At 71.3% G+C, this 56,809-nt stretch carries 48 protein-coding genes (2 of these 48 only partly in view); 11 read left to right on the plus strand and 37 right to left on the minus strand.

The window, feature by feature from the left end; genetic code table 11:
* The 10 genes from ACT3UL_RS02265 to ACT3UL_RS02310 form a co-directional block, all read right to left on the minus strand.
* Positions 1-1,083: the start of an iron ABC transporter permease gene (locus ACT3UL_RS02265; RefSeq protein WP_444576497.1), read on the minus strand. It extends 1,095 nt beyond the left edge of the window; only the first 1,083 of its 2,178 coding nucleotides appear in the window; it begins with the start codon at positions 1,081-1,083; the stop codon falls past the left edge of the window.
* Positions 1,080-2,123 (minus strand): iron-siderophore ABC transporter substrate-binding protein, encoded by a 1,044-nt coding sequence (locus ACT3UL_RS02270; protein ID WP_444576498.1) that lies wholly within the window; start codon positions 2,121-2,123, stop codon positions 1,080-1,082. The genes ACT3UL_RS02265 and ACT3UL_RS02270 overlap by 4 nt, the downstream gene beginning before the upstream one ends.
* A 178-nt stretch (positions 2,124-2,301) precedes the next feature.
* A complete protein-coding gene (locus ACT3UL_RS02275; protein WP_444576499.1) occupies positions 2,302-3,192 on the minus strand; it encodes an ABC transporter ATP-binding protein in 891 nt (296 codons plus the stop codon).
* A gap of 127 nt (positions 3,193-3,319) precedes the next feature.
* Entirely contained in the window at positions 3,320-4,618 is a 1,299-nt protein-coding gene (locus tag ACT3UL_RS02280; protein ID WP_444576500.1) for a uracil-xanthine permease family protein, read from the minus strand.
* Positions 4,619-4,679: 61 nt separating this feature from the next.
* Positions 4,680-6,539: a DUF7937 domain-containing protein gene (locus ACT3UL_RS02285; protein ID WP_444576501.1), complete on the minus strand. Its 1,860-nt coding sequence runs from the start codon at positions 6,537-6,539 to the stop codon at positions 4,680-4,682.
* 156 nt (positions 6,540-6,695) lie between these two features.
* The gene (locus ACT3UL_RS02290; RefSeq protein ID WP_443335519.1) at positions 6,696-7,361 is read right to left on the minus strand and encodes a DUF6320 domain-containing protein; all 666 of its coding nucleotides are present in this window, start codon (positions 7,359-7,361) and stop codon (positions 6,696-6,698) included.
* The gene (locus ACT3UL_RS02295) at positions 7,358-8,899 is read right to left on the minus strand and encodes an alcohol acetyltransferase (RefSeq protein ID WP_444576502.1); all 1,542 of its coding nucleotides are present in this window, start codon (positions 8,897-8,899) and stop codon (positions 7,358-7,360) included. The genes ACT3UL_RS02290 and ACT3UL_RS02295 overlap by 4 nt, the downstream gene beginning before the upstream one ends.
* Complete coding sequence (locus ACT3UL_RS02300; protein WP_444576503.1) at positions 8,896-9,867, minus strand: alpha/beta hydrolase; 972 nt, start codon at positions 9,865-9,867, stop codon at positions 8,896-8,898. The genes ACT3UL_RS02295 and ACT3UL_RS02300 overlap by 4 nt, the downstream gene beginning before the upstream one ends.
* Positions 9,868-9,984: 117 nt before the next feature.
* Positions 9,985-10,482, minus strand: coding sequence for a flavin reductase family protein (locus ACT3UL_RS02305; protein WP_444576504.1), 498 nt, complete (start codon positions 10,480-10,482; stop codon positions 9,985-9,987).
* A gap of 3 nt (positions 10,483-10,485) precedes the next feature.
* A complete protein-coding gene (locus ACT3UL_RS02310) occupies positions 10,486-10,905 on the minus strand; it encodes a YccF domain-containing protein (protein ID WP_444576505.1) in 420 nt (139 codons plus the stop codon).
* A 151-nt stretch (positions 10,906-11,056) separates the two neighbouring features.
* Here ACT3UL_RS02310 and argS point away from each other — a divergent pair, with 151 nt between their 5' ends.
* Positions 11,057-12,808 carry an arginine--tRNA ligase gene (gene argS, locus ACT3UL_RS02315; RefSeq protein ID WP_444576506.1) on the plus strand — a complete coding sequence of 584 codons (1,752 nt, stop codon included), beginning with the start codon at positions 11,057-11,059 and terminating at the stop codon, positions 12,806-12,808.
* A gap of 172 nt (positions 12,809-12,980) precedes the next feature.
* Positions 12,981-13,691 (plus strand): lysoplasmalogenase family protein, encoded by a 711-nt coding sequence (locus ACT3UL_RS02320; RefSeq protein WP_444576507.1) that lies wholly within the window; start codon positions 12,981-12,983, stop codon positions 13,689-13,691.
* Between the two features lie 34 nt (positions 13,692-13,725).
* On the opposite strand, the gene ACT3UL_RS02325 is transcribed toward ACT3UL_RS02320, so the two are convergent.
* The gene (locus ACT3UL_RS02325) at positions 13,726-14,625 is read right to left on the minus strand and encodes an alpha/beta hydrolase fold domain-containing protein (RefSeq protein ID WP_343923685.1); all 900 of its coding nucleotides are present in this window, start codon (positions 14,623-14,625) and stop codon (positions 13,726-13,728) included.
* A gap of 121 nt (positions 14,626-14,746) precedes the next feature.
* On the opposite strand from ACT3UL_RS02325, the gene mtnN reads away from it, so the two are divergent.
* On the plus strand, positions 14,747-15,532 hold the full coding sequence (mtnN, locus tag ACT3UL_RS02330) for a 5'-methylthioadenosine/S-adenosylhomocysteine nucleosidase (RefSeq protein ID WP_444576508.1): 786 nt from the start codon (positions 14,747-14,749) through the stop codon (positions 15,530-15,532).
* A gap of 274 nt (positions 15,533-15,806) precedes the next feature.
* Positions 15,807-17,789 (plus strand): BCCT family transporter, encoded by a 1,983-nt coding sequence (locus ACT3UL_RS02335; protein ID WP_444576509.1) that lies wholly within the window; start codon positions 15,807-15,809, stop codon positions 17,787-17,789.
* Between the two features lie 106 nt (positions 17,790-17,895).
* Here the strand turns inward: ACT3UL_RS02335 and ACT3UL_RS02340 are convergent, their stop codons facing one another.
* Entirely contained in the window at positions 17,896-18,837 is a 942-nt protein-coding gene (locus ACT3UL_RS02340; protein WP_444576510.1) for an NAD(P)-dependent oxidoreductase, read from the minus strand.
* Between the two features lie 186 nt (positions 18,838-19,023).
* Here ACT3UL_RS02340 and ACT3UL_RS02345 point away from each other — a divergent pair, with 186 nt between their 5' ends.
* A complete protein-coding gene (locus ACT3UL_RS02345) occupies positions 19,024-20,862 on the plus strand; it encodes an alpha/beta hydrolase (RefSeq protein ID WP_444576511.1) in 1,839 nt (612 codons plus the stop codon).
* A 126-nt stretch (positions 20,863-20,988) separates the two neighbouring features.
* On the opposite strand, the gene ACT3UL_RS02350 is transcribed toward ACT3UL_RS02345, so the two are convergent.
* Positions 20,989-21,834 (minus strand): sulfurtransferase, encoded by an 846-nt coding sequence (locus ACT3UL_RS02350; RefSeq protein WP_444576512.1) that lies wholly within the window; start codon positions 21,832-21,834, stop codon positions 20,989-20,991.
* An 88-nt stretch (positions 21,835-21,922) separates the two neighbouring features.
* Complete coding sequence (locus tag ACT3UL_RS02355) at positions 21,923-23,140, minus strand: endonuclease/exonuclease/phosphatase family protein (protein WP_444576513.1); 1,218 nt, start codon at positions 23,138-23,140, stop codon at positions 21,923-21,925.
* Between the two features lie 189 nt (positions 23,141-23,329).
* On the opposite strand from ACT3UL_RS02355, the gene ACT3UL_RS02360 reads away from it, so the two are divergent.
* Both ACT3UL_RS02360 and ACT3UL_RS02365 read left to right on the plus strand, forming a co-directional pair.
* Positions 23,330-24,205 (plus strand): NAD(P)-dependent oxidoreductase, encoded by an 876-nt coding sequence (locus tag ACT3UL_RS02360; protein WP_444576514.1) that lies wholly within the window; start codon positions 23,330-23,332, stop codon positions 24,203-24,205.
* 168 nt (positions 24,206-24,373) lie between these two features.
* Positions 24,374-25,624 carry a prolyl oligopeptidase family serine peptidase gene (locus tag ACT3UL_RS02365; protein ID WP_444576515.1) on the plus strand — a complete coding sequence of 417 codons (1,251 nt, stop codon included), beginning with the start codon at positions 24,374-24,376 and terminating at the stop codon, positions 25,622-25,624.
* Between the two features lie 11 nt (positions 25,625-25,635).
* On the opposite strand, the gene ACT3UL_RS02370 is transcribed toward ACT3UL_RS02365, so the two are convergent.
* From ACT3UL_RS02370 to ACT3UL_RS02390, 5 genes are all read right to left on the minus strand, one after another.
* Positions 25,636-26,184: an AAA family ATPase gene (locus ACT3UL_RS02370; RefSeq protein WP_444576516.1), complete on the minus strand. Its 549-nt coding sequence runs from the start codon at positions 26,182-26,184 to the stop codon at positions 25,636-25,638.
* Positions 26,181-27,923: an FAD-binding dehydrogenase gene (locus ACT3UL_RS02375; RefSeq protein WP_444576517.1), complete on the minus strand. Its 1,743-nt coding sequence runs from the start codon at positions 27,921-27,923 to the stop codon at positions 26,181-26,183. The genes ACT3UL_RS02370 and ACT3UL_RS02375 overlap by 4 nt, the downstream gene beginning before the upstream one ends.
* Positions 27,920-28,240 carry a hypothetical protein gene (locus ACT3UL_RS02380; protein WP_444576518.1) on the minus strand — a complete coding sequence of 107 codons (321 nt, stop codon included), beginning with the start codon at positions 28,238-28,240 and terminating at the stop codon, positions 27,920-27,922. The genes ACT3UL_RS02375 and ACT3UL_RS02380 overlap by 4 nt, the downstream gene beginning before the upstream one ends.
* Before the next feature lie 72 nt (positions 28,241-28,312).
* Positions 28,313-29,878, minus strand: a complete 1,566-nt coding sequence (locus ACT3UL_RS02385; RefSeq protein WP_444576519.1) for a TFIIB-type zinc ribbon-containing protein — start codon at positions 29,876-29,878, stop codon at positions 28,313-28,315.
* 6 nt (positions 29,879-29,884) lie between these two features.
* On the minus strand, positions 29,885-31,126 hold the full coding sequence (locus ACT3UL_RS02390) for an SPFH domain-containing protein (RefSeq protein WP_444576520.1): 1,242 nt from the start codon (positions 31,124-31,126) through the stop codon (positions 29,885-29,887).
* Between the two features lie 268 nt (positions 31,127-31,394).
* Here ACT3UL_RS02390 and ACT3UL_RS02395 point away from each other — a divergent pair, with 268 nt between their 5' ends.
* Complete coding sequence (locus ACT3UL_RS02395; protein ID WP_444576521.1) at positions 31,395-32,228, plus strand: bile acid:sodium symporter; 834 nt, start codon at positions 31,395-31,397, stop codon at positions 32,226-32,228.
* Here the strand turns inward: ACT3UL_RS02395 and ACT3UL_RS02400 are convergent.
* From ACT3UL_RS02400 to ACT3UL_RS02430, 7 genes are all read right to left on the minus strand, one after another.
* Positions 32,194-32,997: a class I SAM-dependent methyltransferase gene (locus tag ACT3UL_RS02400; protein ID WP_444576522.1), complete on the minus strand. Its 804-nt coding sequence runs from the start codon at positions 32,995-32,997 to the stop codon at positions 32,194-32,196. The two genes, ACT3UL_RS02395 and ACT3UL_RS02400, sit on opposite strands and share 35 nt — an antisense overlap.
* A 71-nt stretch (positions 32,998-33,068) precedes the next feature.
* Positions 33,069-35,012 carry an ABC transporter ATP-binding protein gene (locus tag ACT3UL_RS02405; RefSeq protein WP_444576523.1) on the minus strand — a complete coding sequence of 648 codons (1,944 nt, stop codon included), beginning with the start codon at positions 35,010-35,012 and terminating at the stop codon, positions 33,069-33,071.
* Between the two features lie 422 nt (positions 35,013-35,434).
* Positions 35,435-36,361 carry a bile acid:sodium symporter family protein gene (locus ACT3UL_RS02410; RefSeq protein WP_444576524.1) on the minus strand — a complete coding sequence of 309 codons (927 nt, stop codon included), beginning with the start codon at positions 36,359-36,361 and terminating at the stop codon, positions 35,435-35,437.
* 65 nt (positions 36,362-36,426) lie between these two features.
* Positions 36,427-37,071, minus strand: coding sequence for a response regulator (locus ACT3UL_RS02415; RefSeq protein ID WP_444576525.1), 645 nt, complete (start codon positions 37,069-37,071; stop codon positions 36,427-36,429).
* A complete protein-coding gene (locus ACT3UL_RS02420; protein WP_444576526.1) occupies positions 37,068-38,291 on the minus strand; it encodes a sensor histidine kinase in 1,224 nt (407 codons plus the stop codon). The genes ACT3UL_RS02415 and ACT3UL_RS02420 overlap by 4 nt, the downstream gene beginning before the upstream one ends.
* 26 nt (positions 38,292-38,317) lie before the next feature.
* Positions 38,318-39,148 carry an ABC transporter permease gene (locus tag ACT3UL_RS02425; RefSeq protein WP_444576527.1) on the minus strand — a complete coding sequence of 277 codons (831 nt, stop codon included), beginning with the start codon at positions 39,146-39,148 and terminating at the stop codon, positions 38,318-38,320.
* Positions 39,149-39,204: 56 nt separating this feature from the next.
* On the minus strand, positions 39,205-40,209 hold the full coding sequence (locus tag ACT3UL_RS02430) for an ABC transporter ATP-binding protein (RefSeq protein ID WP_444576528.1): 1,005 nt from the start codon (positions 40,207-40,209) through the stop codon (positions 39,205-39,207).
* A gap of 113 nt (positions 40,210-40,322) precedes the next feature.
* Here ACT3UL_RS02430 and ACT3UL_RS02435 point away from each other — a divergent pair, with 113 nt between their 5' ends.
* Positions 40,323-41,837 (plus strand): amidohydrolase, encoded by a 1,515-nt coding sequence (locus ACT3UL_RS02435; RefSeq protein WP_444576529.1) that lies wholly within the window; start codon positions 40,323-40,325, stop codon positions 41,835-41,837.
* Positions 41,838-41,891: 54 nt separating this feature from the next.
* Here ACT3UL_RS02435 and ACT3UL_RS02440 read toward each other — a convergent pair whose 3' ends face one another.
* From ACT3UL_RS02440 to ACT3UL_RS02460, 5 genes are all read right to left on the minus strand, one after another.
* Positions 41,892-44,156: a heavy metal translocating P-type ATPase gene (locus tag ACT3UL_RS02440; protein ID WP_444576530.1), complete on the minus strand. Its 2,265-nt coding sequence runs from the start codon at positions 44,154-44,156 to the stop codon at positions 41,892-41,894.
* Positions 44,157-44,280: 124 nt separating this feature from the next.
* Entirely contained in the window at positions 44,281-44,658 is a 378-nt protein-coding gene (locus tag ACT3UL_RS02445) for a DoxX family protein (protein WP_444576531.1), read from the minus strand.
* A complete protein-coding gene (locus ACT3UL_RS02450; protein WP_444576532.1) occupies positions 44,655-45,386 on the minus strand; it encodes a VOC family protein in 732 nt (243 codons plus the stop codon). Before ACT3UL_RS02450 ends, ACT3UL_RS02445 begins: the two co-directional genes overlap by 4 nt.
* A gap of 39 nt (positions 45,387-45,425) precedes the next feature.
* Positions 45,426-46,238: a GNAT family N-acetyltransferase gene (locus ACT3UL_RS02455; protein ID WP_444576533.1), complete on the minus strand. Its 813-nt coding sequence runs from the start codon at positions 46,236-46,238 to the stop codon at positions 45,426-45,428.
* The gene (locus tag ACT3UL_RS02460; RefSeq protein WP_444576534.1) at positions 46,235-48,271 is read right to left on the minus strand and encodes a GxGYxYP domain-containing protein; all 2,037 of its coding nucleotides are present in this window, start codon (positions 48,269-48,271) and stop codon (positions 46,235-46,237) included. Before ACT3UL_RS02460 ends, ACT3UL_RS02455 begins: the two co-directional genes overlap by 4 nt.
* A gap of 289 nt (positions 48,272-48,560) precedes the next feature.
* Between ACT3UL_RS02460 and ACT3UL_RS02465 the strand changes: the two genes are divergently transcribed.
* Positions 48,561-49,454: a serine protein kinase RIO gene (locus ACT3UL_RS02465; protein WP_444576535.1), complete on the plus strand. Its 894-nt coding sequence runs from the start codon at positions 48,561-48,563 to the stop codon at positions 49,452-49,454.
* 18 nt (positions 49,455-49,472) lie between these two features.
* Here ACT3UL_RS02465 and ACT3UL_RS02470 read toward each other — a convergent pair whose 3' ends face one another.
* From ACT3UL_RS02470 to ACT3UL_RS02485, 4 genes are all read right to left on the minus strand, one after another.
* Positions 49,473-49,946, minus strand: coding sequence for a J-domain-containing protein (locus ACT3UL_RS02470; RefSeq protein WP_444576536.1), 474 nt, complete (start codon positions 49,944-49,946; stop codon positions 49,473-49,475).
* The gene (locus tag ACT3UL_RS02475; RefSeq protein ID WP_444576555.1) at positions 49,943-50,410 is read right to left on the minus strand and encodes an SRPBCC family protein; all 468 of its coding nucleotides are present in this window, start codon (positions 50,408-50,410) and stop codon (positions 49,943-49,945) included. The genes ACT3UL_RS02470 and ACT3UL_RS02475 overlap by 4 nt, the downstream gene beginning before the upstream one ends.
* 2 nt (positions 50,411-50,412) lie before the next feature.
* Positions 50,413-51,543 (minus strand): beta-propeller fold lactonase family protein, encoded by a 1,131-nt coding sequence (locus ACT3UL_RS02480; protein ID WP_444576537.1) that lies wholly within the window; start codon positions 51,541-51,543, stop codon positions 50,413-50,415.
* Between the two features lie 169 nt (positions 51,544-51,712).
* A complete protein-coding gene (locus ACT3UL_RS02485; protein ID WP_444576538.1) occupies positions 51,713-52,753 on the minus strand; it encodes a GNAT family N-acetyltransferase in 1,041 nt (346 codons plus the stop codon).
* A 160-nt stretch (positions 52,754-52,913) separates the two neighbouring features.
* On the opposite strand from ACT3UL_RS02485, the gene ACT3UL_RS02490 reads away from it, so the two are divergent.
* Positions 52,914-54,008 carry a MerR family transcriptional regulator gene (locus ACT3UL_RS02490; protein WP_444576539.1) on the plus strand — a complete coding sequence of 365 codons (1,095 nt, stop codon included), beginning with the start codon at positions 52,914-52,916 and terminating at the stop codon, positions 54,006-54,008.
* 68 nt (positions 54,009-54,076) lie between these two features.
* Here ACT3UL_RS02490 and ACT3UL_RS02495 read toward each other — a convergent pair whose 3' ends face one another.
* Positions 54,077-55,261, minus strand: a complete 1,185-nt coding sequence (locus ACT3UL_RS02495; RefSeq protein WP_444576540.1) for an AAA family ATPase — start codon at positions 55,259-55,261, stop codon at positions 54,077-54,079.
* A 552-nt stretch (positions 55,262-55,813) separates the two neighbouring features.
* A protein-coding gene (locus tag ACT3UL_RS02500) for an ISL3 family transposase (RefSeq protein WP_444576541.1) crosses the window boundary here: on the minus strand, positions 55,814-56,809 show its 3' portion. It continues 315 nt past the right edge of the window; the window shows 996 of its 1,311 coding nt (coding positions 316-1,311); its start codon lies beyond the right edge, outside the window; its stop codon occupies positions 55,814-55,816.

Genomic DNA, 56,809 nt, shown 5'->3' on the forward strand with positions numbered 1-56,809 from the left:
GGCGGTCGCGCCCTGGGGCCCGAGGATCGCGCGCACGACGGCGTCGGCCAGCAGCACCACGAGGGCGCCGATCAGGCCGCTCGCGGGGATCAGCAGCAGGTGCCGGTTCAGGGAGCGCACCACACCGCCGAGCAGGCGGGCGAGCACGGGGGCGCCGAGGCCCACGAAGGCGATGGGGCCGGCGACGGTCACGGCGGTGCTGCTGAGCAGCACGGCGGCGAGCACGGCGATCACGCGCGTGGAGCGCACCGGGACGCCCAGGCCGGAGGCGGCGTCGTCCCCGAGCCCCAGCACGTCCAGGCGCCGGGAGAGCAGCAGTGCCAGGACCAGCACCCCCGCGATCACGGGCAGTGCCCGCAGCGAGGCGGTGAGGTTCAGCTGGGACAGCGAGCCGCTGCCCCAGGCGTACAGACCGGTGGTCTCGGCCTCGAAGAGGATCAGCAGCATCGAGGTGCCGGACTGCAGCGCCATCGCGACCGCGGATCCGGCGAGGATCAGGCGCGTGGTGGACGATGCCGCTCCCCCGGCGAGCGCCAGCACGACGGCGGCCGCGAGCAGACCGCCGATGAAGGCGACCCCGCTCGAGGCCCACAGCGGCACCGCGAGGCCCAGCGCCGCCACGAGGGACAGGGCGAAGTAGGAGCCGGCCGTGACGGCGAGGGTGTCCGGGGAGGCCAGCGCGTTGCGGGAGACGGACTGCAGCAGGGCGCCGGCGCTGCCCAGCGCCACGCCCACGGCCACCCCGGCCAGCAGACGCGGCAGCCGTGAGGCGGTGAGCAGGTCGCCGATCGCGACCTCGCCCACGGTGTCCGCCCCGCCGGTGAGGTGCGCCAGCAGGTCGCCGAGCCCGATCCCGGAGGTCCCCTGGGTCAGGTGCCAGGCACCGACCACGACCACGCCCAGCGCCAGCAGCACCAGGGTGGCGATCCCGCCGAGGATTCCGCCGGCCCCGTCCCGCAGCGCCTCGCGGGGGCTGCGGGACGGGACGGATGCCGACGTCGGCGTCTGGTCCGGGGCCGACCCCCGATCCGGTGCCGGCGGGTGCTCCGGCGCCGACGACGGGCTCGTCGCCGCCCGGCTCACGACGCGGTCAGGATCTCGACGTAGGCGTCGATGGCCTGCTCGGAGGAGCGGGGGCCGCCGAAGGTCCAGATCCCGGCGGGGAAGGGGTAGGCGCGGCCGTCCTGCACGGCGGGCAGGTTCGTCCACAGGTCGTTCTTCTCGAGCTCGTCGACGTAGTTCCCGGCGGGATCGTCGGTCGAGGTGTAGATGAGGTTGGCGTCGCCCACCGCGGTCAGGCCCTCGATGTCGGTCTGGCCGAGTCCGTAGGCGGGGTCGGTCTCGCCGGTCCACACGCTGGTCAGCCCCAGCTCCTCGCCCAGCGCCGTGAACAGGGCACCCTCGCCGAAGGGACGGATGGAGACGTTGCCGCCGTCGACCCAGCCGTCGAAGTAGACGAAGTCGGTGGTGCTCAGGCCGGCGTCGGCGACCTCCTGCTTCGCCGTGGCGACGTGCTCGTCGAACTCGCTGAGCACCGCGTCGGCGCGCTCCGTGCGTCCGGTGGCCTCGGCGATCAGGGTGAACAGGCCCTTCATGGTGCCGATCGGGTCGGAGGCGTCGGCGCCGACGGTCGCGAGGACGGGCACACCGAGGCTCTCGAGCTGGGCGATGACGGGGTCGTCCTTGCCGGTGGCCTCGACGATGATCAGGTCGGGATCGGCGGCGGCGAGGGCATCGAGGTTCGGCTCCCCGCGGGTGCCGACGTCCGCCGTGCCCTCGGGCAGCGTCTCGGCGGTGTCCCAGGTGCCGAAGCCTTCGGCGTCGGCGACGGCGACCGGGGCGATGCACAGGGTCAGTGCGTCCTCGACCTGCTGCCACTCCAGGACGGCGATCCGCTCGGCGGGCTTGTCGAGCTCCACGGGGCGGCCCAGGTCATCGGTGACGGAGACCGGCGCGGTCGAGGTCGTGGTGGAGTCCTCGGCGCAGGAGTCGCTGAGCGCGGCGGCATCCGAGGGTGCCCCGGCATCCGCCTCGGGCACCTCGGTGGTGCCGCAGGCGGCCAGGGCCACGGCGGCTGCGCCGGCGGTGAGGGCGGCGAGGGCGCGGCGGACGGATCGGTTCATGGGGGCTCCTGGTGGATGGGCGGGCAGGCCGCAGGGGTCGCCCGACGACGGATGCGCGTCGGGCACGGGACGGACGGTGGGGCGGTGGGGCTGTGGGGCTGTGGGGCGGAAAGACGCAGAGAAACGCGGAGGGGAGGAAAAGGCGCGGAGAGGAGGGAAAGGCGGGGCGGAGGGCCCCTCAGACGGGGGTGGGGACCCTCGCACCGCGCCGACCCAGCGCGTCGATGCGCAGGCGACCGCTGCCGGGATCGGCGGTGACGTCGATGGGGATGTCGTAGACGTCGCTGAGGTGCTCGGAGGTGAGCACGTCCTCGGCCGCGCCGGTGGCGTGGATGCGGCCGGCGCTGAGCAGGATGACCTGGTCGGCGATGCGTGCGGCATGGTCGAGGTCGTGCAGCACGATGCCCACGGCAGTGCCGTGGATCTCGGCGAGATCGCGCACCAGGTCGAGAGTCTCGATCTGGTAGCGCAGATCGAGATGGTTCGTGGGCTCGTCCAGCAGCACGATGCCGGTGTCCTGGGCGAGGCAGGAAGCAAGCCAGACGCGCTGCATCTCTCCCCCGGAGAGCTCGCCGACCCCACGGGCGGAGAAGGCGGACACGCCGGTCAGCTCCATCGCGTGGTCGATCGCAGCACGGTCCGCATCGGTGAGGCCGGCGAAGCGCCGACGGTGCGGGTGCCTCCCGAAGGCGACCACGTCGCGCACCGACAGCCCCTGCGGGCTGGTGCGGGACTGGGAGAACAGGGTGAGCGCCTTCGCGAGCTCCTTCGCGCTGAGGAGGGACGTGCTGCGGGGCCCCTCGAGGCCGTCGAGCAGGATCTCGCCCTCGCCCAGGGGGTGCAGTCCCGCGAGCGAGCGCAGCACGGTCGACTTCCCGCTCCCGTTGGGGCCCAGCAGCGCGGTCACGGTGCCGGGGGTCAGCGCGATCGAGACGCCGTGGACCACGGGATGGCGGCCGTAGCGCAGATGCAGCTCCTGCCCGGTGAGGGCGGGGCGGAGAGCGGAGGGCGCGTGAGATGCGGCGGGCTCAGGAGCAGCGGAAGCTGGGACGGCGGAAGCAGGGGGCACGAAGGGAAGCGTAGCCTTACCTCAATACGCACGTCGACCCTTGTTCAATTCCGTGAACACTTCGTGACGTGCGGGCGCCTCGACCGTCAGGAGGTCAGTCCGTCGGGCGGTCAGCCGGCGCGTCTCCTCAGCCGTGCGGCGTCGGCTCCACGACCGCTGCCGGCTCGGTCTCCACCTCGGTGCCGGTGACCCGACCCAGCTGGTTCATGACGTGGAAGATGACCAGCGCAGCGATCGTGCCCAGCGCGATGCCGGTGAGCTGGATGCCCCCGAAGGTCCAGGTGACGTTGGCGATGCCGATCACGAGGGCGACGCCCGCGGTGAACTGGTTCTTCGGGCGGGAGAAGTCGACCTTCCCGTCGACCCACATGCGCACGCCCACGATGCCGATCAGGCCGTAGAGCACGAAGGTCACCCCGCCCAGCACGCCGGCGGGGATGGTGAAGATCGCGGCGCCCACCTTCGGCGACAGCGAGAGCAGGATCGCGACGATGCCGGCCACCCAATAGGCGGCGGTCGAGTACACGCGGGTGGCGCTCATGACGCCGATGTTCTCGCCGTACGTGGTGGTCGGCGAGCCGCCGAAACCGGCCGAGAGGGCGGTGGCCAGGCCGTCGGAGGCGAGCGTGCGCCCCACCATGTGGTCGAGATTGCGGTTCGTCATCAGGCCCACGCTCGTCACGTGACCGACGTTCTCTGCCAGCAGCACCACGACCACGGGCAGGAACATCGGCAGCAGGCCGAGGTTGAACTCGGGATGGTGGAACTCGGGCAGGCCCAACCAGGCGGCATCGGCCACCGGCGTGAAGTCGACCTCGCCGCGCAGCACGGCCACCACGTAGCCCACCAGCACGCCCAGCAGCACGGAGACCCGGCCCAGCATCCCCTTGAACAGCGCGGTGCACAGCACCACGGCGAGCAGCGTGACCGTCGCGGTGAGCGCGGACTGCTTGAAGTTGTCGTACGCCGTGGGGGCGAGGTTGAAGCCGATCAGCGCCACGATCGAGCCCATCACCACCGGCGGCATGAGCACCGTGATCCAGCGCGTGCCCACGCGGGCCACGATCAGGCCCAGCACCGCGAGCAGCAGCCCGGTGACCATCACACCGCCGAGCGCGGCGCCCATCGAGTCCGCCTGGGTGGAGGCGGTGATGGGGGCGATGAACGCGAAGGAGGAGCCGAGGTAGCTGGGCACCTTGTTGCGGGTGATGGTCAGGAACAGCAGGGTGCCGATGCCGGAGAACAGCAGCGTGGTGGAGGGCGGGAAGCCGGTCAGCAGCGGCACCAGGAACGTGGCGCCGAACATGGCGATGACGTGCTGGGCCCCGATCCCGATGGTCAGCGGCCAGGCCAGCCGCTCCTCGGGCAGGACGATCGCGGTGGGGGCGATGGTGCGGCCATCTCCGTGCAGGCTCCAGCGGAACATGGGTCTCCCAGGGGTGTGGAGGAATGGACGGCCTGATGGCCTGGGTGCGTGCGGCCGACGGTCAGCGGCCGGGGAAGACCTTCTTGCGCGCCGTCTCCTCGGTGACGTCCGGGACCTGGCTCAGCAGCGAGACGTTGCCCGCGTCGCGGGAGCGGAAGTCGGCGAACATCTGGGCGATGTCCGGGGCGCCGAACTCGTCGCGCACCGGGGCGGGCACGGTGAGCATGAGGGCGGCGGCGATACCGACCGCGAGGGCGGTGCCGCCGGTGACCAGGCCCGCGCCGGCGCCCGTGGCGAGCGAGTTCACGATGACGTCGAGGAAGCCGACGACCACGAGGATGAGTCCCGAGATCACGCCGTTGGCGCGAGCGGTCATCGCGGGACGCGACAGCAGCGAGGTGCGGGCGAACAGGGAGACTGCCACGAAGCACAGGCAGACGGCGGCGTCGATGAGGTGCAGGACGGTGCCGCCCGGGGCGAGCCCCGTGGTCGCGACGAGCGCGGCCAGCAGGTGCCAGAGGACCGCGGCCACGTGCAGGACGGCGCTGAACTCGAAGGCCCGCACGGTGAACACGAGCCAGTCGGTGCGGCGGAAGGAGATCGGCATCGTGCGCACGAAGGACCGGGAGATCATCAGGCCGAGCGCGGCGAACAGGAACGGCAGGTACACGAAGTCGGTCGCGAAGCTGAGCGGCGCGGCGAACTGCAGCTGCAGGGTGTTGTCCGCGAGGGCGGCCAGCGCCAGACCGCCCACGGCGGCCGTGGAGAACACGTACCAGGAGCGCTCGCGCAGCAGCGCCGAGGCGAGCACGATCCCCAGCAGGAGCACGGAGATCACCGTGTCGCCGATGGTCAGCAGAGAATAGGCCCACCCGGTGGTGAACATCCGGCCCACGATCATCACGAGCGCCAGGAGCAGGGCCACGCCGGCGCCGATCCCCACGCAGACCAGCCCGATGCGGGCCACGCGCCGGGCACGGGCCTGGGGCAGGTATCCCTCATGGGCGCGGGGTTCGATCCCGATGATCGCGCCGAGCAGCAGCAGCGGGACACCGATGCCCAGGCCCACGGGCGGCCCGTCCGGCAGGGAGGCGAAGAGCATCGGGAGCGAGAGGACCAGATCGGACACCACGGTGCCGACCGCCACCAGCAGCGCCGGCAGCAGCCCGATCACGCGGACCGCTCGGATCGCGGTCAGCGGCGGGGCCTTGGGGATCCAGCGCAGCAGGTGCACGGCCAGGAGGGCGACCAGGCCCACGCCGATGGCGGCCTTGCCGACACCGTCGATGAGCAGGCTGTGGGCGACGGTGAACGTCGTGGTCAGCGCGGTGACCATGCAGATCAGGGCGAAGACGTCCCGCAGGGCGTCGAAGATGCCGAGTTCCTTGAAGCGTTCCGGGAGCACGAGGCCGTCGACCCCGCGACCGGGATCCTCGGAGTCCTCCGCGTTCGGCGTGGTGCCGGAGCGGGCGTAGGACGGGTCCCGCGGGGCCCGCAGCGGAGACGTCGCGCTCGGCACCTCGGAATCGTGCGTCGGCCCCAGGGACCCCGTCGATCGCCTCGAGCTGTCCCGACCGGTCGAATCCGTGCCGTCCCCGGAGGCCCCGGACGTCTCAGCACCCTCAGCCCCCTCAGCATCGGCGTCGTCCTCGTCGAGCTCGATCATCGGGATCGCGCCGGTGCGCGCCTCGGGCTCGGAGCCTGCCCGCAGCGCCTCGCCGTCGAGGTCGCTGAGATCGGTGGTCATCTGCTCGCTGGGCGGCAGGACCGCCTCGGCGCGGCGGCGTGCGAGCAGAGGGGCCGCATAGCGGTCGAACTCGGCGCGGTCCGGGAGCCGTTCGGTCGGGAGCGTCTGCGGATCGTCGGTCGCGAAGATCCAGTCCGCATCCTGGTTCTCATCGCGCCGGCGATCGCTGTCCATCAACCTTCTCTTCCGTGGTTCCGCGTGCACCGGCCGACGGAGTCCTCCCCGTCCGGCTGCGCACTTGCGCTCCCGATCATAATTTGGCGAGCGCCCCCTCCCCCAGCGGCGCGCCGCACGGGGCAGGCGCAGGCCGCGCAGATGTCGGCGCGGGGCTCACAGATGCAGGCGCTTGGCGAGCTCATGGCGCACCTCCGCGCCGCGCGCCAGCTGCAGCAGACCCAGCGCCACCACGCAGAGCGCGCCGCACAGGGCGGACGGCAGGGCGACGCTGACCCACCCCAGTGCGAGGAAGACGATCGGGGTCAGCCCGAGCACCACGATCAGGCCGCTGTAGATGATGTGCTCGGCCAGGTCGATCCGCATCAGACGCACGACGAGGATCAGGGCGAGCAGGGAGGAGGCGCACAGGATCGGCACCACGAACGTCAACGACCAGGCGCTCCATCCCAGCAGGTAGTCCCAGTACACGCTGACCAGGCTCACGATCACCACGAGGTACACGGTGCTCTTGGCGATGTTGCGGCGCTTGTGCACGGCCATCAGCGCCACGATCCAGAGGGCGGCGATCGCGAGCCAGATCGACCGCAGCACTCCCAGCCCGGAGACACCCGGGGTGATCAGCAGCTGCACGGCGAAGGAGGCGAGCACGACGCCGAGGGAGGCCAGCACGAGCGCCCGCAGCAGCCGGCGGCGGGAGAATCGCAGCGGGACGTCCGGCAGCGGGCTCGGTGTGCGCTCCCCCACCACCGGGGTCCCGCACAGCGGGCAGCGCGTCCAGTCGCCCTCGACATCGACCAGGCAACTCGGGCACAGGCTCATGGGGTCATCTCCCCGGCGTCCGCCAGCTCCTGCTCCGTCACCCGTGCGGCGGCCACGGTGACGTCGACCCCGGACGCGGTGAGGATCCGCGCGAACTCGCGCACATGGTCGGTCTCCAGGAACGGGGACGTGAAGCTGACCGTGAGCACGCCGGCATGCGAGATCGCGCAGAACTGGGGTCGGACCGCGGAGACCTGGAAGATCAGCCGTTCCACGTGCGCTGCGACCGGTTCGGGCAGGACCACCCGACCCAGGTTGGACACGGCGAGGGTGAGACCGCGGTTGCTGGCCCGGTTGACCTGGTCGAGGATCACGTCCTTCACGGGGCGGGGTATGACGCGCAGCGCGGGCATCCGCTCGAAGCGCAGGAAGCGGCGCAGCTTCCCCTCGAGCGCCTCCGCTGTGGCACGGGCCCGGAAGGCCCGCTCGAGGCTGCGGCTGACGGCGCCCAGGGTGTCGTCCCCCTCGCCGAAGGTGTGCTCGACCCGCGTGGTCGCGAAGAAGTTGCGCGCCGAGGTGGAGGGGAAGAACTGGCGCAGGTTCACCGGCACCGAGGCGGCGAGGGTGGGGGCCCGCCCCAGATCCCCGGTGGCGCGCCGCACCGCCTCGAAGAACACGGCGGTCAGGTACATCGTCAGCGCGACGCGCTCCGCGCGCGCGAGGTCGAGCACCTGCTTCGCGGGCATGGTGAGCTCGACGACCCGGGTGCGGCTGTCCGGGGTGCGGGTTCCGCGCACCCGGTGCACGGTGCGCGCGGGGGAGTGCGGCGCCGCGCTGTGCTCCGGGACATCGGCCGTGGCGAGCGCCCCGTCGGGGATCCCCGTCGGCTCCGCCTCGGCCTCGCGGCTGAAGGCCGCCCGCGCCTCCCAGACGTCGGCGCGCCGTCGACGTCGGCGGCGGAAGTAGTGCACGAAGGAGTCGGTGGTCAGATCGTGGCCGGGCTCCGCGCCCGCTGTCGCCTCACCCGCTGTGGTCCCACCCGATGCCGCCCCGTCGGCCCTCGCCGCGGGCTCGCGCGGCGAGGGCTCCAGCGTCGGATCGATGAGCGAGGCCGCAGGCTCGTCCGACGCAGCAGGGCCGTCGGACAGGGCAAGGCCGTCCGACGCAGCAGGCTCCGGCGGGACCCTCAGCCGGGTGTAGGCGGTGACCAGATCGGTGAGGAACCACAGGGCGCCCGTGCCGTCGGAGAGGGCGTGGAACACCTCGAGGGAGATGCGGCGTCGGTGATGCATGGCCCGGAACAGCAGCGAGCGTCGATCCGCCTGATAGATCGGGGCGCACGGCGCCGTGCGCTCCTCGGTGACCGTCGGCCTCAGCTCGCTGTCCTGGAGGTAGTACCAGAACACGCCCCGTCGCAGCACCGCATGGTAGAGCGGGTACTTCTCGTAGGTCTCCTCGAGCGCCTCCTGCAGCAGCTGCGGATCGACCTCGTGATCCATCTCGGCACCCAGCCGGAACACCTTCGGATCGACCTCGTTGCGTGCCGCGAGGAACATGTTCGAGGCGTTGTCCAGCCGCACCCAGCGACGGCGGCTCATGGCACGGTCCCCGAGCGGGTGCTGTCGGCGTCGGCGTCGGGAAGCTCCTCGTCGAGGAAGTCGTTGATCACCTCGTACGCGTCACGCAGCGAGCGGGAGAAGCGGGGCAGCGTGATGAAGCCGTGCAGCGCGCCGTCGACCCGGTGGGTCCGCACGCTGTTCCCGGCCTCGGCGAGCGCCTGCGCGTACGCCTCGCCCTCATCGCGCAGCAGATCCAGCTCCGCGGTGATCATGAGGGTCCTGGGCTGCCCGGAGAGGTCCTGCGCCATCAGCGGCGAGACCCGCGGATCGCGGCGCGCCTCGGGGTCGGGGACGTACATCTGCATGTAGTCCTGCACCTCGGTGCTGGTGAGCCGGTAGTCCTCACCGTGATGGCGCACCGACTCGTACGGGGAGGTCTCCGGATCGTGGTCCCAGTGGGTCACGGGATACAGGAGGATCTGGCGGCGCACCCCGCGATGCCCGAGCTCGTGCAGCCGCAGGGAGACCGCCGCGGCGAGGTTGCCTCCGGCGGAGTCGCCCATGAGCACGATCCGGTCCGAGCCGTCGAGCCCGGCGAGGCCCGGATCCTCGAGCAGCCGCTGCACCATCTCGTAGCAGTCCTCGAAGCCCGCCGGGAAGGGGTGCTCCGGGGCGAGCCGGTAGTCGACCGAGACCACGGTCGCGCCGGTCAGCTCGGCCATCGTCGCGCAGGCCGGCGTGTAGCTCTCGATGTCCCCGGTCACCCAGCCGCCTCCATGGAAGAACAGCAGCAGCTCCTCGCGCCGCTTCTCGTGCGGGGCGAACACACGCACCGGGATGCTGCTGTCGCTGCCGCCGGTGATGGTGCGCCAGGAGGCGGAGCGATAGCGGGGCCGCGGCAACGAGGCCAGCTGGCGCTGGAGGTGGCGGACCTTCTCGTAGTCCTCGCGCATGTTCACGCGCGGGGCGGCGAACAGCCGCAGCACGGCCTTCAGCAGCGGGTTCACGTGCGGAGGGCCAGATCTGAGGTGCAGCGTTCCATCGGCCCAGCATAGACGTGAGAAGGCAGCGTCCAGCCTGCCGGCGCCGGGGAGGTGGAGTTTCGGTGCCGTCCGCTCGGGGTGTCAGCGCAGCTCGTGCTTCTCCCCGGCGAAGCGCACTGCCGGCCCTCCCACGGGGCGACCCTCCCCCAGCTCCACGACGGGCCCGATCAGCAGCCGGTGGGTGGCGGCGTCGACGGCCTGCTCGACCCGGATCGCGAAGTGGGCGAGCACACCGCCCAGCACCGCGTCCCCGTCGGCCGTGCGGCCCACCTCCAGCCCGCTGAGCAGACCGATCAGCGGGGAGGCGGGCGTCCCGAAGCGGTCGGCGAGGTGCTGCTGGTCCGCGGCCAGGACGTTCAGGCAGAAGTGGCCGCTCTCCTCGGCCGCCTCGGCGATGCGGGACATGCCGTACAGGGCCACGAGCATCGTGGGCGGGTCGTAGGAGACGTCGAGATAGGAGTCGACGGTGACGGCGACGTCATGCCCGCCCTGGCGCGTCGTGATGATCGCCAGGCCGGCCGCGATCAGGTCGCTGAGCTGCCGGTAGTCGTCCTCCTCGACGGCAGGGGTGCCGGCCACCGGTCAGCGGGCCGTGGGGAACATGCGGGCACGGGCGGAGTCGGAATCCATGACGACCTTGCCGAAGGGGAAGCAGGTGACGGGGATCAGCTTGATGTTCGCCCAGGCCAGCGGGATGCCGATGATCGTGACCGCCTGCGCGAGCGCCGTCGCCACATGGCCCAGCGCGAGCCACCAGCCTGCGATGACGAACCAGACGACGTTGCCGACCGCACTCGCCGCGCCCCCGCGGTGGGTGTCGACGACCTCGCGCCCGAAGGGCCAGATCACGAAGCCGGCGATCCGGAAGGAGGCCAGCCCGAAGGGGATCGTGACGATGAAGATGCAGGCGAGGATCCCGGCGACCAGGTACCCCAGGAACAGGGCCCAGCCGGCCGTGAGCAACCAGATGATGTTCAGGATCAGGGTCAGTACGGTGCGCATGCCCCCACCCTAGGCACTGCCGCGCGGTGCGGCCAGGGGGCGATCCCCCGGCCCCACCGGCAGGAACCCGTCATCGATGTCGCCGCGGATCCGGGCGAGCATCACGTCCACGGCGCGGGATCCGGTGCGTCACCCCGACTACGCTGGAGGCATGCCTGCACCTGAGATCGCGCTGACCGAGCGTTTCCAGTCCGCCTTCGCCGCCGCCTTCGGGCCCGAGTACGCCGACGCGGACCCGATCATCCGACCGTCCCAGTTCGCGGACTTCCAGTGCAACGCCGCGATGGGTCTCGCGAAGCGCCTGGGGAAGAAGCCCCGCGACATCGCCGCCGAGATCCTCGCCGCCGTGGAGCTGGACGACATCGCCGAGACCCCCGAGATCGCCGGGCCCGGCTTCCTGAACATCCGCCTGCGCACCGAGTGGATCGCCGCCCGGACCGCAGAGCTGACCGCGGACCCGCGCCTCGGCATCCCGGTGCCCGAGAAGGTCGACACCGTGGTCGTGGACTACTCGGCGCCGAACGTCGCCAAGGAGATGCACGTCGGCCACCTGCGCACGACGGTCGTGGGCGACTCCATCGTCCGCACGCAGGAGAAGCTCGGCCATCGTGTCGTGCGCCAGAACCACATCGGCGACTGGGGCACCCCCTTCGGCATGCTCATCGAGCACCTCCTGGACGTGGGCGAGGACAGCGACGAGGCGAAGCTCCTGGAGACGGACCCCAACGCCTTCTACCAGGCGGCGAACGCGAAGTTCTCGGGCCCCGACGGCGCCAAGGACAACGAGTTCGCCGACCGCGCCCGGCGGCGCGTGCCGACCCTCCAGTCGGGCGATCCCGAGACCCTCGAGATCTGGATGCGCCTGGTGGAGCTGTCCAAGCAGTACTTCCACCGTGTGTACGACATGCTCGACGTGACGCTCACCGACGACGATCTCGCCGGTGAGTCCAGCTACAACGACCAGCTCGAGATCGTGTGCAAGATCCTCGAGGCCGACGGTCTGGCACGGATCTCCGACGGCGCCCTGTGCGTGTTCCCCGAGGGCTTCATCGGCCGGGACGAGCAGCCGCTGCCGCTGATCATCCGCAAGACCGGCGGCGGCTACGGCTACGCCACCACCGACCTCGCCGCGATCCGCCACCGCGTGGACGCGCTCGGCGCCGATCGCATCGCCTATGTCATCGGCACCGCGCAGGAGCTGCACCTCAAGATGGTGTTCACCGCCGCCCGCGAGGCCGGCTGGCTGAGCGACGAGGTCGACGTCCAGCACGTGAAGATCGGCTCGGTGCTCGGCGAGGACGGCAAGATCCTGCGCACCCGCTCCGGCTCCTCCGTGCGCCTGATGGCGCTCCTCGAGGAGGCCGTGACCACGGCGCGCACCGTCATCGACGAGATGCGCCCCGACCTGCCGGAGGCGGAGCGGGAGCAGATCGCCCACGACATCGGCATCGGCGGCGTGAAGTACGCGGACCTCTCCACCTCGCACGACGCGGACTACACCTTCGACCTGGACCAGATGCTCGCCCTGACCGGCAACACCGCCCCGTACCTCCAGTACGCGGTGGCCCGCATCCGCTCGATCAGCCGCAAGGCCGAGACGCAGGGCCTGGTCGCGGCCGACGCCCCCCGGGTGGAGAACGACGCCGAACGCGCTCTCGCACTCCACCTGCTGGACTTCGGGACGACGCTCACCGCGGTGGGCGCCGCCTACGAGCCGCACCGCCTGTGCGCCTACCTGTTCTCCCTCGCGCAGGCCTTCACCTCGTTCTACGAGGCCTCGCCCATCCTCAAGGAGTCCGACGAGCAGGTGCGGGCCGGACGCCTCGCCCTCGCCCAGCTCGCCGAGAAGGTGCTCGTCGAGGGGCTCGACGCCCTCGGTGTGCACGCCCCCCAGCAGATGTGATCGTCCTTCACGGGCGATGGAGGGGCAACCGGCGGCAACCCGCGCCGGTCGCCCCCTCGGGAACGGCAGGACACGTCACCGTGACCAAAACGTGGCTGGTTGTTACGCAACCGTGCCCCAGGGCGTGAGAAAACCCCTGGTCCACCGCCCGAATGCTTCCTAACCTGGACCGGTGCCGCCGATCAGATCACTCCACATCGCCCTGTGGGTGGTGTACGCCCTCGTGCTGGCGGTCCACATCTGGGCACTGCTCACGGGCGCGGAGATGCTCCAGCGCTCCACCCAGCCGCTGTTCGCCCCGCTGCTCATCGCGGTGCTGGTGACCGCTCTCCCCCGGCGCACGCGCACCAGCACGCTGACCCTGCTCGGCCTGGTGTTCGCCTGGGGCGGGGACAGCCTCGCCCAGCTGGCCCCCGAGAACGTCCAGCTGATCTCGGTGCTCTGCTTCCTGCTGGCCCTGGTCTGCTATGCGCTGGCGCTGGCTCCGCTGTGGAACCGCACCCGTGATCCGATGCGCATCGCCCTCGCGATCCCGTACGGCGGCGTCGTGATCGGCCTGTTCGTGGCCTGTGCGGACGGCTCCGGCCCCCTGCTGCCAGCCGTCGCCGCCTATGCGGTGGCCCTGGCGACGATGGCCTTCCTGTCCGCGGGCGGGAACAGCCTGACCTGGACCGGCGGGACGCTGTTCCTGCTGTCCAGCTCGATGCTCGCGATGAACTGGTTCCTGCCCGGGGCGGCGATCGCCTACAGCTCCGTGTGGGTGATGGCCTTCTACGCGGTGGGCCACGCCCTGCTGATCGCCGGGCTGGTGCGCACGATACCGGCTCGCCGCTGGGCCCCGGCATGCCGCGCCGGTGCCGCGCTGGTCATCGTCGAGAACTGACAGACACCCCGCGGCCGTCAGTGCTCCGCGACCCTCAGTGCTCCGCGAACACCCGGGCGATGAGATCGGCCTGCTCGCGGTGCACGCGCTCGATGTCCTCGCCCTTGCGGGCGACCAGCTGCAGCCCGAGCCGCCCGCTGATCTCCCGATAGGCCACGTCCTGGCCGCTCTCCTCGAGCTGCAGCTTCGCCACCCGCACCTCGGAGAGGAACAGGTCCCGTGTCCCCACGCTCAGATGCACCGGCGGCAGCCCCTCGAGGGCCGCGTTGATCGGCGACAGATCGGGGTCGTCCAGGGACGTGCGACCCGCGTACCTCCGAGCAGCATCGCGCAGCAGCCGACGCTCGTGGACCGGATCGACCTGATCGGTCTCGGTGATCCCGGCGTTGGAGAGCTCGAGGTCCAGCCAGGGGGACATCGCGATCAGGGCGTCCGGGGCGGGGATGTCGGAACGGTCGCGCAGATGGCGGGCCACGGCGAAGGCGAGCCCGCCGCCGGAGTGCTGGCCGGCCAGGATCCACGGCTGGTCCGCGAGGCGCCCGTCGGCCGCCAGAGCGGTGATCGCCGCCTCGGCATCATCGAGCGCGACGGGGTGCTGATGGTCCGGGGCGTTGCGGTAATCGATCATCAGCCCGGCGCAGCCCCGGGCCTCGACCTGGCGGGACAGCCAGGCCCAGTCGCTCGCGAACGGTCCGGAGACATACGCGCCGCCATGCAGGAAGATGATGATCCCGCGGTCGGCGCGATGCTCGTCGAGCCAGACGGAGCGAGTGCGGCCGATCATCTCGTTCTCGACCGCATGAGCCTTCAGCACATGGCTGGGCGGGTGCGGGCTGCGCGCCTCACGCAGCGCCTGGTGGGTCAGGGCCGACGGGATGGGGATCCGGCGGACCGCCCGTGCCCCGGTGACCACTGCATCTCGGACGCGACCCATGACTGCCTCCTACCTGCGACCCGGGGGTCGCCTCGCTGCGGATGGCTCCACCCTAACGAACGTGGCTGGGACCCGGTCACCTCCGCCACGTCACGCGCTCCGCCGCCGGTAGCCTTCAGGCATGACGTCCTCCCCCGCCTCCCCTGGTTCGCCCGCGACCACTGCGCCCACTGCACCCTCTGCGTCCTCTGCCGCGACCGGCCCGCTCGTGGTGCTCGCCGCCATGCCCGAGGAGGCGGCGCCGCTGACCTCCCGGATGGAGGATCCGACCGCCGTACCGACTCCCTTCGTGGACGGCGTCACGGCGGTGCGCGGCGCGCTCGGCGGCCTGGACACCGTGGTCGTCACCACCGGGATCGGGATCGCCGCGGCCGCTGCGGCCGCGACCTGGGGAATCCTCGCCCACGCCCCGCGCGCGGTGGTCGCCGCCGGATCCTGCGGCGGTCTCGCGGCAGACGTCGAGGTGGGCACACTGATCGTCGGCGACTACTTCACCTATTCGATCGCCGACGCCACGGCCTTCGGCTACGCCCCCGGGCAGGTCCCCGGCGGCCCCGAGCGCTACGAGGCCGACTCCGCCTGGGCGGACCGCGCGGAGCAGGCGGCCGCCGCACAGGCCGGACCGGCCGGCCACCGGCGAGGTCTGATGCTCTCCGGGGACGCCTTCGTGACCGCGCCTCTGGCCGCCCCCATGCGGGAGCGGTTCCCGCGCGCCGTGAGCGCCGATATGGAGACCACGGCGAGCGCTCGGACGGCGGCGCAGCTCGGCGTGCCCTTCGTGGCTCTGCGCGCCGTCTCGGATCTGTGCGGCCCGGCCGCCGGTCAGCAGTTCCACCTCGAGATCGACCTGGTCGCGGAGATCTCGGCTCGGGCCGTCCAGGAGCTCGCCAGCAACCTCGTCGGATGACATGGGGGCCGCTCGTCGGCCGAACCTCGCTGTGCCTCACAGCACCGCACTGCCCGGCGTCTCACGGCACCTCACCGCACGGTGCCGCGAGACTGCTGCAAAGTCGTGACCTGGTACACCTCGGGGTCGACTACGGTGTGTGGAGGACCACGGTGCAGCGATCGCGGGGTCCTCTGCGGGCACCGTCGCTTATGCCGAATCCAGTGCCGCCGTTACAGTGCTATGTGCCCGTCCTCCCCTGAAGTGCCCACGTAGGCACGTCGTATTCCTCGCGGTGGGACGCGGGCTCCCTGTCCCAATCCCCCATCGGAACGAGAAAACATGTCGACCCCCCCCGACAGAGACCTCTCCACCCCACACCGAGGCCGCGAGCCCGCAGGCAGGCTATTCCCTGTCCAAGCCCGTCTTCTTCGTCTCGGCCGGGATCATCCTCATCGCCGTGGTCTTCGCCCTGGCTCTGCCAGACGTCTTCAACAACTTCATCTCCACGCTGAACTCCACCGTCGTGGAGTCGATCGGCTGGTACTACGTCCTGATCGTCACCGGCTTCGTCGGTTTCGCGATCGTCCTGGCGGTCAGCCGCATGGGAAACATCAAGCTCGGGAAGGACGATGACAAGCCCGAGTTCGGCCTGTTCTCCTGGTTCGCGATGCTGTTCGCCGCCGGTATGGGCATCGGCCTGGTGTTCTGGGGCGCGGCAGAGCCGCTGACCTTCTTCGCGGATACCGCGGGCCCCGGCATCCCGCCGAACGCCGCCGGATTCGATGACCCTGTCCGCGCCGAGCGCGCCCTGGGCCAGACCTTCCTGCACTGGGGCCTTCACGCCTGGGCCATCTACGTCGTGGTCGGCCTCGCCGTCGCCTACGCCGTGCATCGCAAGGGCCGCCCGGTGTCGATCCGGTGGGCTCTCGAGCCCGTCCTCGGCAAGCGCACCGACACCTGGGTCGGTGACGTCATCGACATCATCGCGCTGGTGGGCACCCTCTTCGGCATCGCCACCTCGCTCGGCTTCGGCGTGAACCAGATCGCCGCCGGGCTCGACCATCTCGGCGTGCTCCCGAACTCCACCGGGGTCCAGGTCGTGATCATCCTCGTGGTGACCGCGCTGGCCACCCTGTCCGCCGCGAGCGGCGTCGACAAGGGCATCAAGATCCTGTCGAACCTCAACATGGGCCTGGCCGCGCTCCTGCTGGTCGCGGTGCTGGTCCTCGGGCCGACGCTGTTCCTGCTGCGAGACGTCGTCTCGAACATCGGGTACTACCTGCAGAACTTCCTGCAGCTCTCGTTCCAGACCATGCCCTTCCTCGGAGACGAGGGTGCCGGCTGGATCAACGGCTGGACCACGTTCTACTGGGGCTGGTGGATCTCCTGGTCGCCCTTCGTGGGCGTGTTCATCGCCCGCATCTCCAAGGGTCGCACCGTGCGCGAGTTCATCACCGGCGTGCTGCTGGTGCCTACCGCTCTGACCTTCCTGTGGTTCACGATCATGGGTGGCACTGCGCTGTACGAGGCGGTCTTCAACAAGGTCGACTTCACCGGGGGCACCGGGGCGATCGACCCGAACACCGCGCTGTTCGACACCTTCAGCCATCTGCCCGCCGGCGCCCTGCTCTCCGGCGTCGCGGTGATCCTGGTGTCGATCTTCTTCATCACCAGCGCCGATTCCGGCGCGTTCGTGATGGACATGATCGCCCACAAGGGCGACCCGAACCCGCCTCGCATCACGCGCATCTTCTGGGCTGCGACCTCCGGCGTCATCGCGGCGTCGCTGATCTGGGTGAGCTCGCTGTCCGGTGGCGAGGGGTCCGGCATGTCTGCGCTGCAGGCGCTCGCACTGCTGTCCGCCCTGCCGTTCTCCGTGGTGATGATCGGCATGGCCATCTCCCTGTGGCGCTCGCTCAGCCACGAGGTCAAGGTCATCGAGCGCCTCGAGCTCCGCATCCGCCAGCGCGAGTTCATGGAGCGCTACTCCGAAGAGCTCACGGACCAGGTCAGCGACCGGGTCGAAGAGAAGTTCTCCGATGGCATCGGGGACCGGGTCGAGTCGCATCTGGAGGGTGAGTACGGCCAGCAGTTCCAGGCCCAGCTCAACCACCAGGTGGAGGCCCAGGTCTCCGAACAAGTCGAAGCCCAGGTCGCCGAGCACCTGTCGACCTACACCGCCGAGCACCCGATCGTGTCTCCGGAGGACAGTGCGCCCCCGGAGACCGGTCCCACCCGACGCGGTCCGCGGAACCCGTTCCGGCGCGACCAGTGAGCGCGGCGGCATCCCCGATGCCGCGCCGCACCGTCTGACATGACGAGGCCCGGTGGCTGTTGCCACCGGGCCTCGTCATGTCTCGGGCGATCGCCCACCCGCGGCCTCAGCGGGCGGCGGCGTGCAGGATCTCCCCGCCGTCGGCGAGCGCCTCCACGTTGGTGCTGATCCGATCGTCGGCTCCGACGGGGCGGCCCCCCGCGCCATGCGGCGTGATGAGCAGGCGCGGCGCGTCCCACAGCGGATCCTCGACGGGCAGCGGCTCGGGGTCGGTGACGTCGATCCCCGCACTGCCCAGCGTGCCGGCCTCGAGGGCCTCCCGCAGGGCTGTCTGGTCGACGGTCGCGCCGCGGCCCACGTTCACGAAGATCGCATGGTCGGGCAGCGCGGCGAGCGCCTCGCGCCCCACAGCCCCGGCGGTCTGCTCGGAGGCGGGAAGGATGTCGATGAGCACGTCGACCTCGGGCAGTGCTGCGAGCACGTCCGCCTCGGCGATCACCTCGTAGCCGCTGCGGGTCCCGGCGCTGCGGGCGGCTCCACGCACCTCGGCGCCCAGTGCTGTGAGCATCGGGGCGAGGGTCTGCCCGATCTCCCCGAAGCCCCAGATCAGCACCTTCGCGCCGATCAGGGTGGTCACGCGGCCCTCAGGATGCAGCGGCTGCAGGCCGCCGATCTCGGTGGACCATTCATGACGCTGCTGCGCCTCGCGGGCCTCTGGCAGGCGCCGCAGCAGACTCAGCAGCAGAGCCAGGGCGTGCTCGCTGACGGTCCGGGAGTGCAGGCCCGCGCCCGCGGCGATGACGACGTCCTCGCGGAAACCGGCGGCCAGGATCCCGTCGATCCCTGCGGAGAGCGACTGCACCAGGCGGAGGTCCGCGAGGTTGTCCACCGCGGACTCCAGGTGGCGGCCGGACGGACCCCACAGCACCAGGACCTGGGCATCGTAGTGCTCGGCGGGGATCTCGGCGCGGGCGTCGATGGTGACGGCCTCGCAGCCCTCGGGCAGGGTGGGGGCCAGCGGCATGGTGTCGGGGAGAAGGATCTTCATGTGCCCAGGCTACGGCGAGCGCGCGGCCCGTGCCGGGGATGCCCACGACCCGTCTCCGGCTGCCCCGGATCTTCGCGGAACTCCCCGGATCATCTCCGGTTCGGCTCCAGATCGTCTCCGGATCGTCGGCCGATGACTCCGGATCGGGCCACGGGACGAGCTGCGCCGTTCCGATAGCCTTCCCCCATGCTCTTCGGCTCCGGTTCGTCCTTGTCCAGCCTCGTGACAGCCCTCGGCAGCACTGCGAGATTCGTCCGCAGCGCGACGAAGAGGACGGAGCACCGGGTGCGCCGCACCGCGATCGCGAGGCCGCTGTCCACCGGAGGGTTCCTCGGCGCCTCGATGACCACGTGGATCTCCACCTCCCCGAGCATGCTGCCGCGCACCTGGTGGATGTGGACCCTCAACTTCGGGGCCTCGCAGATCTACGGGTACGCCGGCGGGGTCCTCGCCACGCAGGTCGTCCGGCGCGTCAGCGGGGCGCTCGGGCTGCGGCTGGAGATCGCGGAGGACCACCGGGAGCGGGCCCGCTGGCTCGGCGCGGCCGCCCTGCTCAGCATCTCCGCCTACTCGTGGGTGCGTGGCGTGCTGCGTCAGCGGGAGATCAGCCATCTCGTCCAGGAGCAGCCCAAGAATCTCGCCACCCATGTGGTCGGCACCGCCGGCGGTCTGCTCGCCTCCCTCGGCGTGCTGGTGAGCGTGCGCGGAGTCATCGCCACCGCGCACATGTACCGCGCCCTGCTGCGGCCCTACCTCCCGGCCCGGGTGGTCGCCGTGCTCTCCCTCCTGCTCACCACGGCGACCGTGGCCGTGCTCGCCGAGCGAATCCTGCGCGGGCGGGTGCTCGAGCAGATGATCGAGCGCGCGGAGGCGGCCAACCGGCTCATCTCGCCCGACGTGCCCAGGCCCACCTCGCCGCTGCGCTCGGGCAGCCCCGAGTCGTCGGAGACCTGGGAGTCCCTCGGGGCACCGGGGCGCAAGATCGTCTCCGCCGGGCCCACCCGTGAGGCGATCGCCGCGACCATCGGGGCGGAGGCAGCGGGCTCTGGGACGGCCGACTCCGGGACAGCCGGCACCGAGGCGATCGAACCGATCCGGGTGTACGCTGGGAAATCCTCGTCGCGCTCGTTGGAGGAGACGGTGCAGGCCGTGCTCGCCGAGCTGGATCGCACCGGCGCGTGGGACCGGGACGTGCTGGTGCTGTTCACCGGGACCGGGACCGGGTGGCTGCAGGAATGGTCGCTCTCCGCGATCGAGTTCCTCACCGGCGGGAACTGCGCCACCGCGTCCCTGCAGTACTCCGTGTACCCCAGCGGCCTCAGCTATCTCCTGGACCGCCGCAGCCCGCCGCGCGCCGGGAACCAGCTGTTCGGTGCGGTGCGTCGGCGCCTGGACGCGATGCCCGAAGGGTCCCGGCCACGCCTGTTCGTGGCCGGGGAGTCCCTGGGGTCCTTCGGCGGCAACGCGGCCTTCCGGGACATCCCGGACCTGCTGTCCTCGGTGGACGGGGCGGTGTGGACGGGCACTCCGAGCTTCACCCCCCTGTGGAGGGAGATCGTCTCCCGCAGCCGCCCCGGAGCCCCTGCCATCGCCCCGATCATCGATCACGGACGCCATATCCGCGTCGTCACCCGTCCCCGTGACCTGCACCGGAACTACTTCGGCGGGCTGTACGAGACGTGGCAGCACCCGCGGGTCGTCTATGCCCAGCATCCCTCGGACCCGGTGGTCTGGTGGCGTCCCTCGCTGCTGTGGGAGGAGCCTGCCTGGCTGCGCCAGCGCTTCGGGCACGACGTCACGACCGCGATGCGCTGGTTCCCCTGGATCACGTTCTGGCAGATCGCGGCGGACATGCCGCTGTCGATCAAGGTCACCGGCGGGCACGGGCACTCGTACCACGAGGAGATGGTGCCGATCTGGGCCGCCGTGCTCGGACAGGATGCCCCTGAGGCCGACAGTGCGGCCCAGCGCAGCCGGCACCTCGCGATCGTGAAAGCCATCCGGCAGATCAACCCTCGGGTCTGAGCTGCCCCTCGGCAGTCACCACCGGCCAGTCACCACGGGGCGATCACCGCGGGATGACCACCACCGGCCAGTCACCGCCGAGAAGTCTCGCGCGCCGTCCCCGCGAGCACGGCTCTCGCGGTGCGCTCAGGGGTTCGGGCCGGTGGCGATGGGCAGGGACGCATCGGCGCTCCACTGCGACCAGGACCCCGGGAACAGCCGCACCTTCGTGTACCCGGCCTGCTGCAGCGCGAGAACGTCGTGGGTGGCGGTCACTCCCGAACCGCAGTAGACGATGGTGTCCTGATCAGGGCGCACCCCGGCGGCCTCGAAGCGCTCGCGCAGCTCCTCGGGGCCGAGGAAGCGGGCGCCCTCGGAGAGGTTCCCGGTGAAGGGCAGGTTCACCGCCCCGGGGATGTGCCCTGCGCGGGGGTCGATCGGTTCGATCTCGCCCCGGTAGCGCTCCGGCGCACGGGCATCGATGATCAGGGCCTCGCCGGCGGCGACCTCGTCGGCCGTGGCGATCTGCGCGGCGGGCCAGGCCCGGGCGGGCACGTCACCCGGCTCGGCACGGATCTCACCGGTCTCCAGCGGGCCGTCCCAGGCGTCCACGCCGCCGTCGAGCACTGCGGCGTCATGACCCAGCGCCCGCAGCATCCAGACCAGGCGTCCGGCGGGCGACCCGTTGGTGTCGTCATAGGCGACCACGATCGAGCCGTCCTGCACCCCGGCGCGGCGCAGGGAGGCGGCGAATGCCTCGGGGTCGGGCAGGGGGTGGCGGCCGGCTTCCGCACTGGCGGGCGCGGCGAGCTCCGTGTCGAGATCGATGTAGACCGCCCCGGGCAGATGCCCCTCGAGATAGGCGTGACGACCGGTGGAGCCGTCGAGCGCCCACCGCACGTCCAGGAGGTGCACGGGGCGGGTCCCGGCGGTCTCGAGGACCTCGTGGAGATCGGCGACGTCGATGATCGGGGCGAGCGCTGCGGAAGTCATGGCGCGAGCCTACGCGGCGGCGCACCCCATGCCCACACAGCCACACAGCCGCACAGCCGCCCTGTCAGCCGGGCAGGCGGGGGATCGGTCAGGCGCGAACCTGGAGGTCCACCCGCACCAGGCGATGATCCGAGGTGGGGAACGGATGTGTGCCGGTCAGCTCGCTGCCGGGCTGTCCGAACTCCGGCCAGTACACGGCCGAGGAGACGATCTGGAGCGACTTCGCCGGCAGCACGTAGTCCACGCGCAGGTTCCCGGGTCCCGGGGTGTCCCCGAAGTCCGCCGTGTCGTACTGGGGATCGGTGCCGTGATCGGCGTTCGCGCCGCCCTGCTCCGCCGCTTCGACGGCGCCCGCGCTGTGAGGCTTCGTATCGCGCACGCGGGGGTGCGTGAGGAGCTGGTCGATCGCCCCCGGCCAGGAGTCACCGTCGACCGGATCGGAGTTGTAGTCGCCGAGGATCACGAAGTTCTCGCGAGCGGCGAGGCCGCCGTAGGTGCCGGCGTCATCGACGATCCACTGCGAGCGACGACCGGGGCTGAGGTAGTCCGCCCACAGGCGGATCTCATCGTTGTTGCGTCGCTGATTGCGCTTCTCCGGCCCGTCGAAGCTCGGCGGGGTGGGATGCGCGGCGAGCACATGCACGGTGGAGGAGCCGACCTGCACGGGCACGTCCCAATGGGACTTCGAGCTCAGCCGCAGATCGGCGGCGTGCCCCCCGTAGTACTCGGTGGGCAGCAGGTTGCTCGGCATGTCGGCCCAGCGCAGCTTCTGGAAGGTGCGCACCTGCTCGGTGAGGATCGGATGACGGGAGAGGATGACCATCCCGTACTGGCCCGGGAACTCGCCGTACCCCCAGGCGTCGTCCGGGCCGTCGGCGATGCCGTCACCGTTGAGGTCGAGCCCGCTGGGCACGCCGGTGTTCACCGGGGCCGAGAAGGAATAGGGATAGAAGACCGGGGTGCGGCCGTTCTGCCCGACCTCGAGGTACTTGCTGCGGAAGAGATCGGCGCCCGCGCCGTCCTCGTCGGCGTCGAACTCGTTCAGCAGCAGGATGTCGGGGTTGTTGATCTGGATGACCTCGGCGACCGCGCGGATCTGCGCATCCTTGCCGGTCTGGAGATCGCGCAGGAGCTCACCGGCCTTCGCACGGTTCAGCGACGCGTTGTAGGTCGCCACGCGCACCTGGTCGAACTGGCCACCGCGGCGACCGGACTGAGGGGCTGCGTGGGACGCTGCTGCCGGCAGGCCGAGGCCCGCTGCGGCAGCGGCGGCAAGTGCACGGCGGCGGCTGATGCTCGGTGACATGCCTTCCATTGTGCAGTAATTGCATCGCAGACCACAACGTCGGTGTGGACGACGGGTCCTCCCCACCGTTTTCCCGACGATCGTCCACACCGCTCCCGCCCCGCATGACCCGGCACCGGCCCGGCCCGGCCGACACGGATCCCGATATGGATCGGACATGGATCGGCGATCGATGCGAAACTGACGGACATGAGAATCGCGTTCCTGGGCACCGGCCGCATGGGCACGGAACTGGCCCTCCACCTGCTCCCCGACCATCAGCTGACCGTCTGGAACCGCACCGCGGCCCGGACCTCGACGCTCGCCGAGGCGGGCGCCGCCGTCACGGACTCCCCGGCCGACGCTGTCGCCGACGCCGACCTCGTGATCACCTCGCTGTTCGGTCCGGAGGCCGTGCGCGAGACCGTCATCGCCGCCGGCCTGATCCCGGCCGGCATCCCCTGGATCGACACCACGACCGTCTCGCCCGAGGACGCCGACGAGTTCGCCGAGGCCGTCCCCACCTATGTGGGGGTGCCGGTGATCGGGACGCTCGGCCCGGCCCGCAAGGGATCGCTCGGGGTGTACGTCGGCACGCCCGACGCCTCCCTGCGCGAGCAGGTCCTGGAGGTCGTGGCGCCCTGGGCCGATCCGGCGCGGCTGACGGGCGTCAACTCCGGCCGGAAGGCCGCCACCGGCAAGCTGCTGGCGAACCTTGCGCTGGCGATCAGCGCCCAGGGGCTGCGCGAGGCGCTGGCTCTCGGTGAGGCCGCCGGCGCCTCCGCCGAGGAGACGCTGGACATGCTCGGCTCGACCGGCCTCGCCTTCATCGCCGGCATGAAGGGGGCCTTCGTCCGCGGCGAGCGCACCACGGAGGGCGGCGACTTCACGGCCGACGCGATCGCCAAGGACGCACGGCTGATGATCGGCACGGTCACCGCCGCCGACGACAGCACCCGCCCCGGCGGCGACCTGCCCGCCCTGCGCGGAGCCCTCGCCTCCCTCGACGCGGAGATCGCCGCCGGTCACGGCGACGACGACTTCTCCACCATCCTGCTGCCGGGGGCAGAACCCGCCGGGGAGTGAGGCCGGGCGACAGCCCCGGGGCCCTGGCGCCCCGGGGCCCCGCCGTCGCGCGCCCCGCCGTCGAACCGAATAGTGTCGTTCCACTATTGACGCTCTCCCCGAGGGGCCATAGATTCATTCGTGGTGATGCGGGCCACATCAGTGCCCGCCCGAACGAAGGAGTTCCCCATGAGCAGTCCCTTCCCCCGTCGTGCCGTCCTCACCGCCGGCGCCGCCACTGCTGCCGCTGCCGCCGCGACCGTCGGCCTCGCCCCCGCGGCTCTCGCGAAGGGCCCGGAGCGCTCCGCACCGTTCTCACTCGACGCCGAGGTCCTCGACGGCGGAGAGCAGATCGTCTCGGTGACGATCGACGCCACCCGCCGGGGCGGCCTGCCCACCGGCGAGCTCCCGACCTCGACCTTCACCGTCCACGCCCGCGGGACGGACAGGCTCCGGGGCTCGGTGGCCTACGACCTGGACCGGACCGTCACCGCCGTGACCGCTGATCATCACGGGCGCATCACGGTCGATCTCGAGCACGGCTTCGGCGTGGACGGCGCGAGCACCCTGGCCTACATCGGGTCCGTCGGCCGCAACGTGCAGCTCGACCTCGAGTACACGATCACGCAGAACGAGCCGCTCCCCCTGCACGGCAAGGGCGTCCCGCAGATCTCCTCCTTCATCCAGGGCGACCTCGTCTCCCCCGAGGTCGACGCCTTCACCTCCCGCGTCTCCGCCTCCGGCACCAACTACCGCCTCTTCAGCCCCGCTCAGCGCGGGAAGAAGGCCGAGCTGCCCCTGGTGGTCTGGCTGCACGGCGGCGGTGAGGGCGGCGTCGGGAAGGGCGGGGCCGACTACTACGACAACGAGACCCAGCTGCGGGCGAACCGCGGGGCGCTGGGCCCGGCCACGAAAGAGGCGCAGGAGCTCTTCGGCGGCGCCTACGTCGTCGCGCCCCAGTGCACGTCGGCGTGGATGGCGGACGGCGATGCCTTCGAGCCGCTGATCGACGAGATCATCGAGGAGGTCGCCGCCTCCCACCGCATCGACCGCGATCGGGTCCATGTGACCGGGTGCAGCAACGGCGGCTACATGACGCTCAAGATGATCGTGGAGAACCCCGGGGCGTTCGCCTCCGCCGTGCCGATCTGCTGCGCGGTCGAAGGTCGTCCCACGCCGCTGGTCAGCGATGAGCAGCTCGAGGCGGTCACTACGCCGACCTGGCTGATCGCCGCGGCGAACGACGACACGATCAACCCGCAGGCAAACTCCGTGCACGCCCACGAGCTGATCGATGAGTCGATCCTCAGCCTGTACGACACGGTGACCTGGGAGGGCGTGGACTATCCCGGTCACTGGTCGTGGATCTACGCGGCCCGCAACGATCCCTCCCACGACGGCGTGAGCCTGTGGGAGTGGATGGCCGAGCAGCAGCTCTGAGAGCGGACGGCTCAGATCCCGACTGCGCGCAGCACCGCCTGAGCGGTGCTGCGCGGGTCGGGGCCGACGGGCACCGTGACGTCCTCGACCTCGGCGGCGTCGAGGATCACGGTGAGTTCGTCGAAGCGGTCCAGGTGCCAGGCGAGGCCGTCCGGATCGTCCTCGTGCCGGCGGTGCAGGCGCGCACGGACGACACCCCGCGGCGCGGTCAGCCGCACCACGGTGAGCGGGCAGCCGAACGCCTCCTCGTAGTCGGCGCGGGCGTCGCGCTCCTCGATCACCCCGGCGGCGACCAGCACCCGGGCCCCGGCCTCCCGGTGCACCCCGCTCACGGCGCGGAGCGCGGCCCGCTCGAGCCGGCTGTGGAAGCGGTCGTACGAGGGGGCGGGCCAGGCCCGGCGCAGCCAGTCCAGGTCGAAAGCGGAGCCGGGGATCGAGCGTGCCTCGAGCTCCTCGGCGATCGCGTCGGTCGTGGTCGTCTTCCCGACCCCGACGGCGCCGATGAGCAGCAGCGCCCGCGGGATCGCCGCGCCCGCCGCAAGGGCGGGCGCACCGCTCATCGCAGGTCCTCGAGCACGCCCTTGGCGGCTTGGCGCCCGCTGAAGAGGCAGCCACCGAGGAAAGTGCCCTCCAGGGCGTTGTGCCCGTGCACGCCCCCGCCGCCGAAGCCGCTCGCCTCTCCTGCGGCGTAGAGGCCCGGCAGCCGACGATCGACGGCGTAGGCGTCCTGCTCGGCAGTGCCCGGAACCGCGGCCGCAGGTGCCCGCTGTACCCGTCCGCCGAGGTCCGTCTCGAGTCCGCCGAGCGTCTTGCGCAGCAGCACGTGCAGCCGCACGGCGATCAGCCCGCCGGCCGACGGGTCCAGCAGACGGTGCGGGGCCGCCGTGCGGATCAGGCGATCCCCGAGATAGTGACGGGCCCCGCGCAGCGCGGTGATCTGGGTGTCCTTCGAGAAGCGGTTCGTGATCTCGGCGTCCCGGGCCCGGATCACCCGCTCCAGCTCGCCGGCCTCGACGAGGTCCTCGCCGGTGAGAGCGTTCATACGGCCCACCAGCTCGGGCACGTCCCCGGCCTGCAGGAAGTCCTCGCCGTGGTCGAGGAACGCCTGCACCGGGGCGGGCGCGCCGGGCTTCACGCGCGAGAGCACCTGCCTCACGTCCTTGCCGGTGAGGTCCGGGTTCTGCTCGCTGCCGGAGAGCGCGAACTCCTTCGCGATGATCTTCGGCGTGAGCACGAACCAGGAGTGGTCATGGCCGGTGGTGCGCAGGTGCCGCAGTGTGGAGGTGGTGTCGAAGCCGGGGAAGGCCGGGGCGGGCAGCCGGTGCCCGCGGGCGTCCACCCAGAGCGAGGACGGGCCGGGCAGGATGCGGATGCCGTGGCCGCGCCACACCGGGTCCCAGTTCCGGATCCCCTCGGTGTAGTGCCACATCCGGTCGCGGTTGATCCAGCTCCCTCCAGCCCGCTCCGCGGCGAGCATCCCGGTGCCGTCGACGCTCGCGGGGACCCCGTGCACGAAGTCCTCGGGCATGGTGCCGAGATCCGCGGGCCACAGCTCGCGCACGAGCTCCTCGTTGCCGCCGATGCCGCCGGTCGCGACGAGGACGGCCGCCGCTCGATGCTCGAACTCGTCGCGCACCTCGCGGGTCGATCCGACGCCGCGCCCGGTGGCATCCGGGACGAGCACCTGCCCGCGCACCCCCACGGCCCGGCCGCCCTCGACGAGGACCTCCTCGACGGCATGGCGGGTGGCCAGTGTGATCCGGCCTGTCGCGCGGTGGGCGGCGAGCGACCGGGCGAAGGGCTCGACGACGCCGGGTCCCGTGCCCCAGGTGATGTGGAAGCGGGGCACCGAGTTGCCATGCCCCTCGGCGCGGCCGTCGCCCCGCTCGGCCCAGCCGACGACGGGGAAGAGCCGCAGGCCCACGCTGTGCAGCCAGGACCGCTTCTCCCCCGCGGCGAACTGCAGGTAGGCCTCGGCCCAGCGGCGCGGCCAGTGATCCTCCGGCCGGTCGAAGGCGGCGGAGCCGTACCAGTCCTGCCGGGCCAGCTCGAGGCTGTCGCGGATGCCGAGGCGCCGCTGCTCCGGGGAGTCGACGAGGAAGAGCCCGCCGAAGCTCCACCAGGCCTGCCCGCCGAGGTCCTGCTCGCCCTCGCGCTCCAGGAGGAGCACCCGTCGGCCGCCGTCGGCGATCTGCGTCGCGGCGACCAGCCCCGACAGACCGGCACCGACCACGATCACGTCGAACCCGGCGCCTGGTTCGGTGCCGGTGCGGTCTGCGGCGGTGGGGTCGGCGGTCATGTCACCGAGATGCGGTGGACCCGCTCGAGATGATCGGTGGAGTTGTCGCCGCTCATGGTGCGGGACTTCTTGCGGTTGTTCGTGCCGACCTTGCGGTCCCCGCGCTCGAGGTTGCCGACGGCGACCTCCGTCTCCCGTTCGAAGTGGTGACGCTTGTCGGTGTTGCGGTAGTAACGGTAGATGCCGCCGTAGATCGCGATGAACACCGCAGGCCCCGCGACGAAGGGGAAGGCGATGCCGATCGCGCCGTCTCCGGAATCGGCCAGCAGCATCGGCGTCATCGGATCCGCCGCCAGCTCAGCGAGCAGTGGGAACATCGCGTCCATCCTCTCCGTCATCGGCCGACGGCTCCACCGTCGTCGTCCGGTTCATCCTCGTCATCGTCGTCCTCATCCCGCCAGGAACCAACCGAACCCGACCACGGCCCCGATCACCGCTGCGACCGTGCCTCCCGCACACGCCACGGCGAAGATCTTCGGGTGCGAGACCGGGACCGAGCCCATGGTGTTGCCGTTGCGGGCGTTGACCGCGATGTAGTGGACCAGCGATCCCTCGCCCTTGGCGGAGTCGGCGTAGCTGTACAGCCACACGGGCACGTAGACGGAGACCCAGCGGGTTCCGCGCACGGCCACGCCCTCCTGCTCCCATCGCACCCCGCGGTCGTACCGGCCCACGGTCGGCGTGGCCTTCGCCCGAGCGATCGACAGGAACTTCTCCTCGACCTCGTCGTCGACATCGCGGACGTTGAGGTCGCGGCGCTCGGAGGTGAAGTTCTTGAGGTAGTTCGAGTTGTAGGCGACGGCGTTCTCGGTGTCGTACGGCTGGACGGCGTTGAGGATGTTGTTCGTCGCGTGCTCGTTGTCCTGGGCGTCGAAACGCTGCGCGGACTCGACCGTGAGATCGTCCACGAGCAGGTCGAAGGCCCGCTTCACCTGGAAGACGTCCGCGTCGTAGTAGGTCTCGGTGCGCTTGTGGTCGCCGCTCCCGGTGGTCACCGTGTACCGACGCGTGGTGACCTCGCCGGTGCCGCCGAGCACGGCGTGCATGTTGCCGTCCACGACCAGGTACGGGATGTACACGCCCATGACGTTGTCCGGGACGAACTCCGCCTTGAAGCGTCCCAGCGCGAACGCCTTCCGCTTCCCGGCGAAGGCGTCGATGCGTTCGACGGCCTCCTCGCGGGTGAGCTGGAACGGCAGCACCGCGTCCGGCACCGCGCCGTTGGGGATCTGGGTGTTCACCGACAGGGTCTGCCGGCACCAGTGGCAGCGCGCCTGCAGCTCCTGGTCGACGTTGACGACCACCTCGGCGCCGCAGCCCTGGCACTTCAGGGTCATCACCGTGAAGTCCTCGCGGACGTCCGCGGTGCCGGAGGCCAGCGTGTGGCCGCGCAGGTCCGCGATCGACGAGTCCAGGCCGAAGGCCTCCTCCGCGTTCACCTCGTTCCACTGGTGCCGGCAGTACGCGCACACCAGGGCCTTCACGGAGAGCGAGTAGGAGATGTCCGTGCCGCCGCACTTCGGGCACTTGTTCAGCCCGTCGTCGCGGCTCGAGCTGGTGTCGATGATGCGGTTGCTGGCATGCTGGCGCGCCGCCTCGGCGGCTCCGGCCACCGACTGGTCACCGAGCATCTCGGCAGGACGCTGCTGGTCCGGCGCAGGCTGGTTCTGCTGCGGAGGCGGTCCCGTCGGCGCGCCGTCCTGCCCGGGCTGTGCGCCCTGCCCTGCGGGCCACTGGGGTGCGGAGCCGGGGTCGGAGCTCTGGGCTCCCGGCGCGGAGAAACGACCGTCGCCCGAGGCCGAGGGGTCAGCGCGATCAGGATCGGGCTGTGCCCCCGGGCCCCGGGGATCGTGCTGGGGTCCGGTGTGCGCGCCCACGCCCATCCCGTCGTCGGCCGGGGGGCGGGAGGGCTGGTCGGGACGCGCCCATCGCGGATCCTGAGGAGGAACGGTCATGACAGGTCAGAGGCCGAGAGCGGCCTTCTTCGCCGCCTCGTAGTCCTCTTCCGAGATCAGACCCTGCTCCAGCATCTGCTTGTACTGGGCGAGCTTGGCGACCGGATCCTCCTGCGCGGGCGCGGCCTGCTGGGGCGCGGCCTGCTGCTGACCCTCCCCCTGCTGCGGAGCCTGCTGCTGCCCACCCTGCTGAGGCGCACCCTGCTGCCCGGGCGGCGACCACGGCTGGGCCGGGTTGACCATGCCACCCGCCGCGCCCATGCCGGCACCGAACATCGCCAGTCCCGCGCCGCCGCCGGTCTCCCCGGCGGACTGCACGCCGCGCGCGGCGGCCTGGTTCATGAACGACTGCGAGCGGGCGCCGGAGAGGGCGTCGGCCTTCTGCACGTCGTTGAGCAGCTCGCGGGTGTTCTTGTCGTACTCGATCGAGACGATCGCGGTCTTCACGATCGCGAGGCCACGGTCGCTGGACCAGCGATAGCCCTCCTCGACGGCCGCCGACAGCGACTGCGCAAAGCCCACCGAGTCACCCTGGATCCTGGAGATCCGGTTGCCCTTGTCGGGATCGTTCGTGTAGCGGGAGAACGCCTGGGCGAGCGAGCCGACGACCTCGCGGAACAGCTGGTTGCCGGCGTCGTTGTTCTCGTCGGAGAAGTCGAACACGGGTGCACCCGCGGAGATGAACGTGGCCGGCACGAAGTTGTGCACGAACAGCAGCGGGTCGATGATCCGCAGCGTGTAGGAGCCGCGGCACACGGCACCGACCTGGGCGTTGAGATAGGCGTCGTCCCAGTAGATCTCGGACTGCGTGCCGAAGCGGTTGTTCGGGATCTCCTTGAGGCTCACGTAGAAGGCGAGCTGCTGCGAGGTGGGGCGGCCGCCGAACTTGAAGCGCTCCCAGGAGGTGCCGACCGTCGAGGCCAGCATCTCGTCGCCGGCGAAGACCGAGCGGGCGTCCGGCGAGTCGTCGGTGAACTCGTAGCCGCCGGCCTCGGTGATCAGGCCTGTCGCGCGGCCGTCGACCACCGTGATCAGCCCGTAGCCCTGGGGCACGAGGATCTTGGAACCGTTGGAGATGACGTTCTCGGACCCGCGGGTGTTCGAGCCGCGACCGGCGTTGGTGCCCTGCGGCACCGCCGGGAACAGGGCCGCCGTCTGCGACAGCCCGTTCGGAACGGTGAGGAAGTCCTTCCACTGATCGGCGAGCATGCCGCCGACAGCGCCCTTGAATGCCTGGATGAATCCCATGTGAGCTCCTTCGTCGCCCCCGAGCGTGTGATCGGGGCCATGCTATCGCGCAGCACCCGAACGCTCGCTGGATCCGCGCACTACTGTCGCTGAGCATGGAGCCGACGCGTGGTGAGGACCCCCGGACGCATCCGGGCCCTCGAGCACGCGAGAGCCTCCCCGAGCTGCTCGAGCGCCATCAGGTCGCGATCTCTCTGAGCGCCCTCGTCGATGGTCTCGCGCTGGGCGCCCTGCTGCCCGGGGCGCCACCCCTGCGCTCGAGGTCGCCGTGGAGCCCGCGATCGCCGCTCTGCTGCTGGTCACCTTCCTCGGGGTGCCGCTGCGCGACCTCGGTGCCGGGCTGCTGGACGGACGGTTCCTGCTGACCCTGCTCGCGGTGAACTTCCTGGTGGCGCCGTTGATCGTCGCGCTGATCACGCTGCCGCTCGCGGGCTCCCCGGAGCTGCTCGTCGGCGCCCTGCTGGTGCTGCTGGCCCCGTGCATCGACTACGTCGTGGTGTTCACGGCGCTCGCGGGCGGGGCGAAGGACCGGCTGCTCGCGGCGACCCCGCTGCTGATGCTCGCGCAGCTGGTGGCTCTGCCCGTGCTGGTGCCGCTGCTCAGCGGTGGCGCCGCCGCGGGCCTGATCGAGGCGGGCCCGTTCGTGCGCGCCCTGGTGCTGCTGGTGCTGCTCCCCCTGCTCATGGCCGCCCTGATCCAGCGTGTCGCCCCGCGCTGGGATCTCTCGCCGGCGATGGTGCCGCTGATGGTGGTCGTGCTGGTCTCCGTGGTCGCCTCGCAGACGCCGCGCGTGCTCGGAGCGGGAACGGCGCTGCTCTCGCTCGTGCCGATCTACGCTGGCTTCCTGGTGCTGGCCACGGGTGCCGGGATCCTCGTGAGCCGCCTGGCACGACTGGACGCCCCCGCGGCCCGCGCCGTGACGTTCTCCGGCGCGACCCGCAACTCCCTCGTGGTGCTGCCGCTGGCCCTGGCGATGCCGTCTCCCCTGGTCCCGGCGGCGGTGGTCACCCAGACCCTCGTCGAGCTGCTCGGGATGGTGCTGCTGGTGCGGATCCTGCCGCGGCTGCTCAGGGATGGGATGCAACCACCAGCACGGCGGTGACCGGGAAAGAGAGCATGCCGTCGGCCGTCTCGAACGGGACCCACAGCTTCCGCACCCGCTCCTCGATCTCCGCACGCACCGCGCCCGTCTGCGCCTGGTGGAGCCGGCCCGCGCCCCCGACGCCGCCCGCGATCCCGACCATCAGGTCGTCGGCGGCGATGCGCCAGGTCCAGCGCAGCGCCTCCGCCCGCACGACCTGCAGGCCTGCCTCCTGCGCGATGCCGGCGAGCCCGTCGACCGAGCGCGGGAAGTCGAGCTCCGGCGCCAGATGAGAGCTGGGCACGGCGACGGCGCCGGCGGCTCGACTCGCCTCACCGAAGGCCGCCAGATGCGGTCCGGGCGCAGCGGGCCAGATCGCCATCGCGATCGGGGCCGACGGCGCCGCGACCCGCGCGAGGTCGCGCACCGTGGCGCGCGGATCGGGAACATGGTTGACGACGAAGTTCGCGGTGACCGCACCGACGGAGCGGTCGGGCAGCGGGAGCAGCGGCGCGCCGGCCTCGTGGACGCTGAGCGCCCTCCCGGCCGACGCCGCGACCTCAAGGGTCGCGGCCTCGCGCGTCGCGGCCACCATGTCCGCGTCCGGATCCACGGCGAGGACCCGTCGGCCCTCCCGCGCGGCGGCGAGTGCGAGGTCGCCGGTCCCGCAGCCCACATCGAGATGGAGCTCTCCGGGCGCGGTCACCTCCAGCAGGGTCGGCACGGTGCCCGCGCACAGGGCCGCGAACGATCTGCGGTACGCGTCGGCCACGCCGTCGAAGCTGCTCATGGCTCCATCCTGATCCTGCACCCGTCTCGCCGCCAGTCCGGCTGGGTCTGTGCGGAGGGCAGGTCGCCGGCTCAGCCGGTGATGTCGAACTTCGCGAGCTTGCGGCTGTCGCCGGAGCTCTGGAGAGCGAGCAGCTGGGCGTAGATGCCGCCGGAGGTCGCGAGCTCGGCGGGCGAGCCGATCTCGTCGATGTGGCCGTCGCGCAGGGTGACGATGCGGTCCACCTCGGCGATCGTGGAGAGGCGGTGGGCGATGATCAGCGAGGTGCGCCCGGCCATCAGCTGGTCCAGTCCCTTCTGCACCTGGATCTCGGCCTTGGTGTCCAGCGCCGAGGTGGCCTCGTCGAGCACGAGCACCGGGGCGTCCTTGAGGATCGCGCGGGCCACCGCGATGCGCTGGCGCTGGCCGCCGGAGAGCTTCAGCCCGCGCTCTCCGATGACCTGCTCGTAGCCCTCGGGGAAGCGGAGGATGAAGGCATCGGCGTTGGCGCGCCGGGCGGCCTCGAAGACCTCCTCGTCGCTCGCCTCGGGGCGGCCGTAGGCGATGTTCTCGCGGATCGTGCCGGAGAACAGGGAGGCGTCCTGGAAGACGACGCCGATGCGGGAGCGCAGCTGGTCCAGCGGCAGGTCCGAGCTGGGATGGCCCACGACGTCGACGCTGCCGTTGCGGGGCTCGTACAGGCCCAGCAGCAGGTTCACGATCGTCGACTTGCCGCCGCCGGACTCCCCCACCAGGGCGATCTTCTCGCCACGGTCCACCTGGAAGTCGATCCCGTGCAGCACGTCGTCGCCGTCCTCATAGGCGAAGTCCACGCCGCGGAAGGCGACCACGGGAGCATCCGGGACGGGCTCGATCCACGGACGCTCGGCGAGCGCGACCGCGGTGCCGGACGCAGCCGAAGCAGTTGCCTCGCCCTGCTCGCCGAACGAGCTCGTCGTCCCCGTCGGCCGCGTCTCATCGGCCGAGACCGTGCCGCTCGCGTGGCCGGCGTCGGCCGCATCGACAGGACGGGCGGCCATCACGGCGGCGGTGCGCGGATCGACGGGGGTCTCCATCACACGGAAGTAGTCCTTGGAGCCGGCGATCGCGCGCTGGGCGGCGTCGATCACCCAGCTCATCGACTCCACCGGAGCCTTGGCCATGGTCATGAGCTGGACCAGCAGCACCATCTCGCCGAGCGTGAACTGGCCCTGCACGGTGCGCACGAAGATGATCGCGTAGATGCCGAAGAAGATGACGTTCAGGAACGCCCGACGGATCACGTCCATCCGATGCCAGTGCGAGGACTGCGCCCGGGTCGTGGCGTCGGTGGAGCGGAAGCGGCGCGAGAAGTCCTCGAGCTCGCCGCGCTCGCGCACGAAGGACTTCACCACGCGGATCTGGCCGACGACCTCGGCGAAGCGTCCCGAGGCGATGTCGACCTGCTCGTTCTTCTCGCCCTCCAGGCGCTGCCACTTCACGGAGGTCAGCGAGGTCAGCCACACGTAGACCGGGAACACGATGAGCAGCAGCACGGTGAGCGGCCAGGCGTACCAGGCGCTGATCGCGAGCACCGCGACGGTGGTGATGAGCATCGACGCGAAGGAGTTCGACATCATCTTCGTGAAGTTGGTGATCTCGGTGATCGACCTGTTCAGCCGCGCGACGATGGTGCCGGTGATCTCGCCGTCGAACCAGCGCTGGGGCAGGTGCAGCAGCTTGTCGTAGTAGCGCACCGAGAGGATCGTGCGCATCCGGTTGCTCATGACGTCGCCGAACCAGCCGCCGACGTTCGAGATCACGGTGTTGAGCAGCTCCGCCAGCAGCACGGCCGCGGCGATCAGCAGCACGGTGCGCACAGCAGTACCCGTGGCGGTCTGCCCGCCCACGGCGCCCGCGACGGTGTCGGTGGCGTGGCCGATGAGGAAGGGGACCGTCAATCCGGCGACGGCGGTGAGCACCGAGCAGACGATGACTGCGGTGTAGAGAGGAGCGAGGGACCGGGTGAAGCGGACGATGCGCAGCAGGGACGACACCGGGACAGCGTAGGCGCGATTCCAGGCACGTGGAACGGCTGGGTGAGTCGATCCACGCACAGCAGAATTCCCGTCGCGGGTCCCTGTCGCGGAGTACCGGCAGGCGTCGAGTCGCGCCGGGTCCCAGGATCTGTCGCCCGGGATCCCCACCCCGCCCACCTCGCTCGCTCCACCTGTCTCGGTCACCCCGCCCGTCTCGTTCGCACCCGCCCACCTCGCTCGCACCGCCCAACCTGCACCACGTGTCGGTGAGGGCGCTCTCACCGACACGTGGTGCTGGATACCAAGCAGTCATCGGCGGGAGGGGCAGCCCGCGCGGACAGCAGGAGCGGACAGCAGGAGCGGATAGCGAGCGGGGGCTACGCGAGATGTCAGCGCGCGCCGAATGCCGCTGCGCGCGGCCTGCGGGCAGCGCGCGCGGGTCAGTCGGTCTTGGGGCCGACGACGCCCAGCAGCACCCAGAGCGAGCCCTTCTCCCCGGCGCGGCGACGGCGCAGAATGCCGGTCGCGAGGGCATACGGCACGAGCATCACGAAGCCGACGGCGCTGAGCAGCAGGATCGCCACCACGATCGAGCCGTCGCCGCTGCCCGTGCGGGCCACCAGCAGGGCGGCGGCGATATTGCGCTGGCTGGTGAGGATCGCGGGGCCGTCGACCACGGTGAGGGTGTCGCCGGCGAGATCCCCGGAGAGGCGACCGGCCACGAAAGCGAGGGCCACCAGGCCCACCGCGACGAGCATCACCGGCGAGAGGAGCAGCTGCAGCACGATCCCCGAGTTCGAGCCGAAGCCGGAGAGGAACATGAGCACCGCGGAGATCGCCGCGACGGCGCCGGCGATGCGGGCGAACCGGTCGGCGCGGCTCGGGAACACCCAGGCGATGACGATGCCCGCGATCATCGGGGACAGCATCGTGCCCAGCAGCAGGCGGGCCACGGCCCAGCCGTCGACCTGGATGTCCTGCAGCAGGAAGGGCACCACGATCGGCATGAACACGATCGAGCCCAGCAGCAGCACCGCCATCGGCCCGGCCGTCTCGCCGTAGGGGATGCGGGCCATCGCGCCCAGCTGCAGCACGAACGGCGCCCCGGCCGCGCACAGGGCGATGATTAACCCGGCACCGGTCTGGTGCGGGAGCAGCCCCTCGAGGAGCCAGATGACCAGGGTGCCCACGGCCGGGACGATCACGAAGTTCGCCCCGAGCACGGCGAGCACCGTGCGGCGGTCCCGCAGCTGGTTGCGGAAGGCGCGCAACGGGGTGCGCAGGCCCATGGAGAGCATCGACGCGATCGCGAAGACCGGGACGCTGACATGGATCAGCAGGCCCAGCAAGGATTCGATCGTGTGCACCCCCGCAGGCTACGTGGTGCCCCGAGCCCGGGTCATGGGGGATTCCCTCCGTGGTCGGGCCGGTGTCAGATCCAGCCGTTGTCCGAGGCCGCCCGCACCGCGTCGACCCGGTTGGTGACCCCGATCTTGCCGATCGCGGAGGAGATGTGGTTGCGCACCGTGCCCTCGGACAGGAACAGGGTGGTGGCGATCTGCGCGGTGGTGCCGCCGGCGGCCGCGCTCTGCAGCACCTCGGTCTCCTTCGCGGTGAGCGGGCTCGAGCCGACGGACAGCGACTGCGCGGCGAGCTCGGGGTCCACCACCCGCAGCCCCTGGTCCACCCGGCGGATCGCGTCGACCAGCCGCTCGACGGGAGTGTCCTTGACCATGAAGCCGTGGGCCCCGGCCTCCATCGTGCGGCGCAGGTAGCCGGCGCGCCCGAAGGTGGTCAGCACGATGATCCGCGGCCGGGCCCCGGGCCCACCGGCCGCCTGCAGAGCCTCGGCGACCTCGATGCCGTCGGCCGGGCCGGGGGTCCCGTCGGCCCGGGTCCCGGCCGGCATCTGCACGTCCAGCAGCAGCAGGTCCGGGGTGTGCTCGGCGACCGCGGCGAGGGTGCTCGCCCCGTCGGCCGCCTCCCCCACCACCTCGAGATCGGATTCCAGGCGCAGCAGGGCCACCAGTCCCGAGCGCAGGATCGACTGGTCATCGGCCACCACCAGGCGGATCATCGCCGCTCCCCCGTCGCCACGTTCTGCTCGGCATCTGATCGCTCTCCGGTTCGCTCTCCGGGTCGCCCCTCGTGCGGGTCATCCATCCGCGCGTGCAGCGTCGTCCCGCCGCCCTCGGAGGTGACCTCGAGGCGCCCGCCGGCCACGGCCACCCGCGCCTGCAGTCCTCGCAGACCCGAGCAGGGGGCGTCCTCGGGGATGCCCACGCCGTCGTCGGTGACCCGCACGGAGCTCTCGTCCACGGCGATCGTGGCGTGCTCGGCCCGGGAGTGGCGCACGATGTTGGTGACGCCCTCGCGGATCACGTAGCCGAACAGCTCGGCGCGGTCGTCCGGCAGCTGCGGCAGGGCGGTGGGCACCTGGGCCCGGATGCCGACGGTCGCGAGCACGGTGCGAGCCGACGCGATCTCGGTGGCCGCGCGCACGTGCTGCATGCCGCTGGCGGTGGCGCGCACGTCCGACAGCGCCTGGCGCACGGTGCTCTCGATGTGCACGAGCTGCTCACGGGCCGCGTCGGGATCGGAGTCCAGGAGCCGGCGCGCCAGCTGCGCGGAGATGGTCAGGGACGTCAGGGAATGCCCGAGCAGGTCGTGGAGGTCGCGGCCGATGCGTTCGCGCTCCGCGGCCACTGCGAGCACGGCATTGCGCTCCTGGGCCGCCTCGAGCTGCTCCTGGAGGATCTCCTGACGGATGCCGTAGCCGATGCCCCAGGACATCAGGGCGCCCATCACGGCGAGTCCGGCGGCGAGGTAGGTCTGTGTGGCGACGGCGAGCACGATCACCGCGAGGCTCATCACCACCATGCTCGGCACGGCCCATCGCCAGGGCAGCAGCAGCACATGGGTCATCGCCTGGAACATCACCATGAACAGCACGTTCACGCCGATCAGCGGGATGAGGGCGAGCAGGATCAGAGAGCACATCGCGAACCAGCCCAGGCGCACGCGGAGCGGGTACATCCCGATGCCGCAGCAGTAGACGAACGCGACCCCGTACACCAGCAGCATGGCCGTCACCAGCATCGCCGAGGGCCCCGGTGATCCGATCCAGGCGAGGACGATCGGGATGGCGACGAACAGGACCGGCGCGAGCGAGTAGGGCAGTCCCCCGGATTCGACGGCGGCACGGTGGATCGCTCGCGGCGTCAGCGGGCGCCCGGCGGTCTCCTGCTCGCCGCCTCGTGCCCGGATCCCGAAGGTCGCGGCGGTGTCGGTTCCCATGGAGCTCATTGTGTCAGCGTCTCGTGTCACCGGCGGCTGAGACCGACGGCGCGGGACATGCTCACGGCGCACAGCAGTCCGAGCGCCACGGTCCAGGCACCGATCACCAGCAGACCCGTCACAGGGAACTGACTGCCGTACAGGGCCCACTCGCCCAGGCCCGAGATCCAGTAGGTGGGGAGCGCGTGGCCGACGGACTGCATCCAGTCCGGGAACATCTCCAGCGGCATCCACAGCCCGCCGAAGATCGCCATCGCCATCATGGTGACCACGCCGCCGGCCATCGCGGCGCCGCCCTTGAGGACCATGCCGAGCACGAGGCCGACGAGGATGGTGGGCAGCAGCCCGAGCCACAGCACCGCGAGGGTCAGGAGGAACGCCCCCATGCTCGCCTCGACCCCGGTGAGCAGGCCCGCGATCCCCACGGCGAGCAGCGCCGGGACGATCACGGCGCTCGCGGCCATCACGGACCCGGTCAGGAACGAGCGCGGCGACAGGCCCGCCACGATCAGCTGGCGCAGGAACCCGTTGCGCTGATCCTCCTGGATCTGGGTGCCGGCGGTGACCGCGGCGCCGAGCCCGCCGTAGGCGGCCATGTTCACCATGATCAGTCCGCCGGCCTCCCCGCCCGCCTCCTTGCCGAACATCATCGAGAACAGCAGGTACATGCCCACCGGCATGAGGATCGTGAACACCATGAACATGACGTTGGTGACCGTCATGCGGGTGGTGTGCAGGGCGTAGTGCAGGGTGCGTCGGGCGGCCGACGGGGCGGCGTCCGCCCGAGCGGCAGGTGCCGCGGCCACGGCGGCTCCCGTGCCGGAGCTGAGGACGGTGGAATCGGCGGGTGCGGTCATGGTGTGCCTCCGGAGCGAGGTGGTGGGTACGGGAGTAGCGGGATCTGCGGCGTGGCTCATCGGTCTGCTCCGTCCGGGACGGTGGTGTCTGTCTGATCGGAGTGGTCGGTGATGCGCAGGAAGGCCTCCTCGAGTCCGGGCGCGGAGACCAGCACCTCGTGGACCTCGCCCGCGAGGCCCCCGGTGAACAGGGCGGCGAGCGCGGCATCGGAATCCGAGCAGAGGGCGCGCACGCGCTCGGGGTCGGTCTCGTCGGCCCCGGCGCTCTCCACCCCGGGCAGCGCCGCGACAGCGGCGGCGTCGGCCCCGCGCAGGGTGATGACGCGCCCGCCCACGACGGCGCTGATCTCGGGCCCGGTGCCGTCGGCGACCACGCGCCCTCGGTCCATGACGATCACGCGACGCGCTTCGCGCTCGGCCTCGTCGAGGTGGTGGGTGGCGAAGACGATGGTGCGGCCGGTGGCGGCGACCTCGCGCATCTGGTCCCAGAAGGCGCGGCGGGCGCCGATGTCCATGCCCACCGTCGGCTCGTCCAGCAGCAGCACCTGCGGGTCGCCGAGCAGGGCGATCGCGAAGCGCACCCGCTGGGCCTGCCCCCCGGAGAGGGCGCCGATGCGCCGGGTGAGCAGATCGGTGATGTCGGCCTGCTCCGCGACCGTCTCGAGCGGCATGGGGTGGGCCTGGAGGGAGTGCAGCATGCGCAGCATCGAGCGCACGCTCTGGTCCGGGAGCAGCGCCCCGCTCTGGAGCATGGTGCCGATCAGCCCGGTGCGGGTGGCGGTGACGGGGTCGGTGCCGAGGATGCGCACCTGTCCGGCATCCGCGGTGGCCAGGCCCACCATCATCTCCATGGCGGTGGATTTGCCGGCGCCGTTGGGGCCCAGCAGGGCCACGATCTCGCCGGCGCCGATCTCGAGGTCGAGACCGTCCAGGGCGCAGATCCGCCCATAGGTCTTCCTCACCCCGCGCAGGCTGATCGCCGCGTGCGAGGCGGAGGTCGGGGTGTCGGGTGCGGAGACGTCGGTGGTGCCGGCGGTGCCGGCCGCGGTCGTGGTGTTCATGGCCATCAGCCTTCCGCGCCGCGGGCCCGCTTCCCATCCCCTGCGGTCACCCTGGACCCATGACAGCCGTCATGGGACGGCGAGGCGGCGCACGTCCGGGATACGCTGGATCGGTGCTGATCAGACAGGTGCGGCCCCTCGATGCCGCAAGCGGCGGGACCTCTCCCCACCCGGTGGACCTGCGGGTCCACGACGGAGTGATCACCGAGATCGCCCCGCGCCTCTCCCCCGCCGCCGGCGAGGAGTCCCTCGAGGGCGGCGGCGCGATCGCGATCCCCGGGCTCTGGGATCAGCACGTGCACACCGGACAGCTCGCCCAGGCCCATGCCCGCCTCGACACCGGCGGCGCGGGCAGCGTGGGCGTGATCCTCGAGCTGGTGCGCGCCGAGCTCGCCCACCGTCGCGAGGGGCGCACCGATCCGCGCCAGGCGCTGATCGGCTTCGGGCATCGTCTGGTGGATTTCGCGGTGCAGCCCACGGTTCCCGCCCTCGATGAGGCGACCGGCACGGTGCCGACCGTGCTGATCGGCGGCGACGCCCATCACGCCTGGCTGAACTCTGCCGCCCTGGCGCTGCTGGGCCTGCCCCCGCGCGACGGGATCCTCGCCGAGGAGGACTGGTTCGCGATCGCGCCGCGTCTGCCCGAGCTGCCCGGGGTGGCCCACTCCGTCGCGACCGGCGCGGCGATGATGCAGCGCCAGGCCCTGGAGCGCGGCGTGGTGGGCCTGGTCGACATGGAATGGGGTCGACCCTGGGAGGTCTGGCAGGAGCGTCCGGCACGGATGCGGGTGCGCACCGCCGTCTACCCCGCGGAGCTCGCGAACGCCCCGGGGCCGACGGGCACCGTGCTCGACGGGACGGGTCTGGTGACGATGGGCCCTCTGAAGGTCATCGTGGACGGCGCGCTCGGCTCCCACTCCGCCTATACCCGCGACATGTACTCCGACGGGCACGGCTATGCGGGCCGCGGCGTGCTGAGCGTGGGCCCGCAGCTGCTGCGTGACGCGCTGTCCAGGGCACGGGCCCAGGGCCTCACCGCGGCCGTCCATGCGATCGGGGACGCCGCCGCGCAGGTCGCCCTCGAGGCGATCGCCGAGGTGGGGATCGCCGCGCGCATCGAGCACGCGCAGATGCTCACGGATGACGACGTCGACGACATGGCCGCGCTCGGCGTGACCGCCTCCATGCAGCCCGCCCACCTGCTGGATGACCGGGATGCCACCGAGAGCGTGTGGCCCGGCCACGGCGCGCAGGCGTTCCGGCTGCGGGATCTGCTCACCGCCGGGGTGCCGCTCGCGCTCGGCTCCGATGCCCCCGTCGCCCCGCTGGACCCGTGGCTGGCCATGGCGGCTGCGGTGCACCGCAGCGCCGACGACCGCCCCGGCTGGCACCCCGAGCAGCAGCTCCAGCCCCGCGAGGCCCTCGCCGCCTCGACCGACGGCGTCACGTCCCTGCAGGTCGGCGGACCCGCGGACCTCGTGCTGCTCGAGGAGAGTCCCTTCGCCGACGTGCCGCTCGGGGCCGACGGCCTCATGGTCGACGCGGCCGCCCGCGAGGCCGCGCACCGTCTGCGGGAGACGGTCGTGCTCGAGACCCTCGTCGCCGGGCATCCCCCGAGCGGGCGCTGACGAGCTCGCGTCGTCAGCGGGTGCCTCCACCGTCCTGAGGGATCGTGTCGCGCCTCAGTACTTCCCGGCGACGCTCCGGAAGCTCCGCAGCCGCAGGCTGTTGCCCACGACGAACACGCTGGAGAAGGCCATCGCGGCGCCGGCGAGCATGGGGTTGAGCATGCCCAGGGCGGCGATCGGGATCGCGGCGACGTTGTAGGCGAAGGCCCAGAAGAGGTTCCCCTTGATCGTGGACAGCGTGCGGCGGGAGAGCCGGATCGCGTCGACCGCGCTGCGGAGGTCGCCGCGCACGAGCGTGATGTCCGAGGCCTCGATCGCGACGTCGGTGCCGGTGCCCATCGCGAGGCCGAGATCGGCCTGGGCGAGGGCCGGGGCGTCGTTGACGCCGTCGCCGACCATCGCGACGACGCGCCCTTCCGCCTGGAGCCGCGTGACCACGTCGACCTTCTGCGCAGGCAGCACCTCGGCGATGACCTCGTCGATGCCGACCTCTGCGGCGATCTGCTGGGCGACAGCCTCGTTGTCCCCCGTCAGGAGCACCGGATGCAGGCCCAGCTCCTTCATCTGGGCGATGGCCTGCGCACTGGTGGGCTTGACCGCGTCGGCCACGACGAGGATCCCGCGGGCCGCGCCGTCCCAGCCGACGGCCACGACGGTCCGCCCCTGCTCCTCGGCCGCGGCCTTCGCGGCGGCGATCTCCGGGGACAGCGCCATCTGCGCATCGGCCAGCAGCGCCTCCCGGCCCACGAGCACCGCACGCCCCTCGACCGTCCCTCGCACCCCCATGCCGGGAACGTTGAGGAACTCGGACGGAGCAGGAAGCTCCCCGACCTCCTGCGTGGCGCCCGTGGCGATGGCCTGCGCGATCGGGTGCTCCGAGGAGTCCTCGACCGCCCCGGCCATCCGCAGCACCTCGGCGCGGTCCGTGCCGGGATCCGCCACGACGTCCACCAGGGTCATCTTCCCGGTGGTCACGGTGCCGGTCTTGTCGAGCACGACGGTGTCGACGGTGCGCGTGGACTCCAGGACCTCGGGGCCCTTGATGAGCACGCCCATCTGCGCGCCGCGGCCGGTGCCCACGAGCAGAGCGGTCGGGGTGGCGAGCCCCAGGGCGCACGGGCACGCGATGACGAGCACGGCGACGGCGGCGGTGAATCCCGCGGTGACGGGGAAGCCCAGCAGGAGCCAGGTGGCGAGGGTGAGAACGGCGATCACCAGGACGACCGGCACGAATACTCCGGAGATCCGGTCGGCCAGGCGCTGCACCTCGGCCTTGCCGGTCTGTGCCTCCTCGACGAGCTTCGCCATCTGGGCGAGCTGGGTGTCGCCGCCGACGCGGGTCGCCCGCACCACCAGGCGACCACCCGCGTTGACGGTCGCCCCGGTGACGGCGTCACCCTCGGCGACCTCGGCCGGCACGGACTCGCCGGTGAGCATCGAGACGTCGACCGCGGAGGTCCCGGCGATGATGACGCCGTCGGTCGCGATCTTCTCGCCGGGCCGGACGATGAACTCATCGCCCACCACGAGGTCGCGGGCGGGGATCGTCCGCTCCTGACCGTCGCGGAGCACGGAGACCTCCTTGGCGCCCATCTCGAGCAGGGCACGCAGGGCGGCTCCGGCCTGCCGCTTGGACCGCTTCTCGACGTAGCGGCCGGCGAGGAGGAACATCGTGACGCCGGCTCCGACCTCGAGGTAGATGGTGGCCGCGCCGTCCGACGGGGAGATCGTCAGCTCGAAGGGGTGGGTCATGCCGGGCATCCCGGCGGTGCCGAGGAACAGGGCGTAGAGCGACCACAGGAGCGCGGCGGAGGTGCCCATCGAGATGAGCGTGTCCATCGTGGCCGCGCCCTGCTTGAGGTTCGCCCAGGCCGCCTTGTGGAACGGCCAGGCACCCCAGACGATCACCGGGGCGGCGAGCGCGAGGGAGAGCCACTGCCAGTAGGTGAACTGCAGCGCCGGGATCATCGCCATCGCGATGACGGGCACGCTCAGCACGATCGAGCCGATCAGGCGCTGGCGCAGGGCGATCAGCTCGAGATCCGGCGCCGGCTCCTCGGCGCCATCGCTCTGCGCGCCGCGGGCCGACGGGGGCGTCGGGAGCGCGGCGGTATAACCGGACTTCTCGACCTCGGCGACGAGCAGCTGCGGGTCATACCCCTCCGGGGCGGTGACCTTGGCCTTCTCGGTGGCGTAGTTGACGCTCGCCGAGACGCCGTCGAGCTTGTTGAGCTTGCGCTCGATCCGGTTCGCGCAGGAAGCGCAGGTCATCCCGCCGATCTCCAGCTCGATACCCGACTCCGCGACGTGCATGCTCATCGCCACCCCCATTATTCGATACCCCCTAGGGGTATGTAACTGTTGCTCGGAGCATACCCCCTCCCCGTATGAATCGCCACCCCGACGGCGCGAGAACGAGAGCAGGTACGCCATACAGCCCCGGTCAGCCCCGATCCACCGCCGTCACCACGTGCCTGGCCTGGGCGATGAGCACGCCCTGCAGCGGCAGGCGCCCCAGGGCGATGGCCCGCTTCCGCGGCCGGGCCCCGCGCCAGTCGTACGCCATCTGGAGGTTCGCGGGGAACACCGCCACGAACAGGGCCGCTGCCGCGATCCCGCCCAGGCGACGGGTGCGCGGCACGGCGAGCAGCCCGGCCACGCCGAGCTCCGCCGCCCCGGAGGCGTAGGTGTAGGCCCGGGCCGGCCCGGGCAGCGCCCGCGGGACGATGCCGTCGAACGTCTGCGGTCGTACCAGGTGCAGCACGCCGGCCCCGCCGAGCAGCACGGCCAAGAAGCCTGCTGTCCTCCGCCCGCCGCTCATGCCGCCGCCCCGGGAACCGGCAGCACGCAGAACTCGTTGCCGGAGGGATCCTGGAACACCCGCCAGGTCAGGTCGCCCCAGTCGTGGCGGAGCTCCCACCCGCCCCGCTCGGTGATCTGCGCGGCGATCTCGTCGGCGTCGTCCCCCGGCTCGAGACGCACGTCCAGGTGGATCGGGTTCTTGGCCCCGGGCACCTTGGGCGCGGGCTCCGGATACAGCGACAGCAGCGGACCGCTCAGCGACGGGTGCCGCAGGGCCCGCGGTGCCTGGCCGTCCACATCGACCCAGCCGGTCAGCCACGCCCAGAAGTCGGCGTCCCGCTCCGGATCGGACGAGTCCAGCGGCAGGGCGGCGATCGGCCCGGTGGCGACGAACTCCTCCCGCTCCTCCATCACGCAGAACGCGCCGCCCTCGGGGTCGGCGAGCACGATCCAGGGCACGTCCCCCTGCCCGATGTCGAGGTCGCTCGCCCCGAGCTCCCGCAGACGCGCCGCAACGTCCTGCTGCTGCTCACCACCGCGCAGGTCCAGGTGCAGGCGCTGCGGCGACGTGGGCGGCTCGGGAACCCGGGCGAAGCACAGGTCGAGGTACGCGCCGCCGCCGATATCGAGCCGGGTCTCGAGGATGTCGGGCTCCGCGGTCAGCGTGGTGGTGCCCAGCGCCGCCTCCCAGAAGCGGCCGACGCGGACAGGGTCGATGGCATCGATGCCGAGGTTCTCCAGGAACATCGAGCCAGTCTCCCGGCCGACGGCACCGGGCGTCCAGCCCTATCTCCCGGGTGTCCCCGATCGCCGCACCCACGGCGTGGTCGTGGAGACGGCCACCAGTCCCGAGCGCTCGAGGATGGGGCGGGAGAACCGGGAGGAGTCGCTGTGCAGGTACCGATAGCCCGACTCGAGCGCCGCTCGGGCCCTCGCTGCGGTGAGCGCCCGGTAGATCCCGCGATGCCGGAACTCCGGCAGCGTCGCCCCGCCCCAGATCCCGACGAACTCCGTGCCCACAACGGGGATCAGACGGCCGGCGCTCACCGGCCGACCGTCGACCTCGGCGACCCACTGCTGCGCCCCGTCGTCCCGGGCGAGCAGCGCGACCAGGGCGTCGGCGCGGGATCTGTCGACCTCCTTCCCGAAGGCACGATCGGTCATCGCGCTCACGGCCCGCACGTCGGCCTCCTCCGTCGCGCGCCGCACGCGCACCCCCTCGGGCACCCGGCCGTCGCCGACGAGCCCCTCGAGGGGCCCGATCATGATCGACTCCGTCTCCTCGGCCTGGAAGCCGTGCGCGACAAGAGCCTCCTCGAGCCCCGGTGCGGCATCGTGCCCGCGGCTCTTCCACTCGATCTCCCGTACCGACCCGTCCGTGTCGAAGTGCGCCACCGCCGCCGCGACCAGCTCGCGGACCTCGCCGGCCCCCGCCGGTTCGAGGCGGCGATAGGTCACGAACCCGCGGCCGCCCGTGAGCCGGACGAGCCACAGGGGCCCGTGCCGCGTCACGTCGAGCGCTCCGTCGAAGTCCGCCTCCTCGCGCAGCTGCTCGTCGTAGGCGGCGAGCAGCTGCGTGTCCGTGGGGTCAGCGCTCATGCGGTCTGTGCGAACAGGTCGAAGAACTCATCGGCGAGGAGCACCTCGACGTCCTCGGGGAGGCCCTGCACGAGGGCGACCACATCGCTCGGCGTCCAGTTCCAGGCGTTGATGAGGCCGGCCAGGAACAGCGGGCCGTCCCCGTCGTGCTCCTGGATCCGCGCGAGCAGCTCGGAGCGGAACTCCTCGACCCCGCCGGGCGGGTAGAAGGTGCCGATCAGCGGCACTGCCGCGCCGGCGTCGGTGATCCGGCCCGATTCGTCGGTCTGGATGATGCCGCGCAGCTCGACGTCCTCGGCGTAGGACTCCAGCACCCAGTCCGGCAGGACGGGCGAGACCCCGCCGGGCACGGGCGTGGAATAGGCGTAGACGACGTCGAGCCCGGTGCGCTTCTGATACCGCCCGGAGAGCTGCGTGAACACGGCGAGCTCGTCCTCCGGCCAGGAGTCGCCGTAGGTGTAGCCGGCTCCGGAGGGCCCGCACACGAGCAGGTCGTTCTCGGTCGAGGTGACCTGGAAGTGATGGAGCAGCGCGGGGCCGATGTCCTCCAGCAGCGGGGAGACGGTCCAGTTCATCGGCACGGCGCCGCGGCCGGGGTCGTCCCACAGCTCGCGCATGTGCCGCTGGCAGTACTGGATGTTGTCACCCTCGCCGATGGTGAGGGTCAGGTAGGTGCGGTTCTCCGGGGCGGCCGTGGATCGCGCCGAGGGGGTCGCACTGACGTGCGCGCGGATCGCGGAGAGCACGCTCCCGTTCGCGTAGAAGTCCGCCGCCACGACGATCACCCCGGCCCGGCTGCACAGCTCGACGCCGGACCACTCCCCCGAGACGTCGTTGGAGAACCAGCCCGCGTACGCGGTACCGGGCTCGACCTGCTCCAGCAGGTCCTCGAACTGGCTCCCGCTGGCTCCCGAGGGCGGCAGCCAGCTGACCAGCGCTCCGGTCGCGACCGCGAAGTCCCGGAAGGAGGCGAACGGCTCGACGCGGATGGGCGCCTGGTCGGTCGCGGAGATGACGAACTGGTTCTCCACCTCGATCGCGGCGCTCACGGCCGACGTCCCCGCAGGGACCTCGACGCGGTAGATGAACGACCCGCCGCCGTCGGCGAAGCGCAGGCCCTCTTTGGTCGAGGAGCCGCTGCCGTCGAACAGGAACGAGGTCTCCTCGTCGGTGCCGGGCACGAACGACGCGATCACCGCGCCGTCCGCGGTCACCTCGACGGCGTGCACGGCGGGGCCCCAGCCGTCCTGGGGGAAGGCGTCGCTCAGGCGCAGGAAGATCGCGTCGGCCCCGAGCGAGCCCGAGAGGTCGACGGTGTACGTGTCGAGGTTCGAGGAGTCGGTGACCCGGTCCTCCTCGCGCAGCAGCTCGGTCCACGTGATCCCCTCGACGGTGACCGTGTGCGTGGGCGGCAGGCCCACCAGCACCTCGCGGGTGCACTCCGGCCAGAGGGTCGACATCGCCCAGTCGTGCACCGCGGCGGGATCGTCCTCGAAGCGGCCGGTGAGATCCTCGAGCACGCTCAGGCCGTGCGCCTGCACCTGCTCGGCGTTCGCGACGATCCCTCCGCGCAGGCCGGCGATCGTGGTGGCGAGGTTGATCGTGTGCGGGGAGTCCATGTCGTAGACGACGGCCCCGGCGACGCGGTCGCGGTAGGTCTCGAGCAGGATGAACGGGTCCTCGACCCGGGTCGCCCGCACGGGCAGGTCGGGGATCCAGGTCTCGTCGACAGGGTCGAGGATCAGGTAGATCTCGGGACGGTCGCGGTTCACGAGCCCCTGCAGGGTGATCAGCAGCAGACGGTCGAAGCCGTCGAGCTCCCGGGCGTCCGCGACCACGATCTTCCCGGTCGCACTGAACATCGGGAACACGTGCCCGCGCTTCCAGTGCACGGCTCGGGCATCCGGGGGCCCGCCGGCCAGGGCCGGAGCACCCATGCCGACGCCGAGCGCCGCGGCGCCCACGGATCCCGCGAGCACCGCGCGCCGCGAGAACGGGTGGGCGGGCTGGGCATGATGCAGGTCGGACGTCATCGTCGACTCCTGATCGGGTGAGAGGGATCTTGAGGCTAACCGTCCGAAGTGCAACGTGGGAAGAGTTTCCCTGAACCGGTTAATGACCAGCGGCGAGGAACGGTCGATCGGCACTCGGTAAATAGGTGGACCCCGGCATCGCGCCCCTCTAGGGTGGACCCATCGCCGCCCCGGACGGGCCGGCCCTGAGGGAAGGAGGACCTGATGGTTGTCACCGCGCTGACCCCTGCAGTCCTCCGTTCCACCTCGACCTGCTGAGCTTTTCGCAGGTCCTCCCTCAGGAGACCCCATGACACCGTCCTTCGATCAGGACGCCTTCTTCGCCCGTTCCCTTCTCACCGCCACCGTCGCCGAGCTCGACGACGACCAGCGCTGGTCCACCTGGCCCGAGACCGCCCGCACCATCGACCGCGGCCCGCAGCCCTTCCCCGCCTGGATCGTCCAGCAAGACGGCGCGATCGACACCGAGCTCGGCATCCTCAAGACCGGCAAGGAGGCCGACGCCTTCCTGCTCGATCGCGCCCTGCCCGAGGAGCTGCTCACCGGCTCTCCGGGTGAGGCCACCCTGATGGTCGCCAAGCGCTACCGCGCCCCGGAGCACTCCTCGTTCCACCGCTCCCACGAGTACTCCGAGGGCCGCCGCGGGAAGGACACCCGCGAAACCCGCGCCATGGCCAAGGGCACCGCCTTCGGCAAGCAGGTCGCGGCCGCCCAATGGGCCCGCACCGAGTTCGACGTGCTCAAGCGTCTGTGGGAGGCGGGCCTGCCGGTCCCCTACCCGATCCAGATCGTCGGCACCGAGGTGTGCATGGAGTTCATCGGCACCGACGACGAGCGCGGGGCGGTCGCCGCGCCGCGCCTGCAGGAGACCAGCCCCGACCTCGGCACCCTCGAGCGCTGGGCGTCGCGGCTGCGCGACGTGGTCATCGATCTCGCCGGGCTCGGGCTGGTCCACGGCGACCTCTCGCCGTACAACATCCTGATCGACTCCCGCGCGGCCGAGCCCGATCCGGTGATCATCGACGTCCCGCAGGTCATCGACCTGATCGCGAACCCGAAGGGACCGGACTTCCTGCGCCGCGACTGCCATAACGTGTGCACCTGGCTGCTCGCGAACGGGGCGCCGGCGTCGGCCGCAGATCCCGAGGAATGGTTCGCCGCGTCCATGCGCCGCTGGGAATGAGCCCTCTGCGCGCCCGGCTCAGCCGCGGCGGCCGAAGGGCCACCAGCGCCGACGGGTCCGTCGGACCTCGACCACGGTCTCGGCGCGAGCCGGTTCGCGGTCGGCCGTCGCGGCGCGCAGCTCCCGCCAGCGCTCCACGGCGTCCTCGGGATCCATCTCGGGGGCCATCATGCGGGCCAGCGGGTTCGCGCGGCGGTCCTCGTGCACCCGCTGGGTGAACTCGGCGGCGAACTCGCGAACCGCCTGCTCGCTCCGCAGCTCGACCAGGGTGTCGTCGCGCCGCTCGTACTCGCGACGCAGCAGCATCACCACAGGCAGCAGGGCGTCGCGGTCCACATCGTCCTCGGCGAGGCGCTGCCGGATCCACCAGTCCGGGTCCGGGGAAGCCGGAAGGTCCAGCGGCTTGCCGGCGCCGGGCGGGTCATCGAAGTCGCCGCGGGCGATGGCCTGCTCGAGCTCGCTCTGGACCCGGGCGTCGTCCCGCGAGCTCATGGCCCGTCCGCGCCCTCGGCGAGACGGGCGAGCCGGTCGATCGAGGCGCGCAGGTTCTCGGCGGTGTATCCGGCGGCCTTGGCCAGTCGCTTCTCGTCGGTCAGCCGTGACCAGTCATAGGTGTGGGTGACGAGGGTGCGCCGGGAGTCGAGCTCCTCGAGCTCCCAGCCCCACCGGTGCCCGGGCGTCTCCTCGCCCTGCGGGGCCGGCATCCAGGCGATCTCACGTCCCTCGATGAAGGCGACGACATGGTTCTCGCGCACGCCCCCGTTGCGGTTGGTCATGACGAACACATCCCCCACCGCCATCACCCGCTGACCGGGGGCGGCCTCGGCGAGATTGTCGTTCCCGTCCCAGCGCGGCTGCTCCGCCGGATCGGCGATCAGGGCGAAGATCGCTCCGGCCGGGGCCGCGATCTCCCGGGATGCGCTGATCACGCGGCTGCTCGGGTCATCCTGAACCATGCTCACATCATCTCCTCGGCGCGGGTGGTGTCGTCGAAGACGTCGATCGACCCCGCATAGTTGGCGACCCAGATGCGTCGCTGGGTCGGCTCGTAGGTGACACCGATCGGGTTCTGCCCGACCTCCACCGTCTGGATCTCCTCCAGGGTCTCCGTGTCGAACTTGGAGACCGTGTTGGCGTAGTAGTTCACCACGTACAGCGCGAGACCGTCGGGCGAGATCGCCATCGAGCGCGGCTCGCGGCCGGTCTCCGCCTCCCGCAGCACCTCGCCGGTCGCCGGATCCAGCTCCAGCAGCCGGTCGGAGCCGGACTCGGTGAGGTACATGCGGCTCGCATCCGGCGAGAGGACCAGGTGGCGGGGCTTGCGGCCGGTCTCCAGCACCAGCTCGCTCTCCCCGGTCACCAGGTCGACCCGGTACAGCTCGTCGGCGTACATCGCGGTCACATAGGCGGTGCGGTTGTCCGGCAGCACCACACTGCCGCGCGGGGCGGAGTCCACGGGGATCTGGCGGGTCTCGACGCCCTCGGCCAGGTCCACGACGGAGACGCTCGAGTCGCACCAGTTCGAAACCAGGGCGAGGCTGCCGTCGGGCGAGAGGGAGATGAACTTCGGGACCCTCCCGACCTCGATGACCTGGTCCCACCGGCCGCTCGCGAGATTCAGTCGGTACACGGCGGACTTCCCGATCGCGTCGCCGTTCGCGCAGTCGTCGGTCGCCTTCGCTCCTGCGCCGGGGCCCTGGAGCCGGTACTGGGAGACGTACGCATAGGCGCCGTCGGGCGAGAAGACGGCCTCCACCGGAGCGCCCTGTGTGACGCCGGCGCGGTCCTCGATCCCGAAGTCGGACAGGTCCACCTCGTCGGAGACGGTCGCGGTCAGCTCGAGGGTCTCCGCGTCATACAGCGTCGAGCTGTGGCTGTACATCATGTTGTTCGCGATGACGGTGCCGCCCGGACCGGCGACCACGGACTTCGGCGTGATGTCCCCGGTGATCCGCGTGCGGTGGTCCATCCGGGTGGAGTTGGAGGGGTCCCCCGGCGGCAGCACAGCCTGCGGAGCCCTCTCCTGGGCGGGCGCGGACGCGTCGGTGAGCAGGCCCGTGAGCATCCCGCCGGACATGATGACGGCCATGATCGCGATCATCAGGGTGAACTGCTCGTGCGGCCGCCCGGGCCGCAATGATCTCCTGAGATGCCGTGCCTGCACGCTGATCCCCCTCGGCCGGTGGTCACGAACCTAGGCCGAGCGGTGCCCGTCGGCGGGGAGCCGAGGAGCGCCGGGCGTGTCGCGGGATCCCGCCTCAGAGCTGCGGGCGGCCCTGCAGCGCGAGCTCGCGATACGCGATCCGGTACCCGAGCGCCTCGTTGATCGCGATCATCCACGGGTTCACGTGCGAGTTCCAGGTGGCGATCGAGCGCACCTGCGGCGCCTGCTCCGTGAGCAGCCGATGCGTGGCGACCTTCAGCCCGAGACCCAGCCGGTGTCCCCGATGATCGGGCATCACCAGCGTGTTCTCCTGCCAGGCTATCGTCGTCCCCTCCTCCTGCTGGAGGTGCACCTCGCAGTTGCCCACGAAGCAGCCGTCGGGCGCGACGGCGACGGCGACGATCGCGCGCGTGCCGGCGTCCTGGAGCCTCTGCATCACCAGGCGGATCCGCTCGGGCGTGTACTCGGTCGCCTCGTGCTCGACCTCCTCGTCGGGCTCATCCAGCTCGAGCTGGCGCAGGAGCACTCCGTAGGCCTCCAGATGCTCCTCGGGGATCTCGCCGTCCCACAGCTCGATGCGGTAGTCGCCGATCTTCTCGTCGACCTGGGCCTGCAGCTGATCCAGCAGCGAGTCCTCGAGCGGGAGCGGCAGGATGCGGCACACCGCGAGGTTCTTGCGGGAGATGCCCAGTCGCGCGGCGAGACGGTTCGTCGGCGCCGACGGGTCATCGGGGTCGCCGTCGGCCGGGATCGCGCCGTAGCACTCCACCAGGGAGCGCCCGGACTCCCGGATCGCCGGGATCAGCGCCTCCTCCACGAGGGCGGTGGCGATTCCGTGACCGCGGTAGGCCGGATGCACCGAGGCCCCCACCGAGATGGTGTCGAGGTTGTCCTGCTGCGGGAGGTGCACCGAGGCGATCCCGGCGAGGACCTCCCCGCCCTCCACCGGCTCGGCGACCGCCACCCAGCGCTGGGTGCTGGAGTAGGGGGTGTCGGTGAGCAGCACCCGTCGCTGGGCGAGCGTGAACACCTCGCTGCCCCCGTGCGCCGCCTCGTCCAGCGCGACGTCGAGGGCGCCGTACTGGGTGAGCTCGAGATCGGACGTGGGGTCCAGAGGACGGATCGAGAAGTGCATGTTCGCAGTGCATCACAGAGAATCACCGGAGGTCGACAGAATATTCGGAGGCTCCGGGCCGGGCCCGCTTGACTCTGCCCCGGGGACAGTCCGGAGCGTGGTCCGTGCCGGGAACGCCCCGGTGCCCGAGGACCTCGGGCGAGGCACGACGGAGGAACGCATGGCGCAGGGAGATCCGGAGGCAGCGCTGCTGAGCATCGGCGAGCTGGCCACGGCCAGCGGGCTCAGCCCGAAGGCGCTGCGGATGTACGCCGAGTCGGGACTGCTCCCGCCGCGACGCATCGATCCCTTCACCGGCTACCGCTCCTACGGCGCCGACCAGGTGGGGCGGGCGCAGCTGATCGCGTCCCTGCGGGGACTCGGGATGGGGCTCGCCCGCATCCAGGTGCTCTGCGACCTCGAGGCGGCCGCCGCCGTCACCGAACTGCGCTCCTGGTGGCGGCAGGAGGAGGCCGACGCCTTCTCCCGCGGCGCCGCCGTCCGTGCTCTCGCCCATGACCTCGGGCAACGTCCCCAGGAGGACAGGACCATGACCGCATCCACCACGAACCACCCCACCGCGCCCCTGCAGGTCGCCACCGCCGCCGAGCGCGGTCCCGTGCGCACCGCCCAGCAGGACGCCGTGGCCACCCGCGAGCTCCCCGGCGGCGCCATGCTGCTCGCCCTGGCCGACGGCTTCGGCGCCGACGACGACCTCGCCGCACGGATCCTCTCTGCGTTTGTCGGGGCTGTCGGGCAGGACCCGTCGGCCGATCCGCTCGCCGAGCTGGAAGCCGCCTGGTCCGCCGCCGAGGCGCTGGTCCCGGCCGACGGACCCGACGGCGCCACCCTGACGGCGGCGCTCATCCATGCCGGCCGCCTGCATGTCGCGCATATCGGCGACACGCGCGTGACGCTCGTGCGCGGCACCCGGATCGAGGCGGTCACCCAGGACCACACCCGCCTGCGCTCCCTCGTCGCAGCCGGCCGCATCGTCCCGGAGGAGGTCGCCGCGCATCCGGATCGTGCCGTGCTCAACCGCGCGCTGGCCGCCGACGCCCCGACCGCCCCGGACCTGCTGATCCGTCAGCTCGAACCGGGCGACCTCGTGCTGCTCTCCTCGGACGGGCTGCACGCGGTGGTCGAGCCGTCGGCCCTCGCCGATGCGCTCACCGCGCCGGCCGCCGACGTCGACCAGCTGGCCGACGACCTGGTCGCCCTGGCCCTCGAGGCCGGCGGGCCGGACAACGTCGCGGTCGCCCTCGCCCGGATCTGACGGCGGGTCTGGCAGGACGGGCGGGGCGCGCGGGGCGGGCAGGACAGGGCCTCGTGGCCCTCAGCTGATCACTTCCCTGCCCGTCCGCGCCGCGCGCGATGGGAGCGCGTCAGGCCCTTCCCGGGCTCCGTCGCCGCCCCCTCCGCCTGCTCATGGAGCAGCGCCGCCCCGAGATAGGGCAGGGCGAACTCCACGAGGCCGCGTCCGGCGGGGCGGATCAGCTCGTCGTCGATCAGCCGCTCCCGGTACGTGGACTGGTTGCGCGGGTCCACGCCCATGCGCTCGGCGATGTCCCCGACCCTCGAGGGCCCGTCGTCCGCGAGCATCGCGTGGAGGTACTCGCGCTTGCGGGCGCTGAGGCCGCGCAGGGCCGGGCCGTGCACGTTCTTGATCATCGCCGCGACCACGCCGTCGCGCCCGCCGCGCACATCCTCGATCTCGATCGTGTCAGCGTCACCGCTGTTCTGCCAGGCCTTCGAGCCGATGAGCTGGATCAGGTACGGGTAGCCCTGCGAGATCTCCCCGGCGAGCACCGCCGCCTCGGGCGTGATGGTCTTCGCGGTGTCGGCGATGGTCATCCGGATCGCCTCGGCCGCAGTGCCCACGTCGACGCTGCCCACCTCGATGCGGTGCGCGCGGCGCAGGAAGGTGGTGCGCTCGTGGTCGAGCAGGGCGTCGACCCCGGGCCGCACCCCGGCGGCGAGGAACGCGACGGCGTGCCCGGACCCGATGAGGTCCTGCACGTGCTGGGTGATCGCATGCAGCTGGTCGCGATCCACGGACTGCAGCTCGTCGAGGGTGACGAGGAGACCGCCGCCGTCCTCGTCGGTGAGCGCCGCGAGCCGGTCGAGCACCGTGGTGAGCGGTTCCCCCTCCCCCTCGTAGCGCTGCTGGATCTCCCGGGAGGCGCCGGCTCCCGAGATCCGCGCGGAGGTGAGCCGCGAGGTCTCCGCCTCGGGGTCCAGCTCGCGCAGGCGGGCGATCGCCGTGCCCCGCAGCTCGTCCACCAGGGAGCTCGAGGAGGTGTGCACGCGCAGGTCGGTCCATCCCGCGTCGAGCGCGAGCTCCTTGAACTCGGTCAGCAGCACCGTCTTCCCGGAACCGCGCGCGCCGGAGATGAGGATCGCCCGCGCCTCGGGGACGTTGCCGGCCAGGGCCGCCGTGAAGTCCTCGATGGCTTCGGCGCGGCCCGCGAGGATGAACGGAGTGAGGCCGAATCCGGGGGTGAAGGGATTGCCGGTCCTGCGATCCATGGGGGTCCTGTCTGGAGTGAGGTGTCGGGTCGTGCTGTCTGGCAGCGGCGTCGGGCAGCGGCGTGGAGCAGTGCCATGCCACGACGACTCTCTCGTGTGGGTGACTGTATGTAAAGGGGCCGACGGTCCACCAGGACGGCCCGACGGATCCAGCCGACGGGGCCCGGGCCGTCGACCGCCGTCACGACTCTGTCGGACCGAGGTTCAGCACCCCAGGTGGACTGTCAAGAATGCAGTCCGTACACCACGCGCCGTGTCATCTCCATACGCACTTCCGAGCATTCACGTCCCATTCTTTCCTCCACAGTGACAGGTTATCCACAACACGCTGGTCGCATCGTTCGTCCACTGAACCTACTCCCCACTCACCTCCCCGCAGAGTTCTCGCGGACCAACTCGACAGCGCCAGCTCGAAAACCTTGACAACCCCCATGTGACGCTGCGTGAACTGCATCGATGTGCACAACGCTGACCACGTGACCAGCTCGACGACGGCCGCGCAGGCAGCCCTCCCCCATGGCACCACTCTCACCGAACGCCACCTTTCCTGGCTCATCGCATTTGAGGGTGTAGCTGGGGTCTGAAGCCTCCGAACTCGAGGAGGCTGCGGGCGATGTAGTTGGTGAGGTTCCGGAAGCCGAGTGCCGAGCCGCGGAGGTGTTCGAGGCGGCCGTTGATGGCTTCTTTCGGTCCATTACTGGTGCCGGGCCGGTCGAAGAACGCAAAGATGTCTTCCGTGCGCTTGGTCAGTGTCCGGCCGAGCTTGCCCAGCTCGACGAGGTTGCCCGGGACCTTCGTGCCGAGGGCAGCGATGACCTTCTCCATCATCGTTCTGGCTCTGGTCCGGTCAGGCTCTCGATAGGCAGCGATCATGGCCTGGTAGATCTCCCCGGTCGCCTCGACCGCAGCGTGCGGGTGGTGGGCGAACAGGGCGCTGAGGCGTTCGCATTGCCGCTCGGTCAACAGCTTGGTCCCGGTGTGGAGGGTGCGGCGGGTCCTGTAGAGAGGGTCGTCCTTCCGGCCTCGGCGCTTGTGGAGCTTCTGCTGGATCCGGCGCCGGCAGTCATCCAGAGCGTCCCCGGCGAGGCGGACGACGTGGAAGAGATCCATCACCGCGACCGCGCCGGGCAGGACCTCGCTGGCTGCGGTCTTGAACCCCGTGAACCCATCCATCGCAACGACCTCGATACGGTCCTTCCACGCCTCAGGGCGGGCCTCCAGCCAGGCCTTGAAAGCCGCCTTGGAACGACCCTCGACCATGTCCAGCAGCCTCGCTGGCCCGGTCTTGTCCATGATGGGAGTGAGGTCGATGATCACGGTGACGTATTTGTCGCCGCGGCGGGTGTGGCGCCAGACGTGCTCATCGACGCCGATCACGCGAACGCCGTCGAAGCAGGCCAGATCATCGATCAGCAGTCGTTTCCCCTCGGCCAGGACGACGTCGTTGGCGGTGCGCCAGGACACTCCCAGCCCCGCGGCAACCCGCGCGATCGAAAGGTGATCGATGACCAGAGCTTCCAGCGCCCATCGAATCCCGCCGCGGGAGAG

Source organism: Brachybacterium sp. 107, assembly GCF_052379725.1.
Lineage (GTDB): Bacteria > Actinomycetota > Actinomycetes > Actinomycetales > Dermabacteraceae > Brachybacterium.

Bases quoted from the DNA above. Each gene is read 5' to 3' on its own strand.
- ACT3UL_RS02270 (WP_444576498.1), bottom strand. From the start codon at position 2,123: ATGAACCGATCCGTCCGCCGCGCCCTCGCCGCCCTCACCGCCGGCGCA.
- ACT3UL_RS02280 (WP_444576500.1), bottom strand. From the start codon at position 4,618: ATGTTCCGCTGGAGCCTGCACGGAGATGGCCGCACCATCGCCCCCACC.
- ACT3UL_RS02285 (WP_444576501.1), bottom strand. From the start codon at position 6,539: ATGGACAGCGATCGCCGGCGCGATGAGAACCAGGATGCGGACTGGATC.
- ACT3UL_RS02290 (WP_443335519.1), bottom strand. From the start codon at position 7,361: ATGAGCCTGTGCCCGAGTTGCCTGGTCGATGTCGAGGGCGACTGGACG.
- ACT3UL_RS02295 (WP_444576502.1), bottom strand. From the start codon at position 8,899: ATGAGCCGCCGTCGCTGGGTGCGGCTGGACAACGCCTCGAACATGTTC.
- ACT3UL_RS02310 (WP_444576505.1), bottom strand. From the start codon at position 10,905: ATGCGCACCGTACTGACCCTGATCCTGAACATCATCTGGTTGCTCACG.
- argS (WP_444576506.1), top strand. From the start codon at position 11,057: ATGCCTGCACCTGAGATCGCGCTGACCGAGCGTTTCCAGTCCGCCTTC.
- ACT3UL_RS02325 (WP_343923685.1), bottom strand. From the start codon at position 14,625: ATGGGTCGCGTCCGAGATGCAGTGGTCACCGGGGCACGGGCGGTCCGC.
- mtnN (WP_444576508.1), top strand. From the start codon at position 14,747: ATGACGTCCTCCCCCGCCTCCCCTGGTTCGCCCGCGACCACTGCGCCC.
- ACT3UL_RS02340 (WP_444576510.1), bottom strand. From the start codon at position 18,837: ATGAAGATCCTTCTCCCCGACACCATGCCGCTGGCCCCCACCCTGCCC.
- ACT3UL_RS02345 (WP_444576511.1), top strand. From the start codon at position 19,024: ATGCTCTTCGGCTCCGGTTCGTCCTTGTCCAGCCTCGTGACAGCCCTC.
- ACT3UL_RS02350 (WP_444576512.1), bottom strand. From the start codon at position 21,834: ATGACTTCCGCAGCGCTCGCCCCGATCATCGACGTCGCCGATCTCCAC.
- ACT3UL_RS02355 (WP_444576513.1), bottom strand. From the start codon at position 23,140: ATGTCACCGAGCATCAGCCGCCGCCGTGCACTTGCCGCCGCTGCCGCA.
- ACT3UL_RS02360 (WP_444576514.1), top strand. From the start codon at position 23,330: ATGAGAATCGCGTTCCTGGGCACCGGCCGCATGGGCACGGAACTGGCC.
- ACT3UL_RS02365 (WP_444576515.1), top strand. From the start codon at position 24,374: ATGAGCAGTCCCTTCCCCCGTCGTGCCGTCCTCACCGCCGGCGCCGCC.
- ACT3UL_RS02370 (WP_444576516.1), bottom strand. From the start codon at position 26,184: ATGAGCGGTGCGCCCGCCCTTGCGGCGGGCGCGGCGATCCCGCGGGCG.
- ACT3UL_RS02375 (WP_444576517.1), bottom strand. From the start codon at position 27,923: ATGACCGCCGACCCCACCGCCGCAGACCGCACCGGCACCGAACCAGGC.
- ACT3UL_RS02380 (WP_444576518.1), bottom strand. From the start codon at position 28,240: ATGTTCCCACTGCTCGCTGAGCTGGCGGCGGATCCGATGACGCCGATG.
- ACT3UL_RS02385 (WP_444576519.1), bottom strand. From the start codon at position 29,878: ATGACCGTTCCTCCTCAGGATCCGCGATGGGCGCGTCCCGACCAGCCC.
- ACT3UL_RS02390 (WP_444576520.1), bottom strand. From the start codon at position 31,126: ATGGGATTCATCCAGGCATTCAAGGGCGCTGTCGGCGGCATGCTCGCC.
- ACT3UL_RS02400 (WP_444576522.1), bottom strand. From the start codon at position 32,997: ATGAGCAGCTTCGACGGCGTGGCCGACGCGTACCGCAGATCGTTCGCG.
- ACT3UL_RS02415 (WP_444576525.1), bottom strand. From the start codon at position 37,071: ATGATCCGCCTGGTGGTGGCCGATGACCAGTCGATCCTGCGCTCGGGA.
- ACT3UL_RS02420 (WP_444576526.1), bottom strand. From the start codon at position 38,291: ATGGGAACCGACACCGCCGCGACCTTCGGGATCCGGGCACGAGGCGGC.
- ACT3UL_RS02425 (WP_444576527.1), bottom strand. From the start codon at position 39,148: ATGACCGCACCCGCCGATTCCACCGTCCTCAGCTCCGGCACGGGAGCC.
- ACT3UL_RS02430 (WP_444576528.1), bottom strand. From the start codon at position 40,209: ATGAACACCACGACCGCGGCCGGCACCGCCGGCACCACCGACGTCTCC.
- ACT3UL_RS02440 (WP_444576530.1), bottom strand. From the start codon at position 44,156: ATGAGCATGCACGTCGCGGAGTCGGGTATCGAGCTGGAGATCGGCGGG.
- ACT3UL_RS02445 (WP_444576531.1), bottom strand. From the start codon at position 44,658: ATGAGCGGCGGGCGGAGGACAGCAGGCTTCTTGGCCGTGCTGCTCGGC.
- ACT3UL_RS02450 (WP_444576532.1), bottom strand. From the start codon at position 45,386: ATGTTCCTGGAGAACCTCGGCATCGATGCCATCGACCCTGTCCGCGTC.
- ACT3UL_RS02455 (WP_444576533.1), bottom strand. From the start codon at position 46,238: ATGAGCGCTGACCCCACGGACACGCAGCTGCTCGCCGCCTACGACGAG.
- ACT3UL_RS02460 (WP_444576534.1), bottom strand. From the start codon at position 48,271: ATGACGTCCGACCTGCATCATGCCCAGCCCGCCCACCCGTTCTCGCGG.
- ACT3UL_RS02465 (WP_444576535.1), top strand. From the start codon at position 48,561: ATGACACCGTCCTTCGATCAGGACGCCTTCTTCGCCCGTTCCCTTCTC.
- ACT3UL_RS02470 (WP_444576536.1), bottom strand. From the start codon at position 49,946: ATGAGCTCGCGGGACGACGCCCGGGTCCAGAGCGAGCTCGAGCAGGCC.
- ACT3UL_RS02475 (WP_444576555.1), bottom strand. From the start codon at position 50,410: ATGGTTCAGGATGACCCGAGCAGCCGCGTGATCAGCGCATCCCGGGAG.
- ACT3UL_RS02480 (WP_444576537.1), bottom strand. From the start codon at position 51,543: ATGGCCGTCATCATGTCCGGCGGGATGCTCACGGGCCTGCTCACCGAC.
- ACT3UL_RS02485 (WP_444576538.1), bottom strand. From the start codon at position 52,753: ATGCACTTCTCGATCCGTCCTCTGGACCCCACGTCCGATCTCGAGCTC.
- ACT3UL_RS02490 (WP_444576539.1), top strand. From the start codon at position 52,914: ATGGCGCAGGGAGATCCGGAGGCAGCGCTGCTGAGCATCGGCGAGCTG.
- ACT3UL_RS02495 (WP_444576540.1), bottom strand. From the start codon at position 55,261: ATGGATCGCAGGACCGGCAATCCCTTCACCCCCGGATTCGGCCTCACT.